Here is a 55,394-nt window from a genome sequence, read left to right as displayed (position 1 = left end):
CGATAGCTCTCGCAGGCTTCATCGTGACGTCGTAGCCCGTTCAGTGCGACGCCCAGAGTCATGTGAGCATCGGCAGATCGCGGATCCACGGCAACCGCCCGGCTCAGGAGAAGCTCGGCCTGCTGATAGTTCTTGGCGTCGGACTCCAGAACGCCGAGCATGTGCAGCGCGATGAATTGGTTGGGCGCGAGCTGCAGGAGTTGGCGATAGGCCGCCTGGGCCTCGCGGAGAAGCCCCTTCTTGTGCAATTGGAGGGCGTTCCCGAGCAATGGCAGCACGTCGGCTTCCTGCCGTTTCCGAAGCCGGGCATTTTGAAATGCACGCTGACCTACGCTGTTGCTCATGAATCAAGTCCCCCAGAATCTCCCTGCGAGATTAGATCGGCGAGGGAACGAATACGAGACCACGACCGTTCGCGACGACAGCTTCGGGCAAGCTACGAACGACGGGTCGTCGCGTGACCAGCCCGAACCCGCGATTGCTGCCTCGTCCAGGACTGGATAGTCTGCCTTCGGGTTGTACCCGTCCGGCGGGTGCGGCTCAGATCAGGGAGGCAGACAATGGCCAGGCAAAAGGCATCAAGACCCGCAACGAAGACCGCGGTGAAGAAGCGGAGTGGCACCAAGGCGGCGGCGCGATCCTCGGCGCGCAAGGCGGTCAAGGCGAAGGCGCGCACCGTCTCTCCGAAGAAGCCCGTACGTCCGAAGCAGCGCATCGCGATCAGCCATCACCGCGAGGAAGACTTCAAGGCCGATGGCCTGCGCGCCTACGCGAAGTACCGCGACCTCGGTATCGCCGAAGCAAGCCACGGCCTCGCGCAAGCACACGTGATCCGGCTGCAGGGCCCCTGCAATCCCGCAGAAGTCTCAAAACTTCACTTCCACGACGTCGAATTCCAGATGGTCTATGTCCTCAAGGGCTGGGTGAAGACCTACATGGAGGGCGAGGGCGAGACGCTGATGAAGCAAGGCAGCGCCTGGACCCAGCCGCCGAAGATCAAGCACATGATCCTCGACTACTCCGACGACGTCGAATTGCTGGAAGTGATTTTACCGGCGGAGTTCAAGACGGTGGAGTTGAAGGCGTAACTCTTTGTCATTCCGGGCTCGCCGCTTCGCGGCGCCCCGGAATGACGAGAGTCCGTTTGTAGCCCGGATGGAGCGAAGCGTAATCCGGGGCCACTACCTGCAACGGGCATGCTTTCCCGGATTGCGCGGAGCTCCATCCGGGCTACGAGTTCGGTGCTAACTCAACACCCCCACGATCGCCCCCATCAAGCACGTCGTCAGCGTGCCCGACACGATCGACTTCAGCCCGAGCGCGTTGATCTCCGCGCGTCGCTCCGGCGCCATTACACCTAAGCCGCCGATCATGATGCCGAGGCTGGCGAAATTGGCGAAGCCGCACATCGCATAGAGCATGATCAGGCGCGAGCGCGGATCGAGCGCCTCCGGCGACAGTTTTGACAGATCGACATAGGCGATCAATTCGTTGAGTACCGTCTTGGTCCCCATCAGGCTGCCCGCCGTGACCGCCTGATCCCAGGGCAGTCCCATCAGCCAGCACACCGGCGCCATCACCAGCCCAAGCAGGCGCTGCAATGAGATCGCAGCGCCACCAATGTTCGGCAGCAGGCCGAGGATGGCATTGACGAGATAGACCAGCGCCACCAGCACCAGCAGCATGGCGACGATGTTGATCAGCAGCTCGATCCCCGCGCTCGTCCCCTTCACGATCGCATCCATCGTGCCGGACACCTCCATCTCGGGATCCTCCAGCGCGCCGCCGGTGCGCTTGTCGCTGGTTTCGGGCACCATGATCAGGCTGACGAGGATCGCGGCCGGCGCACCCAGCACGGAGGCGATGACGAAATGCGCGGCCGCATCTGGAATGAGCGGCGCCAACAGCGTCGCGTAGAGCACCAGCACCGTGCCGGCGATGCCGGCCATGCCGCCGGTCATCACCAGAAACAATTCGCTGCGTGTCATCTGCGCAAGATACGGCCGCACGAACAGCGGCGCCTCGACCATGCCGAGAAAGATGTTGGCGGCGGTCGACAGCCCGACCGCGCCGCCGACGCCCAAGGTGCGTTCGAGCACCCAGGCCATGCCGCGCACGATCGGCGGCAGCACCCGCCAATAGAACAGCAGCGTCGTCAGCACGCTCATCACCAGCACGATCGGCAGCGCCTGGAACGCCAGGATGAAGTCGGCGCCCGGCGCCTTCAGGTCGAAGGGCAGGGGACCGCCGCCGATATAGCCGAACACGAAGGAGGAGCCGGCACGCGAGGCCGCCGAGATCGCACCGACCGCCTCGTTGATGGCGCCGAAGGCGTGCGCGACGACGGGCAGCTTGATCAGGACGATCGCGGTGACAAAGGTCACGACGAGGCCGATCGCCGCCTGGCGCGCCGAGACCGCGCGGCGATTCTCTGCCAGCGCGTAGGCGATCAGCAGCAATGCGAAAACGCCGAGTGCAGATTGCAGCCGCAGCATGATGTCCCCAAACCCTCAATGATTATGGCCGCGCGTGCGTTGCAAACGCAATGCCGGAAGAGCCGGGAAGCGCCCCGCTGTTGACAAGCAGGTCCGCGTCAGCCACGCGGGGCAGGTCGACATCAGGGGCCGGGTAGTCCGAGCGTGACCGAAGAGGCAATGCCAGCGCAGCCGATATCAGCGAATCAGCCGGTCAGCGCCCGCGCGCTCCTCGCCCACCGCGCCTTCCTGTTTTTCCTGCTCTCGCGCAGCCTGTCGCGCTTTTCCAGCCAGATCGCGGCGGTCGCGATCGGCTGGCAGATCTACGATCTCACCGGCTCGGCCTTCGACCTCGGCATGGTCGGCCTCGTGCAGTTCCTGCCCACCGCGCTTCTCGTGTTCGTCGCCGGCCATGCCGCCGACCGCTACGAGCGCAAGCGCGTGGTCCAGCTCTGCCAGCTCGTGAATGCCGCAACCGCGCTCTATCTCGCCGTCACCACTTATCTGGGCGCGGTCGGCGAGGTTCAGATCTTCGTCGCGACCTTCGTGCTCGGCATTGCCGGCGCCTTCGAGAGCCCGACCACGGCGGCGCTGCTGCCGCTGATCGCGCCGCAGGGATCGCTCCAGCGCGCGACGGCGGTCTCGAGCGGCGCGGCACAGGTCGCGACCATCACGGGGCCGGCGCTCGGCGGCTTCGCCTATGCGATCGCGCCGCATCTCGCTTATGCCGTGATGGTGCTGTTCTGGATTCTCGGGATGATCCTGACCGGCTTCATCCGGCCGCGCCCGCAGGCCGTCGCCAGGGACATGGCGGACGCCGACAATATCTATGCCGGCGTCCGCTTCATCCGCAGCAACCCGGCGATCCTCGGCACCATCTCGCTCGATCTGTTCGCGGTGCTGTTCGGCGGCGTCACCGCGCTGTTGCCGATCTACGCCCGCGACATCCTCCAGACCGGCCCAATGGGGCTCGGCGTGCTGCGTGCCGCGCCGGCGGTCGGCGCGCTGCTGATGACCATGGTGTTGGCGCGGCACGCCATCTCGCGGCATGTCGGCCTGCGCATGTTCCAGGCCGTGATCGTGTTCGGAATTGCCACGGTCGTGTTCGCGCTGTCGTCCTGGATGTGGCTGTCGGTGCTTGCGCTCGCCATCCTCGGCGCGGCCGACACGATCAGCGTCGTGATCCGCTTCTCGCTGGTGCAGCTCTCAACGCCCGACGAGATGCGCGGCCGCGTCGGTGCGGTGAATTTCCTCTTCATCAACGCCTCGAACCAGCTCGGCCAGTTCGAAAGCGGGGTCGCGGCTGCACTGCTCGGCGCAATGCCGGCCGCCGTGCTCGGCGGCGTCTGCACCGTCGCGGTGGCGCTGCTCTGGATGAAGCTGTTTCCGAGCCTGCGGCAGGTGGAGAGCTTGGAGTAGGGGCCTTCTTCGCCTCTCCCCGCGTGCGGGGAGAGGCCGACACGCGCCGAGCGATGCGGAGCGTCGTCCGCAGCGTGGCGGGTGAGAGGGACTCTCCGCGAGTCCAAATGCAACCGCTTATGCCGAGATGGCCCCTCACCCCAACCCTCTCTCCACCGTCATTGCGAGGAGCTCTTGCGACGAAGCAATCCAGAATCATGCCGCAGAGACAATCTGGATTGCTTCGCTGCGCTCGCAATGTCGATTGTTGAAGCAGCGCGGGACCTTAGCTCACGTCACCCCCCGCGGCTGACCGCCTGCTGGCGCTCCTTGACGCCTACTGTGCATGGGGTTGTTTGTCAGTTTTTTTAGTTTAGCCCCGTCCGACGAACGGCATCTTGCTCGCCATCACCGTCATGAACAGCACGTTGGCGTCGAGCGGCAGGCCGGCCATGTAGGCCACGGCATCACCGACCGCCTTCGCGTCCATGCGCGGCTCGTGCTTCATGGTGCCGTCGGGCTGCATCACGCCGGGCCCGGCGACCATGCGGTCGGTCATCGGGGTCGCGGCATTGCCGATGTCGACCTGGCCGACCGCGATGTCGTACATGCGGCCGTCGAGGTTGGAGGCCTTGGTCAGGCCCGTGATGGCGTGCTTGGTCGAGGTGTAGGCCGCGGAGAACGGCCGCGGCGCATGCGCCGAGATCGAGCCGTTGTTGATGATGCGGCCGCCGCGCGGGGTCTGGTCCTTCATGATGCGAAAGGCGTGCTGGGTGCACAGGAACGGGCCGGTGAGGTTGGTGTTCACCACCGCCTGCCACTGGTCGAGGCTCAAATCCTCGAAATTCACCGGCGGGGCGCCCATGCCGGCATTGTTGAAGAGCACGTCGAGCCGGCCGTAGGTCGCCTTCACCTTGTCGAACAGCGCGGCAATGGAGTCCGGTTTGGTCATGTCGGCGGTGACACAAAGGCTCTTGCCGGCGGGACCGAGCTTCGCGGTCTCCTCGAGCATGTCGAGCCGGCGCCCGACCAGCACCACGGTGAAGCCGGTGTTCATCAGCGCCAGCGAGGCCGCGCGCCCGACACCAGTGCCGGCGCCCGTCACCACTGCGATCTTCTTTGCTTCACTCATCGTTTCCTGCCTTTTCTCTTAAGTTGTCAGGTTTTGGGTTCTTTTTCGTTCTTGTAGGGCGGCCGCGGGATGTTCTGGTGTGCCGCGCGCAGCGCCGCCGACCAGCGCGAGCGCAGATCGTGGAAATAGGGCTCGCCCGCCTCGATGCGGTGGTTGAGGTCGGCATCGTACGCGTCCGCCCGCACCACCAGCACGTCGATCGGCAGGCCGACGCCGAGATTCGAGCGCATGGTCGAATCCATCGAGATCAGGCCGGTCTTCAGCGCCTCGTAGAGCTCGACGTCGTAATGCATGGCGCGGTCGAGCACCGGCTTGCCGTATTTGTGCTCGCCGATCTGCAAATAGGGCGTGTCGGTGGTGCATTCGATGAAATTGCCTGCCGTGTAGACCATGAACAGGCGCATCCGCGCGCCCTTGATCTGGCCGCCGAACAGGAAGGAGACGTCGAACGAGACGTCCTCGGATTTCAGCGCCGGGCCTTCGGTCGCGTGCACCGCCCGGATCGCCCGCCCGATGCGCTGCGCGGCCTGGAACATGGTCGGCGCGTTCATCAGCGTCTCGATGTCGCCCGTGGTGGGGTCTTCCAGGCCTTCGGTCAGCGTGGACAGCACCGACTGGCTGATGGCGAGGTTGCCGGCGCTGGCGATCGCCATGATGCGGTCGCCGGGCTTGGAGAAGATGTGGAGCTTGCGGAAGGTCGAGACGTTGTCGAGGCCGGCATTGGTGCGGGTGTCGGCGATCATCACCAGACCGTCCCGAACCAGGATTCCGCAACAATAGGTCATTTCCCATCCCCGAACGCGAGCGTTTGCGCGGAATTACTAGCCAATTTCAGGGGCCGCTCCAACCCCAATTCCCAGGGTGAGGCCGTCATTCCGGGGCGTCGACGAGAAACGCCTCGTCGACGGGGACGCCGAGCGCTGTGACCAGGCGGTTGGTCTCCGCGGCCATGCCGACGATGGCGAGCATCTCGCGATATTCGGCCTCGGTCATGCCCTTGGCCCGTGCGCTGGCGGTGTGCGAATGGATGCAGTAGCTGCAGCCATGCGCCACCGAAACCGCGACATAGAGCATTTCCTTGATCTTGGGATCGAGCGCCCCCGGAGCCATCACCTCCTTGATGCTCTCCCAGGTCCGCCGCAGCGTCTTCGGATCATGCGCCAGCGCGCGCCAGAAATTGTTGACGAAATCCGACTGCCGCACCTTGCGGATATCGTCGAAAACGGCGCGCGCCTCGCTGGAGAGTTCATCGTCCGAAAGCAGCTTTACGGTCGCCATGGGGTACCTCGCGGGGTCAGGTCTGATCCCGCGAGTGTAGCACGGCTCGAGCACTCAGCCGGCATGTCCGGCCGAACGACGCAAGGCCAGCTTGCCGACGTCGACATATTGCCGCTGCTGCGCATGGGCGTGCTGCGCCCCGACGTGAAGGTCGCGCAGACGCCGCTGCAGCGGCGAGCTGTCATAGACCGCGCTGCTGCCGGCCAGCGCAAAGCAGGCATCCGCGATGCCGACGCAGGTCGTGGCGAGCCAGACCGCGGATCTCGCGCCCTCGATCATGAGGTCTTCGTCTCTCAGCGTGCCGGCCAGCGCGTGACGCCAGTGGCTGGCGACCTGGGCCTCTTGAAATGCCTGCGCGGCCGCGAGGTTGGCTGAAATCCGGCCGACCTCGAACTGGAAGATCTCGGACTCCCGCATCGGGGTGGCCGCATATAATTGCTGCCTCCCGGTGTGAGCCAGTGCGAGCAGGTCATCGACGGTGCCCTCGGCCATGCCCACCGAGAATGTGCCGTGAAGCAATGGCAGCCATTGCCGTAACGCCTCATAGAGCGGGCCCGACATGCGAGGGGGAGCTTCGAGATCGAAGACATGGGTCTCGGGAACAAGCCGCTCCCGCAGCGTGATGTGATGGCTGCCCGTGCCCTTAAGCCCGGCCGCGTGCCAGGTATCCTCGATGTCCCAGTCACGCGCCGGCATCACAACGATGCGAACCAGCGGCTTGCCATGCGGACCAGGGATTGGTCTCCCGTTGTCGGTAACGATGCAGAAGCCGCCCATCCATTCGGCGTGGGTACAGCTGCTGGCGAAGGGYCAGCGGCCCTTGACGCGATAGCCGTCGCCTACACGCTCAGCCGTTCCACCCGGCTGGGACGAGCCGCAGATCGCCACATCAGGCCCGTCCTGATAAATTTGCTGGTACAATTCAGGGCGTGCAGCGGCGGCAAAAAGGCTGCCGACCCCGCCGACGATCGAGATCCAGCCGATCGAGCCGTCGAGACGGGTCAGCGCCTTGATCACCTCCAGCCCGGCCGGAAGATCGAGCTCCAGCCCGCCATGGCTCCGGGGGACGAACATCCGAAACAGTCCGATCGATCTCAATCGTTCCACCAGGTCGGGCGGGACGCGGCGCGCAGCTTCCATCTCGGCGGCGCGCGCCGTTATCTCGGGAGCCAGCTCCTGGATGCCCAGAAGCATGTCCTTGTGGGGATCGCGCAGGGGCACGGAACGTTTTTTGGTGTTTTCGTGAAGCTGCATCTGTCTCAACCTCTGTTGCGGAACGGACCGCAACAGAAGTTGAACAGACGGCGCTACGGCGCGGTTACAGCGCGGCGCTTGTCGATTACGGCTGTAATTTCGCTGGGCTAGCTCTGCCGCTGTGACTGCGATTGCCCGCCGCGGCCGGCCTGCTCGACCTTGACAGTCACCGTCAGCGTCTCCGCGCCGCCGCCATAGCGGGTGCCGCGCACGGGGGCTGCGCCGAGATAATCGAGCCCGATGGCGACGCGGACATGGGCGTCGGTGGTGCAGATGCAATTGGCGGGATCGAAGCCGACCCAGCCGAGACCATCGACAAAAGCCTCCGCCCAGGCGTGGCCGGCATCCTGATGCACCGTGCCGTCGGAGCGCAAAAAGTGACCGGAGACGAAGCGCGCCGGAACCCCGCCGCTGCGGGCGCAGGCGATGAAGATGTGCGCGTAGTCCTGGCAGACGCCGCGCTTGAGCGTGAACGCCTCTGCCGCCGAGGTGCCGCTGTTGGTCGGGTCCTCGTCGAACGTCATGTGCTCGCTGATCTGCGTCATCAGCGTGTGCAGGAAGCCGAGCGTGTCGCTCTCGGCCTCGCTGCGCAACTGGCGCGCCACCGCCGCCATCGCCGGATTGACCTCGGTCAGTTCGGTCGTGCGCAGGAACATGCCGGCCGGAAAGCGCTCGTCGGCACCGCGCAGCACGCCACCGGTGTCGTGGGTCTCGATCAGACCCTCGGCGGTGATCTTGATGTCGCCGACGGGTCCGCAGGACAACACATGGGTGACGTTGCCGAACGCGTCCTCATGGGTGTCGAGCTTGGTGTCGGTCGAGACGTCGATCTGCCATTCCGCCACATATTGCCCGTCATGGCTGCACGGCGTCATGCGCAGGATCTGGATCACGCTCGTGGCCTGCGGCTCGTAGCGATAGGTCGTGGTGTGCTGGATTCGCAGGCGCATGGTGGACCGTTGTTCTGGCGTCATTCCGGGGCGGCACGAAGAGCCAGACCCGGAATCTCGAGATTCCGGGTCTGGTCCTTCGGACCATCCCGGAATGACGGCGTGTATCAGATCAAATACTGCTTCGTGATGATTTCGCCCAGCCTGGAATTGTCGGAGATGAATTCCTGAATGAATTCATGCACGCCATGCTGGAAAATGTCGTTCATGTTGGAGTGTTCGAGCCGGTTGCGGATGCCGCGGGCGTGGCGCTGGGCCGGGCCCTGGCGGCCATAGGCGACGCCGATCTGGTCGAGATTGCGCACGAGATTGCCATAGCAGCTCGCCAGCGATCGCGGCAGCGTGTCGTTGAGGATGAGCAGATCCGCGATCAGCCAGGGTTTCAGCGTCTCGCGATAGACCCAGTGATAGGCCGTCAGCGCCGAGACCGAACGCAGGATCGAGCTCCATTGGTAGAAGTCGAGKGGCCCGCCGACATGTTCCTCTTCGGGCAGCAGCACGTGATACTTCACGTCGAGAATGCGTGCGGTGTTGTCGGCGCGCTCGAGATGCACACCCATCCGCGAGAACCAGTAGGCGTCGTTGCGCAGCATGGTGCGGTAGGCCGAACCGTCGAAGCGCAGCGAGGTTTCCTGGACGAAGCGCAGGAACTTTGCCAATTCCTCGCGTGTGGAGGTCCCCTTGCTCCAGACCTCCTGCAATTCGATCCAGGACGAGTTGATGGTGTCCCACATCTCGCTCGTGAGCGCGGTGCGCACCGAACGCGAGTTCAACCGCGCCGCCTCGATGCAGTTCTTGATCGAGGACGGATTGTTCGGCGAGAAGGAGAGGAATTCGACGACGTTGTGTTCGTTGGCTTCCTCATATTGGCGGTAGAAGCTTGCGGCGACGCCGGCGGTGAGCAACGCCGAGTCCCATTCATTGGTCTTGCCGATATAGGCGGCCGGCAGCGCGGTGACGCGCAGCGTCGCATCGATGGTGCGCGCAAGATATTCGGCCCGTTCGACGTAGCGGGCGAGCCAGTAGAGGTTTTCGGCGGTACGCGACAGCATCTCTCTACTCGTCCAGTATCCAGGTGTCTTTGGTGCCGCCGCCCTGGCTCGAATTCACCACCAGGGAGCCTTCCTTCAGCGCGACGCGTGTCAGCCCGCCGGGCACGATGGTGGTGCTCTTGCTGCCGGTGAGCACGAAGGGCCGCAGGTCGACGTGGCGCGGCGCGAGGCCGGACGCCGTGCAGGTCGGGCAGGTCGAGAGCGCCAGCGTCGGCTGGGCGATAAAGCCTTCCGGCTCGCGTTTGAGCTTTTCGCGGAAGGCCTCGATGGTTGCCTTGGTCGCGGCGGGGCCGATCAGCATGCCGTAGCCGCCGGAGCCGTGCACCTCCTTCACGACGAGGTCGCCGAGATTGTCGAGCACATAAGCGAGGTCCTTCGGCTCGCGGCAGCGCCATGTCGGCACGTTCTTCAGGATCGGCTCCTCGCCGAGATAGAATTTCACGATGTCCGGCATGTAGGAGTAGATCGCCTTGTCGTCGGCGATGCCGGTGCCGACGGCATTGGCCAGCGTGATGTTGCCGGCCGCGTAGGCCGACATCAGCCCGGGCACGCCGAGCACGGAATCGGGGCGGAAGGTGAGGGGGTCGATGAAATCGTCGTCGACGCGGCGATAGATCACGTCGACCCGTTTCAGCCCCTCGGTCGTCCGCATGAACACTTCGTTGTTCTTGATGATGAGGTCACGCCCCTCCACGAGCTCGATGCCGAGCTTATCGGCGAGGAAGGAGTGCTCGTAATAGGCCGAGTTGTAGACGCCGGGCGTGAGCAGGGCGACGGTCGGCTCGCCCGAGGCGCCCTGGGGCGCGACCGAGCGAAGAGCGGAGAGCAACTCGTCCGGATAGCGTTCCACCGGCGCCACCCTGTGGCGGGCGAACAGGTCCGGAAACAGCCGCATCATGATCTCGCGGTTTTCCAGCATGTAGGACACGCCGGACGGCGTACGCGCATTGTCCTCCAGCACGATGAAGTCTTCGGCGTCGACCCGGACGATGTCGATGCCGGCGATGTGCACGTAGACGTCGTGCGGCACCTGCTGGCCGTTCATCTCGGGCCGGAACACCGGGTTCTGGAAGATCAGGTCGTCGGGCACCACCTCGGCGCGCAGGATGTCGCGGCCGTGATAGATGTCGCGCAGGAACATGTTCAGCGCACGCACGCGCTGCTTGAGGCCCTTCTCCAGCAGCGCCCACTCCTTGCCGGACATGATCCGCGGGATCACGTCGAAGGGGATCAGGCGCTCGGTCGACTCGGAATCGCCATAGACCGCAAAGGTGATGCCAATCCGGCGGAACAGGAGCTCGGCCTCCTGGCGGCGATATTCGAGCGCCTCGGGAGGTGTCTCCTTGAGCCAGCGCGCCAGCTCCTGATAGGCGGGGCGAAGGTCCCCACCTGGAATATTCATTTCATCAAACGCGACTGCCATAGATCCCGACTGTTCCCCCAGGCGTTGCAGCCAATGGTCAGGTCGCCAGGCCTCGGTGAAGACCGCAACGTCCTGTGGCCATGCGGCAAGAGTGCATGACTTTCCTAGGTGGTAGCAAGGGCCGGGCCAGCGCGATAAGCATGGACTTGCGACATTTGCCGGGGATGGCCGGGGGCTTGCCTGAAAAAATGGCTGAGGACTGCTTATTTCGGCAGCAAAACCGCGTGACTTCAACGCGTTACCCCGGCAAATTCGGCGCGACAGGTTAAGGGACTTAAGGCATGAGCGAGATCGTCACGGCGGGCATTCTGGTCATCGGGGATGAAATCCTGTCCGGCCGGACCAAGGACAAGAATATCGGCTTCATCGCCGAGTACCTGACCAATATCGGCATCGATCTCAAGGAAGTCCGGGTCGTCTCCGACGACGAGGACGACATCATCGCCGCCTTGAATGCACTGCGGCATCGCTACACCTACGTCTTCACCACCGGCGGCATCGGGCCGACCCATGACGACATCACCGCCGACAGCGTCGCCAAGGCGTTCAGCGTCGGCATCGACCATCACCCGGAGGTGGTCGCCCGTTTCCGCGAGCGCTGGAGCGAGCAGGACCTCAACGAGGCCCGCCTGCGCATGGCCCGCATCCCCGACGGCGCCGAACTGATCCAGAGCGCGACGATTCTCGCCCCCGGCTTCAAGATCGGCAATGTCATCGTGATGGCGGGCGTGCCGTCGATCATGCAGGCGATGATGGACATCGTCTCGCCCAAGCTGAAATCCGGCGTGCGCATGCTGTCCGAATCGGTCCGCGCCAACGCGCGGGAGGGCGACATCGGCAGCCCGCTGCGGGCGATTGCCGCCGAGCACCCCGACACCATCATCGGCAGCTATCCCTTCATGGACGAAGACTCGAAGCCGAACACCAATCTGGTGGTGCGCTCGCGCGACGCGGACAAGCTGGCGGCGGCGATGGCGGCGGTGAAGGAAATGCTGGCGGGATTGAACATCACCCGGTAGCTGCCGGCAGACGAAGCAGGAGACGACGATGGCTGGTGAAGCACCGGAACTGAATGCGCAGGAGAAGGCCGGCAAGGCCTTTCCGGTCTCGTGGGACCAGTTCCACCGGGACTGCCGGGCGCTGACCTGGCGGCTCAACGAGGTCGGCCCGTTCCACGCGGTGATCGCGATCACGCGTGGCGGCCTGGTGCCGGCCGCGATCGTGGCGCGCGAGCTCGGGGTGCGCATCATCGATACCGTCTGCATCGCCAGCTACGACCATAACAAGCAGGGCGAGCTCCAGGTCCTCAAGGGCATTTCGGACGCGGCGATGAAGCTCGGCGGCGGCACCGGCAAGGGGCTCCTGATCGTCGATGATCTCGTCGACACCGGCAAGACCGGCAAGCTGGTGCGCGAAATGCTGCCGGACGCTCATTTCGCCACCGTCTACGCCAAGCCGAAGGGGCGTCCGCTGGTCGACACCTTCATCACCGAAGTCTCGCAGGACACCTGGATCTTCTTCCCCTGGGACACCGCGCTGTCCTACCACCCGCCGCTCCGCGACGGCGCGGCGTGATCTTCTTCGCCTCTCCCCGCGTGCGGGGAGAGGCCGGATTGCATCGCAGATGCAATCCCGGTGAGGGGGAGCTTCCGCGAGTCGCGCTCCCACCATATCTGTGGATGCAGCCCCTCACCCCGACCCTCTCCCCGTAAGAACGGGGAGAGGGAGAAGATTGGCGCCATGCCCCTGCAGAACCGCGTCACGCCCACCGGCGACATCATCGCCACGCCGCATCGTGGCCTGTTCACCGGCAATCGCGGCATCATCCATGATCCCGCGACCAAGACGCTGCTCAAAAAGCGATGGTCGTCGCCGGCATGGCTCACCTGCACGTGCGAATTCCGTGGCCGCCGCCGCGAGGTGATGGCGACGCATAGCTGGACCGAGCTGTTCTTCCTCGACGAGGCCACCGCGCTCGCCGCCGGCCATCGCCCCTGCTTCTACTGCCGCCGTGACGATGCCAATCGCTTCCGGGCTGCGTGGGAGAAAGGCAATCGGCTGCATACTGTCCGCATGCACGACATCGACACGGTGCTGCACCACGAGCGGCTCGATCAGGGCAGGAAGCGGCTCCACGCGCTGCTGGTGCCGCTCGACCAGCTTCCCGACGGCGCAATGGTGCAGCAGGGCGAGGAGAGTTTTCTGGTGACGCAGGGCAGGGCGCTGCTGTGGTCGCCGGCGGGCTATGTGGGAGCGCGTGAACTCAAAGATGCGCAATTGCTGACGCCCCCTTCGACGCTGCGCGCAATGAATGCCGGCTATGAGATCACACTGCATCCCAGCGCACATCGCGCTCCCTCCCCCCTTGCGGGGGAGGAAACATAGCGCGGCGTGTGGCTATTTCAGCGGACGTCCTTGTTCGTCCACGGTCGTCCGCGCATCGCGCAGGGCCCATTCGCGGATGACCTGGCGGCAGCGGGTCAGCTCGGCCTCGCTCGCGGCATTCGCATCCTTCTCCGCGCGCTCGACCATCGCCTTGCAATTCAGCAGCACGGAGCGATCCTCCGCACGCGCGGGGAGCGCGATCACCGCAAGCGCTGCGACAACAAAGACCGGCCGGATCACCGCCACTATCCCAGCTTCTCGCGCGCCAGCGCGGCGCCGACGCCGAGCGCCATCAGCTTGGCTTCGGCGATCTCCCGCCGCATCGGCGCCATCCCGCAATTGGTGGTGGCGATGATGTTGCTCTTGGGCACAAATTTGGACACGGCGTCGATCACCTGCACGACGTCCTCGGCGGTTTCCACCGTGTCGCTGGCGACATCGATCACGCCGGCCTGCACGATCTTGTTCTTGAGCAGCGCGAGCAGGTCGAGCGGCACCTTCGAATTGCGGCACTCGATCGCGACCTGCTGGATCGGGCTGGCGTCGATCGCCGGAAAAATCTGCTCGTACTGCCGCCATTGCGCGCCGAGCGTTTCCTTCCAGTCGGTGTTGGCCTTGATGCCGTAGCCGTAGCAGATGTGCACGGCGGTGGCGCAGGTGAGGCCTTGCGCGGCGCGCTCAAGCGCCTTGATGCCCCAGTCGTTGACTTCGTCCATGTAGACGTTGAAGGCCGGCTCGTCGAACTGCACGAGATCGACGCCGTCGGCCTGGAGCGCCTTGGCCTCTTCGTTCAGAAGCTCGGCAAAGGCGAAGGCCATCTTGACGCGGTCGCCATAGTAGCGATCGGCGATGGTGTCGATGATGGTCATCGGGCCGGGCAGGGTGAACTTCAGCTTCTTCCTGGTGTGCGTGCGCGCGACGCGCGCCTCGTCGGCATGGACGCGTCCCCTAAGCCGGAGCGGAGCGACCACCTGCGGCACCATCGCCTTATAGCGGTCCTTGCGGATGCCCATCTCGACCTTGTGGGCGAAATCGATGCCCTCGACCTTCTCCAGGAAGCCATGAACGAAATGCTGCCGGGCCTGCTCGCCCTCGGTGACGATGTCGATCCCGGCATCCTCCTGGACCTTCACCGCGAGCATGGTCGCGTCACGCTTGGCGCGAGCAAGCTCGTCGCCTTGCGACTTCCAGGGCGCCCAGAGCATGTTGGGTTCGGCGAGCCATTCCGGCTTCGGCAGGGAGCCGGCGATCGTGGTTGGAAACAGCATGGTGGCCCTCCCGGCGGGTTGTGATTGCGCCCCTTCCTGCCATGTCTTAACGTCGAGGTACAGAACAACAAAAGTCGCCATCGGGCAGGAACGAAATGATCGACCTCCACTACGCGCCGACGCCGAACGGCTGGAAAATCTCGATCATGCTGGAGGAACTGGGGCTCCCTTATCGGGTCATCCCCGTCGACATCCGCGCCGGCGAGCAGTTTCGTCCTGAATTCCTTCAGGTCAGTCCGAACAACCGCATTCCCGCGATCGTCGACCACGCGCCCGCCGACGGCGGCGAACCGTTCTCGGCGTTCGAGACCGGCGCGATCCTGGTCTATCTCGCGGAGAAGACCGGCCGCTTCCTGCCAGCGGACTTGCGCGGCCGCTCCACCACCATCCAGTGGGTGATGTGGCAGATGGCGGGGCTCGGGCCGATGCTCGGCCAGCACGGCCATTTCGCGCTCTATGCGGCCGAGAAGATCCCTTACGCGATTTCCCGCTATCGCGACGAGGCCGCGCGGCTCTATGGCGTGCTCGACCGGCAGTTGGCCAAGACCGGCGCCCATGTCGCCGGCGACTATTCCATCGCCGACATCGCCTGCTTCCCCTGGACCATGACCCACAAGGCGCAGGGCTTTACGTTAGAGGACTATCCGAACGTGAAGCGCTGGTACGCCGAGGTGCGTGCACGGCCGCAGGTGCAGGCGGGGCTCGCGATCGGCAAGTTTGTCAAGGAGCCGTTCGACGAGGAATCACGCAAGATCATGTTCGGCCAACGTGCCAAGGAAGTGTTGGGAAGGAAGTGACGGCCACGCCGTCATTCCGGGGCGCGACGAAGTCGCGAGCCCGGAATCCATCGAGCTGCAGCCGAATGCTGTGAAATGGATTCCGGGCTCGCGCCCAAGAGGGCGCGCCCCGGAATGACGAGAGACAAAAGGAAACGCCATGATCGAGTTCTTCTTCGACTGTTCCAGTCCCTGGACCTATCTCGCCTTCCACAACATCCAGCCGCTGGCAAAGGAGCTCGGCGCTGAGATCGCCTGGCGGCCGATCCTGGTCGGCGGCATCTTCAATACGGTCAATCCGAGCGTCTACGCGCAGCGTGAGACACCGGTGCCGTTGAAGGCGCGCTACATGAAGAAGGATCTTGGGGATTGGGCGCGCTCGGCAGGCCTTGCGATCAAGATGCCGCCGACGGTGTTTCCCGTGAACAGCGTCAAGGCGATGCGCGGCTGCACCTGGCTCGGCAGGGAGATGGTGCCGTTCGCGACCGCGGTGTTCGAAGCCTATTGGGGCGATGACAGGGACATCTCGCAGGATGCGGTGCTCGCCGAGATCTGCAGGAAGGTCGGCGTCGACGAGCAGAAATTCCTCGCCGGCATATCGGAGCAGGGGATCAAGGACCAGCTCAAGGCCAACACGGAAGAGGTCGTGGCGCGCGGCGGCTTCGGCTCGCCCACGATCTTCGTCGACAAGACCGACATGTACTTCGGCAACGACCGGCTGCCGCTGATCCGCGAGGCGCTCGAGCGCCGCAAGGCGAGCGCGGCCTGATGGTGCGCGCTGTCGTCTGCCGCGCGCTCGGCCCGCCCGAGACGTTGCGGCTGGAGGAGTTTCCGTCGCGGCCCCTGAGGCCGGACGAGGTGCGCATCGCGATCCGCGCCGCCGGACTGAATTTTCCGGATGTGCTGATGGCGGCCGGCGAGTATCAGCTCAAGCCTGAGCTGCCGTTCACGCCCGGTATGGAAGCGGCGGGGGACGTCACCGAGGTGGGCGCGGAGGCGAGGGGCGTTGCCGTCGGTGACAAGGTCATCGTCAAGATGCGCCACGGCGCTTTCACCGATGAAGCCGTGGTGACGCCGTCGCAGCTTACGCCGATGCCGTCGACCTTCGACTATGCGGAAGCCGCGACCTATCTCGCCGGCCACGGCACCGCGTATCACGCACTGATCGATCGCGGCAAAGTCGAGCCGGGCGAGGTGCTGCTGGTGCACGGCGCCGGTGGCGGCGTGGGCCTTGCCGCCGTCGAGATCGGCAAGATGCTGGGCGCGATCGTGATCGCGACCGCCTCCAGCGATGAGAAGCTCGCCATCGCGAAATCGCGCGGCGCCGATCATCTCGTGCGTTACGACCGCGAGCCGTTTCGCGACGCCGTCAAGCGTATCACCGACGGTCGCGGCGCCGACGTCGTGTTCGATCCCGTCGGCGGCGAGGTGTTCGAGAACTCGATGCGCTGCATCGCCTGGGGCGCGCGGCTGCTGGTGATCGGCTTCACCGGGGGGATCGGCTCGGCGAAGACCAATCTCCTGCTGATCAAGGGCGCCAGTGTGCTCGGCGTGCGCGCGGGCGAAGCCGTGCGAAAAAATCCGGCGCTCGGCGAGGTGCGCCTGAAGGCGCTGCTCGCATGGGCGGAGGAGGGTAAGCTGCGCCCCAACGTCTCGCACCGCCTGCCGCTGGAGGACTTTGCCAAGGCGATGCGGCTGCTGCTCGACCGCAAGGCGATCGGGCGCGTGGCGCTGGTGATGGAGTGACGGTCTTGTAGGGTGGGTTAGCCGAAGGCGTAACCCACCACTTCTGTGACCGCGGATGCGAAAGAGGTGGGTTACGCTTTGCTAACCCACCCTACGAAGCGCGACGATCCCTCACTTATACTCCCGCTCGCTCCACCACGGGAAATAGTCCGGCATGTCGCTCGACACCTTGTTCTTGAACTGCGCCGGGCGCTTTTCCAGGAACGACACCACGCCTTCCTTGACGTCGTCGGAGCGGCCGCGGGCGTAGATGCCGCGGCTGTCGACCTTGTGGGCTTCCATCGGATCGTCGGCGCCCATCATGCGCCACATCATCTGGCGGATCAGCGCGACCGACACCGGTGCGGTCTTGGTGGCGAACTCCTTGGCAAGCGCGCGGGCGGTTGGCAGCAGATCATCGGGCGGCACGACCTTGCTGACCAGACGCCCCGCAAGCGCCTCCTGCGCCGGGAAGACGCGGCCCGAATAGCACCATTCCAGCGCCTGCGAGATGCCGACGATGCGCGGCAGGAACCAGCTCGAGGCGGCTTCCGGCACGATGCCGCGCTGGGAGAACACGAAGCCGAAGCGTGCGGCGTCCGAGGCAATGCGGATGTCCATCGCGAGTTGCATGGTGACGCCGATGCCGACCGCGGGTCCGTTCACCGCGGCGATCACCGGCTTCAAGCACTTGAAGATGCGTAGCGTCACCTGGCCGCCGCCGTCGCGGACCTGCGGATCGCTGTAATCGACCTTGCCGTCGGCGAACCGCTTCACGGGCCCGCGCCGCGCGTCGCGATCGAAGGTGTCGGCGCCGGAGGAGAGGTCGGCGCCCGCGCAAAAGCCGCGGCCGGCGCCGGTGACGATGATGGCGCGGACGTTGTCGTCCTTGTCGGCGGCGTCGAACGCGTCGATCAGCTCTCCTTGCATCTGCGCGTTGAAGGCGTTGAGCCTGTCGGGCCGGTTCAGCGTGATGGTGAGGATCTGCTCGGCGACCTCATACGTGATCGTTTCATACGCCATGGTGGTTTCCTTCCCTGTCATTTCTTGAATCAATTCTGTCATTGCCGGGCTTGACCCGGCAATCCATCTTTTTTGAAGAGGATGGATGCGCGGGTCGAGCCCGCGCATGACGAGTTGCGCTGAGGCGCTAGCGCGCCGGCGGGCTGGGCCAGGGCCGCTGCGGGCCGCGCAGGCCTTCGAACGCCTTGGCCATGCCGAGCACGCCGATATCGTCGAAGCGGCGGCCGACGATCTGCACGCCGATGGGAAAACCCTTGGCGTCGAAGCCGCCGTTGATCGAGATCGCCGGGTTCTCCGACATATTCCACGGCACGGTATAGGCGATGTGCTCGAACGGCTTCATCGGATCGTTGGTCGGCGAGGCAAACTCCGCCGGATAGTTCACGTTCGGCGCGGTCGGCGAGATGACGTAGTCGAGCTCGCAGAACAGCTTTGCCGCGGCAGTGCGGATCGCCATGGTCTGGTTGAAGCCGCGGATGACGTCGACGCCGGACAGCTTTGCGCCGGACTCGCCCCATTTGAAGATATAGGGCAGCACCTTTGCCTGTTCGGTCGGCGTCAGCTTCGACAGATCGTCCCACATCCGCGCGCGCCAGAAATTGTCGAGGCCGTCGAGCATCTCGCGCGTCAGGATGCCGTCGACTTCGGTGATGACGGCGCCGGCGGACTCGAACGTTTTCGCGGCCTTCACCGCGACCTCGCGCACCGGCTTCTCCAGCTTCTCGCCGACGCCGGGATCGAGCATCAACCCGATGCGCAATTTGCGCGGCGATTTTTCCAGTCCCTTCCAATTGAGCGGCTCGGCGGGCAGGCTCATGCCGTCGCGGCGGTCGGGCTTGGCGATCACGCTCATCATCAGCGCGCAATCGTCGACCGTGCGGGTCATGGGGCCGGCGACGCGGCCGACATAGACCGGATCGATCGGCACGCGGCCAAAACTCGGCTTCAGCCCGACGAGCCCGCACCAGCCCGCGGGCAGGCGCACGGAGCCGCCGATATCGGTGCCGAGATGCAACGGGCCATAGCCGGCGGCCGCTGCGGCACCTGCGCCGGCGCTGGAGCCGCCGGGATTCTTGGAGAGGTCCCAGGGATTTCGCGCGAGCGCGTGGAAGCTGGACAGCCCCGAGGACAGCATGCCGTAATCGGGCATGGTGGTTTTTGCGAAGACGATCGCGCCGGCCTCGCGCAGCCGCGCGGCGGGCGGCGCATCCTTCTCGGCCGGCACGAGCTTGACGCTGGCCGCCCCCAGCGGCACCGGCACGCCCTTGGTCGCGATGTTGTCCTTCACCGTCACCGGCACGCCGTCGAGCGGGCCGGACGGCTCGCCGCCGGACCAGCGCGCGGTCGAGGCCTTCGCGGCCTCGCGCGCGCCGTCGGGATCGAACGCATAGAGCGCCTTGAGGTGCGGCTCCCACGCGGCGACGTGCTCGAGCACGTCGTCCAGCACCTCGCTCGGCGAGAACTGTTTTGCGCGATAACCCGCGATCAGATCGACCGCGGAGAGATCGTGCAGCGAGGTGACCGCCTCTGGGACGCTCTTTTTATGCATGGGCACCTACCGGCATGCGTGTCTCGATGATCCGGGCGAACATGCTGGCGCCGATCGGCAGGATCTTGTCGTCGAGCACAAAACCGGGATTGTGCACCGGCACCGAGCCGTCATGGCCGACCCAGAAATAGGCGCCGGGAATGGTTTGCAGCATGTCGGCAAAGTCCTCGCTGCCCATCTTCGGCTGGGCGCGGGTGATCACGTTGGCGGGGTTGACGATCGTGCGCGCGACCTCCTCGACCACCTTGGACTGCTCGACCTGGTTGACCAGCACGCCGAACGTGTCGCGGATGTCGGCTTCGATCTCGCACTGATAGGCGCTCGCGATGCCGGCGCAGATGGTGCGGATGCGTTCGCTGATCAGGGCTCGGACTTCATTCGAGAAGGTGCGGATGGTGCCGCACAGATGCGCTTCACCGGGGATGACGTTGTAGGCGGAACCGGCATGGATCTGCGTGATCGAGATGACGGCGGCCTGCAGCGGCTCGACGTTGCGGCTGACGATGGTCTGGATCGCCTGCGCCAGCGTGGTCGCGATGATCACCGCATCCTTGGAGCGCTCGGGCATCGCGCCATGCGCGCCGTAGCCGGTGATGCGGAGGTCGAAGAAGTCGGCGCTGGCCATCGCGGGGCCGGGCAGGATCGCGATCTCGCCGTGGTTGAGATCGGGCGCGTTGTGCAGGCCGTAGAGCTCGTCGCAGGGAAACTTCTCGAACAGGCCGTCCTTGATCATCGCGCGGGCGCCGCCAAGGCCTTCCTCGGCCGGCTGGAAGATCAGATGCACGGTGCCGTCGAAGTTCTTGGTTTCGGCGAGGTAGCGCGCGGTGCCGAGCAGCATGGTGGTGTGGCCGTCATGGCCGCAGCCATGGAAGCGGCCGGGGATCTTCGAGCTCCATTTCAGATTGGTGTTCTCTTCCATCGGCAGCGCGTCCATGTCGGCGCGCAGGCCAATGCGCTTGCCGCTCGAACCCTTGCCCTTGATGACGCCGATCACGCCGGTGCCGCCGAGACCGCGATGCACCTCGATGCCCCAGCTCTTCAGCTTGTCGGCGACGATGCCGGAGGTGCGCACTTCCTCGAAGCCGATCTCGGGATGGGCGTGAAGGTCGCGGCGAATGGCGGTGAGTTCGTCGGCATAGCCGTCGATGCGCTCGATCGTGGGCATGTGTTCCTGTCCGGTTAGCGTGAAGGGGGATTGAAAACGGGGCCGTTCGGCTTGATGCGGATGCCCGGGCGCAGGCGCGTCCAGGGCAGGGTGGCTGTGTCGGCCGGCATTGCGCCGGGGGCGGCGCAGATCATCAGCTTTTCGGCGATCGGCTCGAAATCGGCGCGGAAGTGCACCGAGCTCTTGTTGACCAGGATCTTCTGCTCGGTCGGCTCGATGCCGACATAGCGATACATCGCCTGGTCGGCGAGTTGCGCCTTGTGCGAAGAGACGACGATTCGGACGTCGCCGATGCGCAAGGCCGCGGAGGGGCCCATCTCCATCTCGCGGCCGCCATAATAGGGGCCGGGCGCGATGAAGCGGCCGTCGGAGAGCTGTTCGACGACGAAGGTCTCGCGATAGGGCTCGTCGCCGGGAATGCCGGACTTGCCGCCGAGCGACAGGGTCACGGTGGCGCCGACGCCGGCGGCATGCGCGGCCTTCGCCGATTCCGGATCGTAGATCGCACCGGTGGCGGCGCTGGCCTTGTTGCGCACCAGCGCGCGCAGCATGCCCGTGGTGTCGGAATCGCCGCCGGCGCCGGGATTGTCCTGGGTATCGGCGATGATGATCGGCTTGCTCGCGCCCTTCGCGAGTTCCATCGCATGACGCACCCCGTCGTCGGGCGACCAGATCTTGCCGTCGAAATCGTCCTCGTGGCTTTCGATCAGTTTGACGATCGCATCGGCCGCGCGGTCGGCGTCTTCCTGTGTCTTGCCATAGGCGAACACGCTCGGCCCGCAGTCGCGGAAATCGGCGGCAGGGAAGCCCGGCGCGAAGGACAGCGTCGGCACGGCGTCGTTTTCGAGGGCCGCGAGCTTCTCGTAGATGCCCTTGGTCGGCTGGTCGTTGGTGCATTGCCAGCTGATCGGGATCAGGAACGGCAATTGCCGGAACGCCTTTGCGAAGCGCTGCCTGCTGTTCAGCAGCAGCGCCAGATGCCTTGCGGAGGCACGGCCCGTCTCGGCCATGTCGACATGGGGATAGGTGCGGTAGGCGATCAGCGCGTCCGCGTGTTCCATCATTTCGGGCGTGACGTTGGCGTGCAGGTCGAGGCTCGTGACCAGCGGAACATCCTTGCCGATGACGCGGCGCACGCGCGCCAGAATTTCGCCTTCGCCGTCGTCGAGATGTTCGGTCACCATCGCGCCGTGCAGGTCGAGATAGACCGCATCGAGCGGGCCGGCAGAAGCGATGCCGTCGACCATCACCTTCACGATGCGCTCGAAGGCGTCCCGGGTGACATGCGCCGACGGGCTGGCACCGCAAGCAATCGTCGGAATGAGTTCCCAACCATTGGCTTCGGCGCTGTCGACGAAACCGGCGAGCCCGACATTGATGCGCCGCATCACCTTCAGCACGTCGACGCCTTGCGTCATCGCCGGCCAGCCGCCGCCATGCTGGAAATCGCTAAACGTGGCCTTCGTCGGAGCGAAAGTGTTGGTCTCGTGCAGGAAGCCGCCGACGGCGATACGTGTCATCAATTCAGTCCAGGCGATTGAAAGTGCGCGACGTTAGCCTTGCCCTTGCGGCGAGGGCAAGCCGGGAAGCAATTCGAAAGCGCATGGGGTCAAGCCGTTTTGGGAATGCTGCGGATGCGGTGGTGTTGTGAGCGTAGCGACGCGCCACAACCTCGGTGTCGTCCTGGCGAAAGCCAGGACCCATACCGCGAGGTCCATCGATTGCGCACGGTGTGAGCACCGGACCACAAGTCTTCGCCAAACGCCTCCCTGGGGTAATGGGTCCCGGCCTTCGCCGGGACGACGTCAGGCGCTCGCCGCCATACCCTCCGCCACCGGCCGGAAATTCGCAAAATCCCAGCCGCGGCCGGGTGCTGCCTCCAGCAAGGCCCTGGTGTAGTCCTCTTTCGGATGCGTCAGCACTTCGGCGGCCGGGCCCTGTTCGACGACGCGGCCGTGCTGCATCACCACGACTTCGTCGCAGATTTGCGCCGCAACGCGCAGATCGTGGGTGATGAACAGGATGGCGATGCCGAGCCGCTTCTGGATCTCGTCGAACAGTTCCAGCACCTGCGCCTGCACGGAGACGTCGAGCGCGGAGACCGCTTCGTCCGCGACCAGCACGTCGGGATCGAGCGCGAGCGCACGCGCAATGGCGATGCGCTGGCGCTGGCCGCCGGAGAACTGGTGCGGATAGCGCGACACCGCGTCCGCCGGCAGGCCGACGAGCTCAAGCAGCTCGCGCGCCCGCTTCATCGCGTCGGCGTGCGAGACGCCGTAATTGATCGGGCCTTCCGCGATGCTCTCGCCGACGGTGACGCGCGGGTTGAGCGAGCGGTAGGGATCCTGGAACACGATCTGGATCTTTTTCCGGTGCGGCTGGAGCAGGCGACGCGAGATGTTGGAGATCTCGCGGCCGGCCAGGCGCACGCCGCCGGAGGTCGGATCGATCAGGCGCACGATGCAGCGCGCCACGGTCGATTTGCCTGAGCCGCTCTCGCCGACGATGCCGAGCGTGCGGCCCTTGCGCAGCGTCAGCGTCACCTTGTCGGCGGCGACGACCTCGCGGCCTTTGCCGAAGAACGCACGTTCGCGATAGACCTTGCCGAGCTCGTTGGCCTCCAGCACCACCGGTTCCTTGCTCTCCTCACGCGGAGCCCGCGGCACCAGGCTCGGCACCGCAGAAAGCAGGTTGCGCGTGTACTCCATGGTCGGATTGCGCAGGATGGAATCGAGCGTGCCGGTCTCGACCAGGCGGCCCTGCCGCATCACCGCGACGCGGTCGGCGATCTCCGCCACCACGCCCATGTCGTGGGTGATGAACAGCACGGCCGTACCGTGATCGCGCTGGAGGTCGCGGATCAACGTCAAAATCTGCTTCTGCGTGGTGACGTCGAGCGCGGTGGTCGGCTCGTCGGCGATGAGGAGCTTTGGCTCGAGCACCAGCGCCATCGCGATCATGATGCGCTGGCGCTGACCGCCGGAGAGGCGGTGCGGGTAGGAGGCGAAGATGCGCTCGACCTGCGGCAGGCGCACCTGCTCCATCATGTCGAGGATGCGCTTGCGGCGCGCTTTCGCATCGAGATCGGTGTGAGCGCGCAGGACCTCGTCGATCTGGCGGCCGACCGGCACCACCGGATTGAGCGCCGTCATCGGCTCCTGGAAGATCATCGCCATCCGCGTCGCGCGCAGCTGCCGCAGGCGGCGGTCGGTCGCGGTGAGCAGTTCCTCGCCGACCAGCTTGACGCTGCCGCCGGTCGGAACCAGCGTGCCCTTCGGCAGCAGGCCCATCGTGGTCAGCGACGTCACCGACTTGCCCGAGCCGCTTTCGCCGACGAGGCACAGCGTCTCGCGCTCATGCACCTGGATCGAGATGCCGTCGAGGATGTTCGTCCCCTTCGGCTTCCTGCCGACGGAAACGACGAGGTTGTTGATGTCGAGGATGGGGTTGGTCATGCCGCAAAACTCTCGTTGGTCATTCCGGGGCGCGCGTTAGCGCGAGCCCGGAATCCATCGGGCCGCAATACAAGAGGTGAAATGGATTCCGGGTTCGCGCCAAGAGGCGCGCCCCGGAATGACGTCGTTGGATGTTTCACTTCCCCTCCCGCTGCTTCATGCGGGGATCGAGCGCATCGCGGGCGGCGTCGCCGATCAGGTTGATGCTGAGGATGGCGATCGAGAGCAAGAGGCCCGGCCAGAAGATCAGCGTCGGCTTGAGCTGGAAGTACTGGCGGCCCTCAGCCATGATGTTGCCCCAGGTCGGCGTCTCCGGCGAGATGCCGGCGCCGAGGAAGGACAGGATGGCCTCGGTCAGGATCGCGGAGGCGCAGACATAGGTGCCCTGGACGATCAGCGGCGCGATGGTGTTCGGCACCAGGTGCCGCCACATGATCTTCGGCAGCGACGAGCCCACCGAGATCGCGGCCTCGACGTAAGGTTCCTCGCGCGCGGACAGCACCACCGAGCGCACCAGGCGGGCCACGCGCGGGATCTCCGGGATCGTGATCGCAATCAGCACGGTCCAGAGGCTGGCGCCGGACAGCGACACCACGGCGATTGCGAGCAGGATGCTCGGCATCGCCATCAGGCCGTCCATGACGCGCATCATGACGGAATCGACCAGCTTGAAGAAGCCGGAGACGAGGCCGATCGCCAGCCCAATGACGATCGACATGATCGCGGAGCCGACGCCGATCAGAAGCGAGACGCGGCCGCCATACATGACGCGCGACAGCAGGTCGCGACCATAGGCGTCGGTGCCGAGCAAAAACTGCGCCGAGGAGGGTTTCAGCCGCTGCGACGGCGCAAGCTGGATCGGATCATGCGGCGCGATCAGCGGCGCCAGGATCGAGATCAGCACGATCAGCGCGAGGCAGACCGTGGCCGCCGCGATGATCGGCGTCGAGGTGAGGAATCCGAGGCGCGGCCGCAGCGGCGACGTGATCGGAATGGACGACTGGGGAAGGGTATCGACCGACATTTTTGTCCTTATCCTTGCCTCAGTACCGGATCCGCGGATCGAGCAGCGTATAGGCGACGTCGATCAGGAGATTGACGACGACGTAGATCAGCGACGTCAGCAGGATCATTGCCTGGATGACCGGGTAGTCGCGCGCCAGCACCGCATCCACGGTCAGGCGCCCGATGCCGGGGATGTTGAACACGCTCTCGGTGACGACGACGCCGGAAATCAGCAGCGCGAAGCCGGTGCCGATCACGGTGATCACGGGGACCGCGGCGTTCCGCAGCGCATGCCGCATCATCACGGCGACCTCGTTGATGCCTTTTGCGCGCGCGGTGCGGACRTAATCCTCGCCCAGCACGTCGAGCATCGCCGCCCGCGTCATGCGCGCGATCAGCGCGATATAGATGAAGGACAGCGCGCAGGTCGGCAGGATGATGCGCTCGAAGAACGGCCCAAAGCCGTTCGATATGCTGCGGAAGCCCTGCACCGGAACCCAGCGCAGGTCGATGGCGAAGACTTCGATCAGGACGTAGCCGACCACGAACACCGGCACCGAGAAGCCGAGCACCGACAGCCCCATCACGCAGCGGTCGATCCAGGTGCCGTGCTTCCAGGCCGCGATCACCCCCAGGGGAACGGCGACGACGACGGCGAGGACGATGGTCGACAGCGCGATCGAGATCGACGGCTCGACGCGCTGGCCGATCATCTTCATGACGGGCAGGTTGGAGATCAGCGAGGTCCCGAGATCGCCGTGCAGGAGCTTGTTCACCCAGGTGACGAACTGCACGATCAGGGGATCGTTGAGGCCGAGCGAGGTGCGGATGCGCTCCAGCCGTTCCGGCGTGGCGTTGTCGCCGGCGAGAATCGCGGCGGGATCGCCGGGGGTGAGGCGGAGCAGGAGGAAGACGAACAGGGCCACCACGCCCATCACGGGCACGGCGGCGAAAATTCGACGAAGGAGATATCCGAGCAAGTTGGATCCGTCAGATTAGAGTCAAATCGGGGCAGCGCTCATGGCCTGTTCTGCCATCAGCCTAACATTTCAGCAATTCCCATGCCATCCGGGCCACAGGTTTTGCAGTGCGGCCAGTCATTCTCTTGCGGCGTCATTCCGGGGCGATGCGCCAGCATCGCACCCGGAATCTCGAGATTCCGGGTTCGCGTCTTTCGACGCGCCCCGGAATGACGATCTAATCACTCCAGCGTCGCCAGCAGCCCGGCCATCAGGCGGCCGCGTTCGGCCAGGCTCTCGACCTCGATATACTCTTCGAGCGTGTGGCCGTTGCCTCCGCGGACGCCCAGGCCGTCAAGAGTCGGGATGCCCATCGCCCCCGTGAAATTGCCGTCCGAGCCGCCGCCGGAACTCGCATGCGGCAACTCGGCGCCGAGCGACCTGGCGATGCCGCGCGCCTTCTCATAGAGCGCCATGGTGCCGACATCCGGTTCCCACACCGGCCGCGTCACGCCGCGGGTGACCTTGAAGGTGACATCATTGGTTGTGCCTGACAGCGCCAGCATCCTCTCGACGCCGCGGTCGAGATCGGCTTGGCGTTTGGCCATGGACAGGGCTTCGCCGGTGGCGGTCGTGGCAACGCAATTGACCCATTGCCCGCCATGCACGACGCCGACCGAGAAGGTGCAGTCGTCGCTCGTCATCGCGTCGATCGCGAGGATCTGCCGCGCCATCTCGCGGATCGCCGAGCGTCCCGCCGACAGCGTCGCGCCGGCGTGGCTCGGCCGGCCTGTTGCCTCGAGATTGAAGCGCGCGATCGCATATCGCCCGGTGGTGACGCCATTGTCGGCGCGGCCGGGTTCGGGCACCAGCACATATTTGTTGCGCGCGGCTTCCGCCTCGATGATGTCGCGCGTCGACGGCGTGCCGACTTCCTCGTCCGGCGTGAACAGCACGGTGATCGGCAGCGGCGTGGTGAACGAAGCCCGCATCAGCTGCCGGATCGCTTCCAGCGAGAGATAGTTGCCGCCCTTCATGTCGTAGATGCCGGGGCCGTAGCACTTGTTGCCCTCGCGCCGCCATTTCAACTTCTCGATGGTGCCGACCGGGTGAACGGTATCCATGTGCCCGGCGATCAGGATGCCCGGCTCGCCTTGCCTCGGATGCGGAAAGCGCGCGCGGACCACGCCGCCAAAACCCTGGCGGCCGGCGATGCGCTCGATCGTCGCACCCATGATCGCCATGTCCCGCGCCACGAGTTCGAGCATGCGGTTCACGGCGTTCTCGTCCCAGGTCGGGCTTTCGCATTCCACCCAGCTGCGCAGGCCCTGGAGCATCGCCTCGGAATCAAAGGGAAGATTGGCTGGATTCATCGGGGGTCTCTATCTGCTTCGAACGATGGATTTGCGCGTTGCAGCGCGCGGTGGGGGAGGAGCGGCGGACAGCGTTGTAGAGTGAAAGCGACCCTGGTGGAGCCCGTGCGCGCGCCGCCATGGGATGCACTGAAAGCGGATTGACGGGCTCGATGCTCTCTGCAAGTCTCGAAAAGATAAAGGCATTGCATGAGGTTAGTTCGCCTAAAGAACAATCCGATTGCTCAACCAATAATCTGCCTTTGACCAGTTTCACGTCAGGAGAAACTTTCAATGTTCCAACTCATGCGCCGGGGGCGCCGCGCGTTCGCCTCCAAACTTGCGCTGTCGGTCGTCGCGCTTTCGACGGCGCTGGCTTCGCCGGTGCTTGCCGCCGGCAAGACCATCACCGCGGTGATGCATTCGGATCTGCGCATCATCGATCCGATCTTCACCACCGCCTACATCACGCGTGACCATGGCTACATGGTCTACGACACGCTGATCGCGACCGATTCGAGCTTCAAGATCCAGCCGCAGATGGCGGACTGGAAGATCTCCGACGACAAGCTCACTTACACCTTCACGCTGCGCGACGGGTTGAAGTGGCATGACGGTGCGCCGGTAACGGCGGAAGACTGCGTCGCCTCGCTGAAGCGCTGGGCCGCCGTCGACGGCATGGGTCAGCAGATGATGCAGTTCACTGCCAGCATCGAAGCCACCGACGCCAAGACCATCACGCTGAAGCTGAAGGAGCCTTACGGCCTCGTGCTTGAGTCGATCGGCAAGCCATCCTCGCGTGTCGCCTTCATGATGCCGAAGCGCCTCGCCGAGACGCCGGCTGACAAGCAGATCCCGGAGCAGATCGGCTCGGGCCCCTTCAAGTTCGTGCAGTCGGAATTCCAGCCCGGCGTGAAGGCGGTCTATGTCAAGAATACCGACTACGTGCCGCGCAAGGAGCCGGCGAGTTGGACCTCGGGCGGCAAGGTGGCGAAGGTCGACCGCGTCGAGTGGATCACCATGCCGGACTCGCAGACCGCGGTGAATGCGCTGCAGTCGGGCGACATCGATTTCATGGAAAATCTGCCCTACGACATGCTGCCGTTGCTGGAGGCGAACAAGGAGCTCACGATCGAGGTCTCGAACAAGTTCGGTTTTCAGACGCTCGGCCGGATGAACTTCCTTTACCCGCCGTTCGACAACGTGAAAGTGCGCCGTGCTGCCTTCCTGGCGATGAACCAGAAGGACGTTCTCGACGCGCTGGTCGGCAACGCCAAATATCAGAAGGTCTGTGGCGCCTTCTTCGTATGCGATACGCCGCTTGCGAGCGACGTCGGAGCCGAGACCCTGGTGAAGGGCAACGGCATGGCGGAAGCCAAGAAGGCCCTCGCCGAGTCCGGCTATGACGGCACCCCGGTCGTGATCATGGCGCCTGGCGATGTCACGACGCTGAAGGCGCAGCCGATCGTTGCGGCCCAGCTGTTGCGCGAAGCCGGCTTCAAGGTCGACCTGCAGGCGACCGATTGGCAGACGGTGGTGAGCCGTCGCGCCAGCCAGAAGCCGCCGAAGGAGGGCGGCTGGAACATGTTCTTCACCAACTGGGTGGCGGCAGACGTCTCCAACCCGATCGCCAATCTCTCGATCGGCGGCCAGGGCAAGAAGGGTGGCTGGTTCGGCTGGGCGGAAGACGCCAAGATCGAGCAGCTCAAGGATGCGTTCGTCCGCGCCTCCTCGATCGACGAGCAGAAGAAGATCGCGGCGGACATCCAGAAGGAAGCCTATGAGCAGGTGATCTACATCCCGCTGGGTCAGTATCTCCTGCCGAGCGGCTGGCGCAAATCGCTTTCCGGCGTGCTCGACGGCCCCGCAACGCCGCTGTTCTGGAACGTCGACAAGTCGGAGTAGCGTCTCCGCCTGTGTCTGAACGCGAACGGCGCCGCTGTCAGCAGCGGCGCCGTTTTCCTTTTCGCTCCCCGCTTTTAACTGTTCCAGTTTCCAATCATTGCTATTTGTTTCCATTCTGAAATAGATGTGTTGTCTTCGCGCATCACTTTCCCTCCCTCGATTTGAATCACGTGCCGATCGATTTTGCATTCCAGGCGATGGCCGAACGGTCGGATCGCGCACCGGCGCGTTGGCGTCTGCCTTTCCTGCGCTGGCTCGATGGCGTCGAGGCGGGCTGGGCTGTGCCGCTGCTGCTGGTCTGCTTCGTCGCGATCTGGACGCTCTATCTCTTTGTTGCCTATGCCGGCAGCGGCCTGCATCCCGACACGCTCGAGGCCTGGACACTGGGGCGGCGTTTCGCCTGGGGCTATCACAAGCATCCGCCGCTGATGGGGTGGGTTACGGCGGCGTGGACGTCGGTCTTTCCGCTCAGCGATTGGTCGCTGCAACTGATGGCGATGGCGAATGCGGGGCTTGCGCTGTTTTTCGTCGACTTGGTCGCGCGGCAGTTCGTGACCGGGCACAAGCGCATCCTGGTGCTGCTGCTGCTGATCCTGACGCCGGCCTATCAATTCCACGCCCAGCGCTTCAACGCCAATGCGGTGCTGCTTGCAATCTGGCCGCTGGCGACCTGGTGTTTTCTGCGCGCGTTCGAGACCCGTCGCGCGTTCTGGGCGGTCGCGGTGGGATGCGCCACGGCGCTGGCGATGGTCGGCAAGTATTATTCGGTGTTCCTCGTCGCCAGTTTTGCCTTTGCCGCGCTGGCGCATCCGGCGCGACGGGCTTATTTCACCTCCGCCTCGCCCTGGATTTCGGTCGTCACCGGGCTCGCAGTGCTGTCGCCGCATATCTACTGGCTCGCGACCACGGGCGCCTCGACCTTCACCTATGCGCTGACGCACGCCAACGGCAATGCCGTGAGTTCGCTCGGCGAGGTGAAGAACTTTGTGCTTGGTCTTGCGGCGGCGATGAGCGTGTCGGCCATGGTCTGGGTGTTCATCGCGGGCACGCGGCTGAAGCGGTTTCCGGGCGACTTCGCCGCAATGGGACCGGGCCTGCGACTGCTCTTCTATGTCGCGATTGGCACGATCGTGTTGCCGGTCCTGACATCGCTGGCGATGGGCACAGATCTGCCGTCGCTATGGGCATTGCAGGGGCTGTTCCTGTTCGTCGTGCTGATCGTCTGCGGCACGCGCTACCCGATCGAGCGGTTCTACACCGTCAATGTCACGGTCGTCGCCGCAGTCGTTGCGCTGGCCGCTGTCTTCGTCGCCGCGCCGATCCACGCCGTCTACCGCAACACCCACGGTTATGAAGAGGGGCGGAATTTCTACGCCCAGGCGGCGAACGAGCTCACCCGCGAGTGGCGTGAGCTGACCGGCGAGCCGCTCGCCGCCGTCAGCGGCGACGATTCGCTGGCCTTTGCGACTGCGTTCTACAGCCCGGACCATCCATATTACGCGCGCCCCTTCGAGTACCAATATGACTGGGGGTTGCCGCGCAAGGCCACGCTGGCCCGCGGCTGGGCTGCGCTCTGCTTCAGCGGCCAAGACTATTGCGGTCGCTGGATGGAGGGGGTCTCCTCGCGCGCCGAACACTTTGTCAGGCGTGAGTTCACCGTGCAGGCAACGCTATGGGGCAAGCCCGGCCTGACGCGGAAGGTGGTCGTGCTGATGGTGCCGCCGCGCACGGGCAGCGGCACGGCGCCTGAAAGTGCAGCGGACGATTTCAGCGCCAGCAAGCGTATTCCGGAGTAGCGCGCCTCTCAGCAATGGCTGTCGCGCAACCGTTCAAGTCCTTCGCTTGCGAAGGGCGGTGTGGATGCGGGCTGCTTTGCGCCAGACGCCTTGCGCTGCGCCTCAGTCGGTTCCGACGCGTGATCGGTTTCGTTGCGTTTCGGTTCCATTGAGGCGACCTCTCGAAAAATGCTGCATGACAACATCGAGAGGACCGGGATGTTCCTCACGCCACGGGGCGGTGATGCGGCTTGAACAGCCGTCCCTTCTCCACCACCAGCACGATCGCGAGCGCCGCCAGCGTCGACAGGAAGAAGCCGACCGAGAACGGCAGCAGCGTGCCGTCAAAGCTCTGGCCGATGGCCATGCCGACCACGATGCCGATCAGCGTCGTGATCGAGCCGTAGAGCGATGAGGCGGTGCCGGCGATGTGGCCCTGCGGCTCCATGGCCAGCGCGGTGAAGTTGGCGACCATCATGCCGAACGAGAACATCATCAGGGCGGAGAGCACCATGAACAGAGGCAGCGGCAGCATGCCGAGGCTCTCGGTCAACAGCATCACGGCGGCCACCGCGGTGTAGAGCGTCAGCGCGCCGTGCGAGATCACGCGCATGCCGAGGGTCCCGACAAATCTGGCGTTGAGGAAGCCGGCGATGGCGGTGCCGGCCGCGATCGCGGCGAAGGCGAGGGGGAAATATTGGCCGAGATGGTAGATGCCGGTGAAGACCTGCTGGGCCGAGAACACATAGGCGAACAGCGCGCCCATGACGCTGCCGGCGGCCGTTGCGTAGCCGATGGTCTGGCGGTTGGTGACGGTCTGGCGGAAGGCCGCGAGCACGTCGGCGGGCGCGAGCGACCTGCGCTCCGACTCCGGCAGCGTCTCCGGCAACCGCCACACGCTCCACGCCAGCGCGAGCAGGCCGTAGAGCATCAGCACGACGAAGATGCCGCGCCATTGCGTGACCAGCAGCACCGCCTGCCCGAACGAGGGCGCGATCACCGGCACCGCGATGAACACCATCATGGCGAGCGACATCACGCTGGCCATGCGGCGGCCGACATAGCAGTCGCGCACGATCGAGGTCGCGATCACGCGCGTCGCCGAGGTGCCGAGCCCTTGCAGCGCGCGGGCGAGCAGCAGCGTCTCGAACGAGGGTGCGGCGACCGCCAGCACGCTCGCCACCGCATAGACCGCCATGCCGCCCAGCAGCACCGGGCGCCGGCCGAAGCGGTCGGACAGCGGGCCCATGACGAACTGGCCCGCACCGAAGCCGATCAGGAAGGTCGACAGCACGAGCTGGAGATGGTTGGCGTTGGGAATCTTGAAGGCCGCCCCGATATTGGGCAGCGCCGGCAGCATCATGTCCATGGCGAGCGGATTCAGCGCCATGATCGACGCGATCACGATGACGAATTCGGGAAAACCCATCGGACGGTGCCCCGAGGACACCCAATCGTCGGCATTGACGTCGGACAAGAAAGCTCACCCCTGATTGAGCAGCCTGTCTATCCTCAATGCTGCGTCGCACAACCCATGTTTTGGGATGGCTGTCAGGCGGGGCAGGGAGCGGACACGAATTGGTGAGGTAGCCATGCCGGACGGCTTTTCACCTCCGGTTCGAACGGCGGGGGAAACCAGGGATTCACCATGAAATCGCCGCCCGGCGAGAACGGCGCGATGGGGAGATGAATCAGAAACGCATCCTGTCCATTGTAACCTGACGTTGCGGGCGCTGGGCAGGGCGCCAAGGGAATTCGGGGCAGGCAAGGAATCCGCGGTGTCCGACGTCACTGGTACAGCACGATGGTTGGGGCCGTCGGCCGACACGGCTGCGACACGGCGCACCCGGCTTGCGTGCCTGATCGCACTGGTGGCGCTCCTGGTGCTCGGCAATCTCGCCAACGACACCGCGCTCGATGTGAAATATGGCTGGGATGTTCGCGTCAATTGCGCGGCGGTCGACGCGCATGTCGAAGGGCTCGATCCCTATTTCGTCAAGAACCTGAAGGGCACCAAGCTCTCCTATCCCTATCTGCCGGTGACACTCGACGTCTTTCGTCCGCTGTGTGCGGGTGGCGTGCTCGTCGGCCACCACAGAGGCGTCTACCTCGCTCTCGCCGTGCTCTGCGCCCTGCTGCTGCCCGGCCTTGGCCGGACACGCAGCTTACGGGACATCGCGCTCAGGGGTCTCTTCGTGCTCGGCGCATTCGTCGGCTTCGAATGGGTCCTGGCCTCGGGGAATTTTGCGATCCTGGGTGGCGCGCTGACCGCCGCGGCACTTGCACTTCTGCTCCGCCCTGCCGCGCCAAGAGCGCATGGCGATCGAAATGATGGTCTGCGTGTCGTGGGGGCCGCCTTGCTCGGCCTTGTCATGGCGTTCAAGCTGGTGTTCTGCCCTGTACTGGCCGCGCTCTATTTCCTGCCGCTGCCGCGTCGGCGGAAACTGGTCCTGATCGTGGTGGCGGGCGTCAGCTTCGTGCTCCCGATACTGGTCTCGGTCGTCTTCTATCAAGACCTGTTCTCGAGCTGGTTGCTCGCGCTCGCGGGAGGGATCCCCGGTCAGCATTCGGTCCAGCTGGAGGAAGCCAATCCGTCGCTGCTGCTGCTGGCGCAAACGATCGTGAACCGCATTGGATTGGCCGACAGCAAGCCGATCGCATTCGCCATCTATGCGCTGGCTGCGACCGCGCTCGTGCTCGTGCCGCTCGGCTGGTCGATGCAGCGCACCGTCGGGAGCGGTGAGGGATCGTTGTTGAGGCGCCTCGACCGCTGGCTGGTCGATCATCCGCATGCGGCCATGCGCTTCAGCGTGCTCGCGATGTACGGGCTTTATCTCTGCTCGCCGCGCCTCAAGGAATATGCCTTTTTCGAACTGGCGGTCTACGCCGCCGTCCTCATCGTCGATCTTCCGGCCGCTGCACTGGCGGCCGTGCTGACCATCGGCGTTGCCATTCCAACGCTGGTCTCGATCACGGGCAGCACGGTCGAGGGCGGTTTTGTCCAGATCGCGGTCGCGCTCGCCTGCTTCTGGATCATGCTGCTCGATTTTCGAGCCGAGCCGAAACGCCTCGATCCGGAAGCCGTGCGTCCATGACGAGTGTCGCCTCGTCCGCAGATGCCGAAGGAGAACGGCCTTTTGGCGCGGATGGATCGCGGAGGAGCTGGCTGAGCCGCTTCATCCTGGTCATGGCCGTACTGCTCCCCACCGCCGTCGCCATCGATCTCAGCGTGAACAAGACATTTGGCTCGGACGCGCGGGTGAACTGCGCGGCGGTCGATGCCCATCGTGAGGGATTGGACCCTTATTTCGTCAGGAATTTGAAGGGCACCGATCTTTCCTACCCCTATCTTCCCGTCACCCTCGACGCCTTTCGGCCGCTCTGCGCCGGCGGCTTTCTCGTCGCCCACTACAAGGCCATCTATCTGGTTCTCGGGGTGATCTGCGTACTGCTGCTGCCCGGTCTCGGCAGGATCCGCGCCGGCCCGCGGGATGTCGCGCTGCGGGGCGTGTTCGCGCTTGGTGGTTTCCTCGGGTTCGAATGGGTCATGGCGAGCGGCAATTTCGCGATGCTGAGTGGCCTGCTGACGGCCGCGTCGCTCGCACTGTTGCTGCGTCCCGTGCCGTCCGAGGGGCGGGGCGGCGTGAGCCTCGTGCCGCAGCTCGCCGGTGCGGCCATGCTCGGCCTCGCCACCTCGCTCAAGCTGGTGTTCTGCCCGGTACTCGCCGCGCTCTATTTTCTGCCCCAGCCAAGACGTCGCAAACTCGTCCTGATCGCGGTGGCAGCGGGCATGTTCGCCCTGCCGATCCTGGTCTCGATGGTGTTCTACACGGAGCTGTTTCCAAGCTGGCTGAGTGCGATCCTCGGCCAGATTCCCGGACAGCATTCGCCGGCGAGCGAGGATAATCCGTCGCTGCTCTTGCTCGCGCAGACACTTGCGGACCGCGTCGCGCTCGCCGGCAGCAAGCCGGTGGTCGCCGTGCTCTATGGGCTCATCGCGGTCGCACTCGTGCTCGCGCCGCTCGCCATCTCCGTGTGGCGCATGGTCAGGGCGCAGGGCCCGGCCGGCAAGACTTCGCCGCTCCAGGCGCTCGACGACTGGCTGATGGATCATCCCGACGCCGCGATGCGGATCACCGTGCTCGCGATGTACGCGCTCTATCTCTGTGCGCCCAGACTGAAGGTGTATGCCTTCTTCGAGGCCGCGCTCTACGCCGCCGTTCTGATCGTCGACCTGCCTGCGGCGATGGTGGCGGCCGTGCTGACGGTTGCGATCGCCATCCCGTTCGTGACCTCGGTCTCGGGCATTGCGTTCGTGGACGGATTCGACCTGCTCGCGGTCGCGCTCATCTGCTACTGGATCCTGCTGTTGGCACAGTTGGCGCCGTCAGCTCTCGTGGTGCGGGCAGCCGGGGTCGAACCGGCACAGCGCTTGCGCACCGAGGGATTTTAAGTCCCTTGCGTCTACCAATTCCGCCATGCCCGCTTGATCCAACGAGATCAACGACTTAAGTCCCGTTCGGCCGTTTTCGGTGGCGGGGAGCCGGACGGGCTGTCTCCTCCATAAGCGAGCCGCCTGCACAAGGCAAAGCCTCAATCCGGACATCTCGGCTTGCTTTAGGCAATCTCAATCTACGGGGACTACCAATCCGCCATGCCTGTCTCGTTTCTCCTTCAAGGTCGTCCTGCGCGCGTGCTGCTTCCGCTGCTGGGGCTTTGCGCGGCGCTTGGCGGCTGCGCCAGCGTCAGCGATACCATCAGCCCGGCCTTCGCCGATCCGGCCCGCTATGACCTCTGGGACTGCAAGCAACTCGCGCCCGAGCGCATAGGTCTCGCCAAGCGCGTCGACGACCTGCAGCGGCTGATGGCGAAGGCGGAAACCGGGACGGGCGGCGTCGTGGTGTCGGAGCTCGCCTATCGCAACGACTATATCTCCGCGCGCGGATCGCAGAAGCTGATGGAAGAGGCTTGGCAGAAGAACAGATGCCGCGAGAGCGATATGGAAGCGGCCCGGGCCGCTCAGGCGACACCCGGGTCTGCACCGGCAGGGGCGGCCAAGCCGTCCAAGCCTGCGTCGGGCTCGAAATCCGGCGGCGCCGTCTACTGACGAGCGCACGCTAAAAGCATGATCCGGAAAAGCGTGCTGCGGCTTTCCGAAGAGATGCTCAAGCAATGACCGAAGCCGCGATGACGATCGCTTCCGATCGCATCTCGCGCTAGGCCCGCCAGCCGTAGATCCAGTCCTGCCGCGCCAGCATCCGCTCCGGACCGAGCGCGCGGATCGCAAGGTCGCGCGCGAGCGCGAGCGGGCCGGTGAGATGATAGATGCGGCCTTGCTGCCGCGCAGTTCGCTGCACCCGCCGCACGCGCGCCTGACGCGCCCGCCCATACTGCTTCAGCGCCGCGGCGATGCCGGCCGCGCTCTCGGCGGCCTCGAGGCTCAGATGCCTGGCGAGCACGGCGGCATCCTCGATCGCCATGCCGGCGCCCTGGGCGGCGAACGGCAGCATCGCATGCACGGAATCGCCGAGCAGCGCCATTTGCCCTTTGCTCCAGGGGCAGCCCTCGGGCACGCCGAACAGCGCCCATTTGCGCCAGGTGTCGACCGCGGTGAGCATCATCCGCGCCGACGGCGGCCAGCGCGGAGCGGCGAAGGCGTCCATCACCTCGAAGGGATCGCCCGGCGTGCTCCAGCCCGGCCTGTTCCAGGTGCCCGGCAGCACCGCCACCACGTTGATCTGGCGTCCGCCGGCGATCGGATAGGCGACCAGATGGGCGTTCGGGCCCATCCAGAGCTGGACCCGGCGTGCGGTGTAGTCCTTCGGCAATTGGGTGGCATCGAGCGTGCCGCGCCAGGCGATCAGTCCGGAGAAGCGCGRCTGCACCTCGGGAAACAGCTGCTGGCGTACCGTCGACCAGATGCCGTCGGCGCCGATCAGTGCGCTCGCCAGATCGCTGCGGCGTATCGTGCCGCTGCGATGGACGATCGTCAGCCCCTTGGCGTGGGGCGCGACATCCTCGAAGGTCGCACCCAACTTCAACTCGATGTCGGGATGATCGGAGACCGCGCCGGCCAGCGCCGCCTGCAGGTCGGCACGGTGCACCACCCAATAGGGGGCGCCGGCGCGCGCCGCGGCTGCTTCGCCAAGCGGCATGCGCAGCAATTCGCCGCCGGCCCGTGCGCTCATGACGCAGACCGCCTCGGGGGTCACGGCGCGCAGCTTGAGGCGCTCCGTCAGGCCGAGTTCGACCAGCACGCGGCTGGCATTGGGGGAGAGTTGCAGGCCCGCGCCGATTTCCTCGAGCCGCTCGGTCTTTTCCAGCACGACGACGCGAAAGCCGCGGGCGGCGATCGCGAGCGCGGCCGTCAGTCCTCCGATTCCGGCACCGGCGATGACGATTGTTCGGGAGAGCGCCACCCCTGACCGGGGGGGCCGGGTCAGGCCACCTTGTCCTTCAGGACGCATTCCGGCGGACGGGCTTCGCCGGCCTTCAGGTCGGCGGCGAAGCGGTACAGCGTCGAGCAATAGGGGCAGATGATCTCGTTGTCGTTGCCGAGGTCGAGGAAGACGTGCGGATGATCGAACGGAGGATTGGCGCCCACGCACATGAACTCTTGCGAGCCGATCTCGATGACGGGAACACCGGCATCGTTATGGAAGTGCGGGACGACATGGTCGGACATCGTAACTCATCCTGGAGTGGCAATGGCGGCGGACACAATCAAGAACTGACGCGGCATCTTTAAGGCGCCGCGGACCATACTGGCGAGGGCAGATGATTGCTAGTCCAGCGGAACCGAAAGGTTCGCAATTGCCCCATRCTCATTTGCTCATGCAAATTCGACACAATCTTGCGGCCTGAGAGAAGCCCTTCTTTCGTCGGGGACGTTGTGTCGCAATTTTGGCATACTATGTCTGTGGACGAGGGCAATTGCGGCAAAACACGAACCATCGGGCAGGCGTCCAGGCTTTCAGCATGAAGTGGCTGCGAATCAGCACAGCGTTGACGGGTATCGCGGCATGCGGCTTCCTGCTCGTGCAGGTAGCACCGCACGCCCGCGAGGCCGGCGCGATCTTCGCGGCCCAGGACGATCCGGCCGCGCTGTCCGAGCTGAGGCTCGACGCGCTTCTGCGGCACAACGAGCGCCTGGTTCAGGACAACGTCGAGGCCGCGCTCGCATCGGGCGATGCCGATCTCGCAGACAGCTTCGTCGCGCTCGCGCGCGAGCGCAACATCGCGCTCCCCGACGACCTCCTGATCCGCGTGAGCGACGCCATCAAAGAGGAAAATTCCACCTCGCATTTCGCCAAGCAGTTCGCCACCGGCCTCGTCACCGGCAGCGCCGACGATGTCGCAAGCCTGTCCGGAACGGTCGCCGGCGATCTCTTCGTGATCGGCGACGTCAGGGACGTCGTGCGCGAAGGCAAGCACCTCGCGATGGGCGAGGACACCGATCACCTGGTGCTGGGCCTCGCGGCCGCGGGCCTCGCGGTGACGGCCGTGACTTACGTGTCCGTCGGCGGCGCGGCGCCGGTGCGCGCCGGGCTCACGCTGGTCAAGGATGCCCGGAAAGTCGGCCGGCTCGGCGAGGGGCTCGCCGCATGGGCCGGCCGCTCCGCGCGCGAGGTGGTCGATACGCCGATGCTCCAGAACGCGGTCGCCTCCGGTTCGGTGCTGCGGCCGGGCGAGACCGCGCGCGCGATCAAGGCTGCATTCCGCGCCGAAAAGGCCGGCGCGCTGGTCCGGCTCGGCAAGGACGTCACGCGCGTCGCCGAAAAGACCGGCACGCGCGGCGCCATGGACACGCTGCGCATCGCCGAAGGCCCGAAGGACGTCGCGCGCGCGGCGCGGCTTGCGGAAGCGCAGGGCGGCAAGACCCGCGCGATCATGAAGCTGCTCGGCCGCGGCGCGCTGCTGCTCGTGGCCGGTGCGTTCGATCTGGCGCTCTGGCTGTTCGGCGCCGCATTGACGCTGTTCGGCGTGTTGTCCTCGATCAAGGCGACCACCGAGCACCTGACCCAGGCCTGGTGCGATCGCAGACGGGTACGCCGGCTGCGCCGGGCCCGGATCGCAGCCGAAGCCGGTCTGGCCAGCGCGGCCCTCAGGGCCTAAGATCAACCCTTCCCCTCTCAAGACTGCGGAACAAGTGATGCCGAGCTTTCACAACGGCGCCGTTGAAATTGCCTATCTCGACGAAGGCGAGGGCGATCCCATCATTCTGGTGCACGGCTTTGCCTCGAGCAAGAACGTGAACTGGGTCTATCCGACCTGGGTCTCGGAACTGCGCAAGAACGGCCGCCGCGCCATCGCGCTGGACAATCGCGGCCATGGCGACAGCGCAAAGCTCTACGAGTCCGGGCAGTATTCGATCCCGACCATGGCGGGCGACGTGCTCGCGCTGATGGACCATCTCGGCATTCCGCAGGCCGACATCATGGGTTATTCGATGGGCGGGCGGATGACCGCGTGGCTTGGGCTCAACGAGCCGCAGCGGCTGCGCTCGGCGATCCTCGGCGGCATCGGCATCGGCGGCCTGATCGAGGGCACCGGGCCCGGCGAGAATGTGGCGAAGGCGCTGGAAGCACCCTCGCTCGACGACGTCACCGATCCCGTCGGCCGCACCTTCCGCGCCTTCGCCGATCAGACCCGTTCCGACCGGCGTGCGCTGGCCGCCTGCCTGCGCGGCACGCGCGACCTGATGACGAGAGACGAAGCCGCGCGCATCGACGTGCCCGTGCTGATCGCGGTCGGCAGCACCGACGACGTCGCGGGCTCCGCCAGCGCGCTCGGCGCCATCATCCCCGGCTCGGAAGTGCTCGACATTCCCGGCCGCGACCACATGCGCGCGGTCGGCGACAAGGTCTACAAGACCGGCGTGCTCGATTTCCTCTCACGCCGCCGCTGAGATGTCGTCCGCGGAGCATGATCCGGAAAAGTGCGTAGCGGTTTTCCGGAAAGATCATGCTCAAACAACAACCCAAAGCGCGATGACGATTCATCCCAATTTCATCGCGCTTTGGACTCGTCGTCGCCGGACGAGCGCGCCAGCGCCATCAGCACCACGAAGGTCGCAACCCACACCATCCGCGCACCGTAGCGGTCGTGCGGGCCGGAGATCACGGCGCAGATGAGGGCGTTGCCGAGCAGCGCCAGCGTGACGGTCGCCGCCAGCAGGGTCAGATCGTCCAGCCGGCGAATTGCGAGCGCGTGTCCGAGAAGCCCGAGCAGCGCCAGCATCGACACCAGTGCCACGGGCACGTGCAGCCAGTTGATGTAGTCGAAATTGACATCCCAGTGCTGCTGGCGCGCCGCGCGCATCGGCGCGACCTGCGCCGGGATATAGCGCTCGATGATGCCGTAGGTGTGCGGAATCCAGCCATTGGCGCCTTCGCCGGTCGCGACATGCAGCAATTGCTGCCAGATCGCCCGCAGCGCTGCGCCGGCCTGCCAGGCCGGATAGTCGGCGAGCGAATGCACGACGATGTAGCTCATCTCGTCGTTCATGCCCTCGAAGCGGCCGAGCGTGTTGAACATGCTGTTGCCCCACAGGAACTCGTCGGCGGTGGCCGGCAGTTCCTTGCGATAGGGACAGAGCTTGAAGCGTTCGCGCGGACAGTGGTCGTCGAGATAGCGCGCGACGATGCCGTCCTGCATCATGCGGCCGAAGGCGACGCCGTAGCCGCCGGGCGTCCAGGCCCATTTGCCCGACAGCGCATAATTCGCCGACACCAGCATCAGGCCGCCGGCAACGATCGACAGGCTCGCCTGCGCCAATCCCGACAGCGGCAGCCTGAGTCCCACGAGCGGCCGCGTCATCCAGCCGACGGCGCAGAGCCCGAGCAGCACACCGAGCGTGGCGCTGTGGGTCGCGGCGGCAAAGGCGGTGAAGACGAACAGCGAGATTTTTTCGAGCGCCGAAATCCGATGTCCCCCGACGATCAGCAGGAACAGCGACAGCACCGACAGCCCTGCGAAGATATCGGTGAGCAGCATGCTGGCGAGCCAGGGCAGGGCGGTGGTCAGGATCAGGAGCAGGCTGATCGCGACGAAGCGGAAGGTCTGCATCAGGCCGAGCACGCGCAAGGTGAGCTGCAGCAGCCACAGCGTCGCCAGCGACTGGACCGCGAGGTTGATCCAGAAGCCGAAACTCTCGCCATAGTGCAGATAGAGGCCGAACACGGTGGAGCGGCTGGGGACGAGATAGCCTTCGTACCAGCGCGCCAGATAGCCGCCGGTATCCCATTGGAGCAGCGGATAGCCGTTCCAGAACGCGGGGGCGATCATCAGGAGGGGCAGGGCCACCGCCGCGAGCCGCAGCCAAAACGAGCCCGCGGCGCGCGCGCGCAAACTATCGGTGGTGATGCTCAAAACCGCTCCGTCGTCGTCCGCACCATGACCGCAATAAGGGTTGAGGCGGAATTCACCAATAGTTTGACGCCGCCCGGCTTGAATTTGGCAAAACTCTGACCACTTTGAGCCGACCTTGCCGCCTTGGGGGTGTCAGAGGAAAGCGTTGCGATTCAATGCGTTGGCAGGCCTTCGCGGGGCAAGGCGCTGTTCACTCTCAGGCAAGCCCGTCAGGACTTTGTCGCCTAGACTGTGCTATAGAACCAACAAGACGAGCCAATTCGAAAGAGCAGATCCCATGGCAGTGCATCAGGTCAATCCGGGAGGAAAGCTCGCATCGCTCGATCCGATCTGGGACCGGGTCCGGGGCGAAGCGGAGGACATTGTCCATCGCGAGCCGGAGCTTGCGACCTTCATCTATTCGACGGTGCTGCATCACAGCCGGCTCGAGGATTCGGTGATCCACCGCCTCGCCGACCGGCTCGATCACTCCGCATTGTCGGGCGATCTCGTGCGCCAGACCTATGACGAGGCGCTGCGGGATGATCCGGATCTCGGCAACGCGTTCCGGGCCGATCTCGTCGCCGTCTACGACCGCGATCCCGCGACCTCGCGCTTCATCGATCCCTTGCTCTACTTCAAGGGCTTCCACGCGATCCAGACCCATCGCCTCGCGCACTGGCTCTGGCTGAAGGGCCGCAAGGATTTTGCGTATTATCTCCAGAGCCGCGCCTCGGCGGTGTTTCAGACCGACATCAATCCCGCCGCGCGCATCGGCCGCGGCATCTTCCTCGACCACGCCACCGGCTTCGTCTGCGGTGAGACCGCCGTGATCGAGGACGACGTCTCGATCCTGCACGGTGTCACGCTCGGCGGCACCGGCAAGGAGAACGAGGACCGCCATCCAAAAATCCGTCACGGCGTCCTGATCGGTGCCGGTGCGAAGATCCTCGGCAATATCGAGATCGGCCATTGCGCGCGTATCGCGGCCGGCTCGGTCGTGGTGAAGCCGGTGCCGCACAACGTCACCGTCGCCGGCGTGCCCGCCAAGATCGTCGGCGAAGCCGGTTGCGCCGAGCCGTCGCGCACCATGGATCAGATGATCAACGCCATGGGACTTTGAGACGGGGCTTTGAGCATGAATAGGGCTTGATTTCCGGCCCTCTTCGTCCCCAAATTCTTTGGCAATTCATGCTGGCGGTTCGTCGCGTCTCGGCCTAAAACCCCGCCAACCCAGATTTCGATTGGAGACTTGCCGTGGACGTCAAGGAAGTAAGGAAGCTCGACGCGTATCTGAAGCGCGTATTCGGCAATCCCAAGATCCGCGTCGTGCCGCGGCCGAAGAAGGACGATTCCGCCGAGGTCTATATCGGCGAGGAGTTCATCGGCGTGCTGTTCGTCGACGACGAGGACGACGATCGCTCGTTCCAGTTCCAGATGGCGATCCTCGAGGACGATCTCGTCGATCAGGAATAGTGCGGCGACCGTGTCGCTCATGGGGCCGCGCCGCGGCCCCATTGACGTTATTTCTTTGCAAGAATGCGCAGCCGTGCCGTGGCGTCGGCAAGCGTGACGCCCTCGGCATCGACGAGGTCGGCTTGCACGACCATGTCGCGATCCGCCCGCTCGATAACCCGCGCCCGTGCCGTGATTGGCCCGACCGTTGCGGGCTTCAGGAAGCGTCTATCCAGGCTCCGGGTGACCACGGTCAGGTCAGCAGAGAGGGGGAGCCGTCATAGACGTCGCCACGACGCGAAGCTCTTTGACGAATTCGGCGATCGCCGGATTGCGTCGTTCACCGGTGCGAAACGCTGCGAATATCCGCCGTGTGATGATCGGTCGGATTTCCTTGAGGCGCAACGTGCCGATATGATCGCGCCCGCGTAGCCCCGGATTGATCGAGACCGAGCAGCCCGCCTCGACCATGGCCCTGACCACTTCAAAACTGTGGCAGCGGGCATTGACGATGGGATCGAAGCCGGCATTGCGGCAAGCGCCGACGATCACGTCCGAATAGGTGGCGGATGTCGTGTCGAGAACCCATCGCTCCGTCGCAAGCTCAGGCAAGGTGAGGTGAGGCCGCTCGGCCAAAGGATGGTCGCGCGGCAGCAGGACGTGGAGATGGTCGTCGAGAAGATGCAGCATCTCGACCTGTGTCTCCGAGAGGCTCGCCGAGGTGGTGAGATCGTCGACGATCGCGACATCGGTCTGCCAGGCGCGCAGTGCGGCCAGGCTGTCGTCGGGCTCGAGCTCCTCGAAGATTGTCGCGAGATCCGGGAAGCGAGCCGACATCGCGCGGATCGTCGGCGGAATGAGAGATGCAGCGACGGAGGGAAATGCCGAGACGCGCAACTCGCCGGCGACGGTCTTCCTCAGCTCTGCAAGGTCGGTCTTCGCCTGCTCCAGAATGCCGATGACCCGCCCGGCATGGTCGACTAGTCGCTGTCCCGCCGGCGTCAGCCGTACGCCGCGGCCCCGGCGTTCCACCAATTCAACCCCGGTCTCGTCCTCGAGCTGCGCGATTTGCTGCGAAACGGCCGACGGAGAGATCAGTAGGGCTTCGGCCACCGCTGCCATTGTTTTTCGCAGCGAAAGCTCACGAAGCGTGCGGAGTCGGGCGAAATCCATCCGTTAGCTCCAACAAGTGCCCAGAAGACAATCATGCATATTATCTAATGTATATCGCAAAATTAATTAAGTAGACCAGAATTGTTTTGCGCCTGTAGCCTTTATTCCCAGAGCAGTCCGGGTCCTTCACAAGAGGAGCAGATCCCAAGCCCGGCTGAGATGCGTCGGACGACGACGACAACAGGCACAGAGGGATTCTCGGATGGCTCGTTCCAAATTTCTGGTCGCTGCGCTCGCCGCAGCATCGCTGTGGACATCAGGCGCATCCGCCACCGTCCTCGACAACGTCAAGCAGCGCGGGGTGCTGAACTGCGGCACCGACAACACGGCCCCTGGCTTCGGCTACCTCAATACCAAGACAGGCAAGATCGAAGGACTCGATGCCGACTTCTGCCGCGCCATGGCAGCGGCGGTTCTCGGCGACGCCAGCAAGGTCAACTTCGTCATCGTCACCGACAAGAGCCGCTTCAACGCCCTGCAGACCGGACAGGCTGACGTCGTCTTTGCGCATACGACCGTCAAGCCGGTGCGCGAATCCGCGATCGGCATCGACTTCCTGCCGATCAATTTCTACGACGGCACCGGCATGATGGTGAAGTCGGCGTCCGGTGTGAAATCCGTCGCGGAGCTGGACGGTGCGACGGTCTGCACGACGCAGGGCTCCGGCACCGAAGCCACGCTCGCCGCCTTCGTCCGCCAGCGCGGCTTCAAGACCACCAAGGTTCTCACCTTCGAGAATCTCGAGAAGCTCTTTGGTGCGCTCCAGAGCGATCGCTGCAACGCGATGTCGACGGACAAATCCGCCCTTGCGGCCTGGCGCGGCAACTCCGGCAAGCCGGACGACTACACGATCCTGCCCGAGACGCTAAACAAGTCGCCCTTCGCGGGCTTCGTCATCGCCAACGATTCCAGATGGCGCAATCTCCTGCGCTGGGCGACCTTCGCGTTGTTCCAGGCGGAAGAGTGGGACATCACGACGGCCAATCTCACCGACAGAATGAAGGACGAGAGCGCGTTCGTGCAGAAATTCCTCGGCGTGAAGGACGGCTTCGGCAAGGATTTCGGTGTCGCCGACGATTTCGTCGCCAGCATGATCAAGTCCGTCGGCAATTACGGCGAGATCTATGACCGCAATCTCGGGCCCAGGACACCCTACTTCATCGATCGTGTCGGCACGCCCAACGCGACGTGGACCAAGGGCGGCGCCGAGTACTCGCCTCCGTGGAACTGAGCCACATGGTCAGGGGCGAGCCGACAGGCTCGCCTCGATCTCGGGAGGACGTCGTGAGCACAGAGATCGCCGAATATCACAGCATCCCCCCGGCGCGTCGCGGCCTGCTGATCGCGTCCAAATGGCTCTTGCAGGCTGCGATCGTGATCGTGGCGGCGGGGCTCGTCATCTGGCTCGGCCTCGCGGTTCGTGACGCACTCGCGCGCAAGGGTATCCAGTTCTCGTTCGGCTATCTCGGCAATGTCGCGAATTTCAGTCTCAGTGAAGGCTTCGTCCTGTCACGTGAGGGTAACTGGCTGTTTCTCGAGCTCTTCTCGCCTTCCCACAGCAATCTCCAGGCGCTGCTGGCGGGTCTGTGGAATTCGCTGAAGGTCGCGCTCTCGGCGATCGTCCTCTGCACCATGTTCGGGACGCTGGTCGGCATCGGCCGGCTCTCGACGAACTGGCTGGTGCGCAACCTCTGCTTTGGACTGGTCGAAGCCATACGCAATACGCCGCTGCTGATCCAGATCGTGTTCTGGTACTTCGCGGTGGTCCTGCGGTTTCCTCCCGCCAACGCCGCTTCGAATTGGTTCGGCGGCCTCCTTGCTAGCCGAGCGGGCGTGTTCTTGCCCGGCCTCGTGATCTCCGAGCGCGCCGGCGTTGTCTCCTGGGGATTGCTCGCCGCAGCCTTCGCTTTAGTCGTCGCCTGCGTGATTCTGGGTGGACTGCGACCGCGGTTGATCCTCTTGGCGGCGGCGCTCTCGGCCCTGATCGCAACCGCCTTTGTCGGCTTCCCCCTCGGCCTCGACCTGCCGGTCGCGACGCGGTTCGGCGCGCGCGGAGGCTTTGCCGTTTCACCGGAAATGACGGCGCTTCTCATCGCGATCGTCGTCAACAGCTCCGCCTATGTCGCCGAGATCGTCCGCGGCGCGATCGAGGCGCTGCCGAAGGGGCAATGGGAGGCCTCTGCCTCGCTCGGATTGTCGCGTTCCCACACGCTGCGCGACATCATCCTTCCCCAGGTCTTCCGGATCGTCCTGCCGTCCCTCACCAACCGATATATCAGCCTGACGAAGGACACCTCCCTCGGGATCGCCATCGGCTTTCCCGACCTATTCAACGTCTACGGCACCGTCTCGAACCAGACCGGGCGAAACCTCGAAGGTGTCGTGATCGTGATGCTGACTTACCTCGCGCTGAGCTGGATCATCAGCGCCGGCGTGAACGGCGTCAACGCGCGCCTGAATGGACGGAGGGGGCGATGACCACGGTCGCGCTGCAGTGGGTCCATCGCAATCTTTTCGCCAAGCCGTTCGATGCCGCGCTTTCGCTTGTCATCATCCCGATGTTGGCCTGGGCGGTCTATGCCTTTGCGCACTGGGCGTTGGTCGAGGCGCATTGGCAAGTCGTCGGCGGAAGCTTCAAGGTGCTGATGACCGGCATATATCCCGCCGACCAGTTGTGGCGGGCATGGTTTTCCGTCGCGACGCTCTGCGCGACGTTCGGCGCTGGGCTCGGACTTTCGGTCCGCCCGGGGCGAGCGGCGTTGATGGTCGTTGCATTGGTCGTGATCTTGATCGCGGCGGCGTTGGCAGCCGCGATCGACGTGCATTCGGGCATGCTTGCTGCCGGCAGCGCTGCGCTCGGCGTTGCTGCGTGGGTTGGCGTCCATCATTCGGCTGTGGACCAACGCATCGTCCTGTCCGGATTTCTTGCAGGCATAGTGACAATCTTCGTCGTGCTCTCGCCGCCCGGCTTCGAGGTCTGGGGTGGCCTGCTGCTCAGCGTCGTCTTGACGATCGCGGTCTCGATCCTGACCCTGCCTTTCGGGATCCTGCTCGCGCTCGGCCGGCAAAGCCGCATCACCAGCCTGCGCCTGATTTCGACCGCCTATATCGAGACGATGCGGTCGGTGCCGTTGATCCTCGTCGTCTACTGGATCTGGATCATCGTGCCGCTGCTGGCGCCGGACACGTCCGTTCCGGGGCTGCTGCGCGGCATGGCCGGCTTTGCCCTGTTCTTCGCGGCCTATGTCGCCGAATATGTCCGTAGCGGACTTCAGGCCGTGCCGAGGGGCCAGATCGAGGCGGCGCGTTCGCTCGCAATGAGCAGTTGGACGCTCAATGTCGATATCGTCCTGCCGCAGGCGCTGCGGGTTGTCGTTCCCTCGCTGGTCGGACAGATCCTCGACATCTTCAACGGCGCAACGCTGATCTTCATCATCGGCCTGACCGATTTCCTGCGCGCTGGACAAATGATTCTCGCCGATCCGCAGAACAGCGGCCGGACCTACGAGATCTACGTCTTCCTGTTCGCCGTCTATCTCGCCATCGGCGGGGCGATCACCTACGCCTCGCGCCGCCTCGAAGCCCATCTCGCAAGGGGATCACGATGAACGCCATCCAGATTCCAGAAGCGACGACGTCACGCGACGTCATCGTCAGCATCGGCCGCCTCAACAAATCCTTTGGGGCGTTCCATGTCCTGAAGGATGTCGATCTCGACGTCGGACGCGGCGAAGTCGTCGTCATCATCGGCGCCAGCGGCTCGGGGAAGTCGACCTTGATCCGCTGTGTCAACGGTCTGGAGATGTACCAAAGCGGACGCCTGAGCGTGGACGGCTTCAACATGCCGACAGAGGCCGATCGTGCAATCGGCGGCGAGAAGGAGTTGGCCAGGATTCGCAAGGGCGTCGGCATGGTGTTCCAGCAGTTCAATCTGTTTCCGCATATGAGCGCGATCGACAATGTCGCAATTGCACCGATCCGCGTTCGCGGCCGCAAGGTAGACGAGGCGAAGGCGAACGCGTTGCGCCTACTCGACAGGGTCGGGCTGCGCGACCACGCCCATAAGCTTCCGGCCCAGCTCTCCGGCGGTCAGCAGCAGCGCGTCGCAATCGCCCGGTCGCTGGCGATGGAGCCGCACATCATGCTGTTCGACGAGCCGACCTCGGCGCTCGATCCCGAGATGGTCGGCGAAGTGCTTGACGTCATGCGCGAACTCGCGCGCGAAGGCATGACGATGATGATCGTGACTCACGAGATGGGCTTCGCCCGGGAGGTCGCCGACCGCGTCGTGTACATCGATCACGGACGCATCCTGGAGATCGGCACGCCGGTGGAGATATTCGACCGGCCGACGCACGAACGAACCCGAACCTTTCTCTCGCGCGTTCTCCGTCACTGATGGGCGCAGCCGCCTCACAGAACGAACCCACAATTCCATCAGCTAGAAAAAAGAGGATGACACATGTCACTTTCGACGGGCACTGCTCAAGCCCATCCGACCGACGTCAACTGGCATAGCGTCTTTGGCGCCGATGCCAATCAGGTCGGCGCTGATGTCGTCGCGCTGATCGACCAGGACCGCAAGCGGGAGGCGCTGTCCCTCAACATGATCGCGTCCGCTTCCTATGCGCCGCTCGGCCTGCGGCAGATCGAGGGCACCCATCTGGTCAACCGTGCGCCGATGGGGCTGCCCGGCCGGCGCAGCGTCGCCAATTGCGAGGAACTCGATGCAATCGAGAACCTTGCGATCAACAGGGCGAAGGCGATCTTCGGCGCCGAATACGTCAACGTGCAGGCGCTGTCGTCGACCATTGCCAACGTCGCCGTCCTGCGCGCGATTCTGCCGGCCGAAGGTGCGCGGCTGCTGACCTTCGACGAGCTCGCCGGCGGCCATGTCAGCCACGGCGCCATGCGCCATATCACGGGCGCGAACCGCGAGGTGGTTTCATTCGGCGTGACTCGCACCGGCATGGTTGACCTGGACCAGGCCCGCGACCTCGCACGCAAGACGAGGCCGCATGTCTTGCTCGCCGGCCCGTCCTCGTACCCGCGTGAGATCGACTTTGCGGGCTTGAAGATCATCGCCGACGAAGTCGACGCGCTCCTCTTCACCGACATTGCCCATGTCGCCGGGCTGATCGCGGCCGGCCTCCATGCCAATCCTGTTCCCTTCTCCGACGTGTCCACGAGCTCGACACAGAAAACCTTGTGCGGACCACGCAACGGCGCTTTCGTTTTCGCCAAGGAGCGCTTCGGAGTTGCCATCGACGCCGCCGTCTATCCCGGCCTGCAAGGTCCGGCAGCCTCGAACATGATCGCGGCGCGGGCGGTGCAGATGGACATGATCACCCGCCCGGCCTTCGCGCAGCTCATGCGTGATGTCGTCGCGAATGCAAAGGCTTTCGCTGCCGGTCTGGAGGAGGGCGGCATCGAGCTCTACACCGGTGGCACGGACTCGCACATGATCATGGCCTATACCGGCGAGAGCTGGACGCAGCCGGAATTGGTCGTTGGGCTCGGTGCTTACGGGGTCATCGGCAACGCCATGCGTGCGCCAGGGCAAGCCGGAGAACCGCGTACCGCTTTTCGGTTCGGCAGCGTCGCATTGACGATCCGCGGCTTCGATCCAGCCGAGGCGAGGAAACTCGGCCACGAGGTCGCGGAGATCTTGCGCGCCGGCCCGGCCGCTCCCGTCGATCCCGCGCGGCTTCGCAGGCTGAAGGATCTGGCTAATGCCCACCCCATTCCGTCCTTCGTCGACTGATCCAGCATGCGGCCGGCGTGGGCGCCAGAGGCAGTTCTGCCTGGCGTCTCCGCGCGCCGGCCGCCGTTCGACCAAGCGCCAGGTGCCACTCCCCATGAGCCGCCACTACGACGTTGCCGCGGTCCGCAGCCAGTTTCCCGACCGCGCTGATCGCTCGCCGCACATCTACGTGCTGCATTTGCCGACGGACGCCTGGGCCGATTGTCTCGCCAGCCGGAACGACGGCATCCGCGTTTCCTTCGGCCTGTTCAACACGACCGAGGACGTCGATCAGTTCGCGCGGATACTTGCAGAGCGCGGCGCTTTGCCGGCCCGCGCAGGCGCGGCCGCCTGAACGTCGCGACGAGGTGCTCTGATCGGTTCGCTCGGCAATTCGTGCTCTTGCAGTGATCGCTCCGACGCTGGCGGGCTGCAGGATCGTCCCATGCCTACGATCACCGCATGATGACATCATGCCCCTGTTTTGCCCGACGGGTCAAGTCGGATTTCGAAAAATACGAAGTCGCGACGGGGCTTGGCTACTGTGCATGGGGTTGTTTTCGATATTTTTCGTCGGCAGGCTCCAACTCGTCCCGGCACGCCGATGTCGCGACGGGGCGTAGAGGCCGCTCAGCTCCGCGGCCCGCGCAACTGCGCGCTTAGCCTGTCTACTGCCTCCGCCACGTCACGCCATTGCGACAGCCAGCTCCGCGGAAAGCGGAAGGTGAGGTCGGCGCCGCCGACACGGCGCTCGAAGAGGCACATGCCCGGGGTCGCTGCGTCGCGCGTGCAGCGCGCGCTCAGCGCGGGGCTTGCAGCAGAATAAAGATCTTCGCTGGCATAGGGCGTATCGGCTCGGAACATCCGCATCGTCAGCCCGTCCGCCGGCACCGTCGCGGCCGGGTCGAGATAGCGCGGATAGATCGTGCTGACGCGCTGTTCGGGCGAGAGCGCATCGTGGTGTGCCGCGATCGACAGGAAGATGCGGTCGACCGGCTGCATCGCCGCGTCCACGGTATCGGCGGTCACGTGCTTCGGTGCGCCCGGCGGCTCCAGCGAGGGATAGAGGAAATCGAGATCGATGCGCTCCTGCGGTCCGGAGTGCCGCTGGATCTTCATCCGGATTGCGGCCGTTGGCACATTGAACAGCGTGCCGCCGATGCTGACCGGCAGCTTGTCGGGGGCGTTCGCACCGCCCGCGCCCCAGGTCGGCCACAACAGATAGGCGACCAGCGCGATCGCGCTCGCCGCGAACACGCCGCCGAGCACGAACGGGACCAGATGCGCTCGGGTGCGCGTCCTGCGGGGCTGGGGGGAGGCTGCCGAAAACACCGTCATGGGTCGCGCGAGTGAGCTGGAAGTCGGCCGGTGGCCGACGAATCAGCGGCGAATATGCCATGCGGCGGCGATTTCGCGGAGGGTTCCCGGCTGCCGGGAATGGGAGAGGGCCCTGCGTGGACCGGGCGGCGGCGTTAACCTTCGCTTAAGGATAATGTAGCGTTAACCGGCACTTTTTGTCACAGGAAGGCTCCGGCGTTGCGTAAGGCGGACCGTTCCGATGACACCTGAAGCTTTCAACACTCTCTTCTCGATCTGCATCGGCTTCGCGCTCGCGGGCGCGCTCGTGAACGGATACCAGGCCTTGGCGCAGCGGCCCGCCGGTTTCGGGCTGTTGCAGGAGGGCGTGGCCCCGAAGACTTTCGCGGCCGTGCCGTTCCTGGTGTTCGCCGCGCCCTTCATCATCATGCGCAACACGCTGCGCGGGGTGCGGGTGGAAAGCCGCCGCGTCGAATTCGTGATGATGGCGACCGTCATCGCCGGATTCTGGAGCATGATGAGCGGCACCTTCTTCCTGATGACGTTGCGCGCGGCCGGCGTTCTGGCCTGACCCGCGCGCTCGCGGGCTGCCCGGCAGCGCCGCCCTTTGCCTGAAGGCGCGTGTTTCGCTATGCCAGTCATAGCGTGACAGGAGACCTCCATGGCGATCTATGAGCTCGACGGGCAGGCGCCCGATCTTCCCGCGGACGGCAACTATTTCATCGCGGAAACCGCGACCGTGATCGGCCGCGTGCGCCTGAAGCCGGGCGCCAGCGTCTGGTTCGGCGCGGTGTTGCGCGGCGACAATGAGTGGATCGAGATCGGCGAGGGCGCCAACGTGCAGGACGGCTCGACCTGCCACACCGATCTCGGCTTTCCGCTTCACATCGGCAAGAACTGCACCGTCGGCCACAACGTCATCCTGCACGGCTGCACCATCGAGGAGGGCGCACTCGTCGGCATGGGCTCGATCGTGATGAACGGCGCCAGGATCGGCCGCAACAGCATCGTCGGCGCCGGCTCGGTCATCACCGAGGGCAAGGAATTCCCCGAACGCTCGCTGATCATCGGCTCGCCCGCGCGCGTGATCCGCACGCTCGATGATGCCCAGGTGCAGAAGATGGGAAGCGCGGCAAGGTTCTATGTCGCCAACGGCCCGCGCTTCACGAAGGGCCTGAAGCGGATCGGCTGAAATCAGCCGCCTTCAGACGCGCGCGCTTCTGTCGCGCTCGCAATCCTCTCGTGGCCGGCGGCCCACAGCGCATGTTCGTCGCTGCCGTCCTGGTACGGATTGGCTTCGGCGGGAATGTTCTCGCGCGCGGCGCATTCGCCCTCGGTAAAGGGATCGCGATCGGTCATCGGGATTTCGCCTTTCTGGATTTGGAGCGCCCCGCTGGCCTGTCAGATTCAGCGTCGAGCCTGGTGCTCTTGCGCAGCGCGTCCCTGAGATCGATGGGAATGCCGTGCTTCTTCAGGAGATCGGCAAAGGCCTCGTCCGCGAGCTCTTGAAACGTCGCCATCCTGTCGCGCCCCAGTTGTTTCAGCTTGTCGAACGTGTCCTCGTCGAACGCGATCAGTTTGCGCATGACCGTGACTGCCTCCTCGCTCTCAAGCGGATGTGACGGGATTTGTTCCGGAACCGGTCTTCGCCGCGGCCGCGCCGATGCCACCGTCAACGCCGAGAACCGGCTGCTCGACAAGAAGATGAAGAGCACTGACGCTCGCGCGGAAGTGAGACAGTGTGGCTGTCAGGAATGGCCGGCTGACGTTAGCTTGGTCCTGATAGCGTGGAGCGTGTCCACGCGGAGGATCGAGTAATGTTACGCAAGATGATCATGATGGCGCTGGCCGTTGCGGCGGTCGGGCTGTCGGCGCCGCAGGCGGCACAGGCGCGGGGTTTCGGACATGGTGGCGGCTGGGGCGGTGGCGGCTGGGGCCATGGCGGACATGGTCATTGGCATGGCGGCGGTTTCTGGCCTGGGCTCGCGATCGGGGCGGGTATCGCCGGCGCCGGCTACTACGGCGGTTATTACGGCTACGGATACCCCTATTACGGCGATCCCTATTACTATGGTACCGGCTACGACAATGGCGGTTATGGTGGCTGCTATGTCGCGCGGAAGCGCGTGATGACGCCTTCGGGATGGCGATTCCGTCGCGTCGACGTCTGTGAATGAGGCCGGAAGGCCTACTATACCCACTAAAAAACAAGGTCGTTGACGCAGTATACCGTCAACGACCTTGCCAGCCCCGGACATTGAAATCGGCTCACGCCATCCGGTGAACCCGAGCATCGCTCGGAATCATACGGGCGAATGTGATCCAGTTCACAAGTGGAAAAAATTAAAGTCGGGGCGGGGTGCAGGCCGGGTCAGCTGCGCGACTTGCCGGACCTGCGTGCACTGACGCGGTGGCGTGCCGGTTTCCTCCGGGTAACCGAGGGAGCCTCGGCCTCGGTGGCCCGAGAGCTCGCGAAGGATTGCCGCAAGCCGTCGATGGACTCGTTCAGGGTTGCGACCTGCTCCGACAGCCGCTTGGTGTCGGCCTGCTGGAATGCGAGCAGCCGCTTCACCGCCTGGAGCTGGTCCTGCACCACCTGCAACTGGTCGATCGATTCCTGCTGGGTCGCCTCCAGCCCCTTGGTTTTCTCGACGAGCTGCTCGGAGGCCTGCGCGGTGCGGGCCTGGAGCTGCCGCGACGCCACCACCCGGTCGGTCTCCGGCGCGTTGCCGGTATAGGCCCGCCAGATCGCGATCGAAGTCACGCCGGCGATCAGGAGCAGGAGGGCTGCGGCGGTCAGCGCGATGGGCTGGGCGCCGAGACGGGCGAACGGGTTGGAGGGTGCATCCTCTGCGAGATCGATCATCGCTGACAAAACCCAAATGGAAACTTGGTGAGTGGCGAAGACCGGCCCCCCTTGGGGCAGCCGGGACGTCCCGAAAACGTTACAGTTCGGCAACAAATGGGACCAAAAAGAGGCTGAAGGCCAAAAAAGGCGCCCCAAGCCTGGCTTTGCGCCCTGGCATTAGGGCGGGGCCGCGAAAGTCAGGGCTGAAACGGCTGAAACGGACCCGAATAGGTCTTCGATCGCGGCGCCGCGTAGGGCCCGAGCCGGGATGTCTTCAGGCCGAGTCGCACCAGCGATTCCGCCAGCGTCACCGCCGCGGCGACGCCGTCGACCACGGGCAGGCCGTGCGTGGCGGCGAGCTCAGTCGCCAGATCGGCCATGCCGGCGCAGCCGAGCACGATGGCCTCGGCACGGTCGTCGCTGATCGCCGCGGTGATCTCCGCCGAGATCTTGCCGAGCGCCTCGGTATTGCGCTCTTCGAGCGCGAGGACCGGGACTTCGGCGGCGCGGACGCGGGCACAGCGTTCGGCGAGGCCGTATTTCCGCAAGTTATGCTCGATCGGCACGATCGAGACACCCAGCGTCGTCACCACGGCAAAGCGCGCCGCGATCAGGCTCGCCATGTGGAAGGCGGCCTCGCCGATGCCGATCACGGGGGACTTGGCCGCGGCGCGGGCGGCATCGAGACCGGTGTCGTCGAAGCAGGCGATGATGTGGGCGTCGGCGCCGTCGCGGTCGGCGTCGCGGATGCAGCCGAGCATGCCGGGGACGGCAAACGCCTCGTCGTAAAAGCCCTCGATCGAGACCGGGCCCATCGCAGGCTGGCGCGCGTCGATCACGGTGTCGGGCAAGGCGACGCTGCGCGCCGCAGCGGCGATCTTCGCCGTCATCGACGCCGTGGTGTTGGGATTGACCACGTGAAGTCGCATCAGATCAGACAAGCCCCTTGTTCAGACAAGCCCTTTGCCGGCGTCCGAGCCCTTGGCCGCCTGCCGCTTGTTCAGCACGTGGATGGTGCCGAGCGCAAGGCTGATCACCGTGAACGAGACGGCGGAGATCACGGTGCCGAGCGCGTAGATGTCGGGGTTGGTCACGGTGGTGGTGAGGCCCTGGAGATCGAGCGGCAATGTGTTCACCGCCCCGATCGCCTGGCTGGAGCGCGCGAGCTCGTCCCAGGACAGCGTGAAGCCGAACAGGCCAATGCC

56 protein-coding genes and 1 tRNA gene (2 of these 57 only partly in view) are annotated in these 55,394 nt (G+C 65.0%); 25 read left to right on the top strand and 32 right to left on the bottom strand.

All coding sequences use genetic code 11. The annotated features are described in order from the left end of the window. On the bottom strand, positions 1-344 hold the 5' end (the start) of the coding sequence (locus tag ACXJMY_RS05475) for an O-linked N-acetylglucosamine transferase, SPINDLY family protein (RefSeq protein WP_456618287.1). 1,783 nt of this gene lie to the left of the window's left edge; only the first 344 of its 2,127 coding nucleotides appear in the window; the start codon lies at positions 342-344; its stop codon lies off the left edge, out of view. A gap of 216 nt (positions 345-560) precedes the next feature. Here ACXJMY_RS05475 and ACXJMY_RS05470 point away from each other — a divergent pair, with 216 nt between their 5' ends. Next, positions 561-1,088 (top strand): cupin domain-containing protein, encoded by a 528-nt coding sequence (locus ACXJMY_RS05470; RefSeq protein WP_456618286.1) that lies wholly within the window; start codon positions 561-563, stop codon positions 1,086-1,088. A 156-nt stretch (positions 1,089-1,244) separates the two neighbouring features. On the opposite strand, the gene ACXJMY_RS05465 is transcribed toward ACXJMY_RS05470, so the two are convergent. Continuing rightward, positions 1,245-2,495: a NupC/NupG family nucleoside CNT transporter gene (locus ACXJMY_RS05465; protein WP_456618285.1), complete on the bottom strand. Its 1,251-nt coding sequence runs from the start codon at positions 2,493-2,495 to the stop codon at positions 1,245-1,247. A 159-nt stretch (positions 2,496-2,654) separates the two neighbouring features. On the opposite strand from ACXJMY_RS05465, the gene ACXJMY_RS05460 reads away from it, so the two are divergent. Further along, positions 2,655-3,893, top strand: a complete 1,239-nt coding sequence (locus ACXJMY_RS05460) for an MFS transporter (RefSeq protein WP_456618284.1) — start codon at positions 2,655-2,657, stop codon at positions 3,891-3,893. Between the two features lie 352 nt (positions 3,894-4,245). Here ACXJMY_RS05460 and ACXJMY_RS05455 read toward each other — a convergent pair whose 3' ends face one another. The 7 genes from ACXJMY_RS05455 to ACXJMY_RS05425 form a co-directional block, all read right to left on the bottom strand. Then, entirely contained in the window at positions 4,246-5,004 is a 759-nt protein-coding gene (locus tag ACXJMY_RS05455) for an SDR family oxidoreductase (protein ID WP_456618283.1), read from the bottom strand. Between the two features lie 26 nt (positions 5,005-5,030). Then, positions 5,031-5,789: a peptidase gene (locus ACXJMY_RS05450; RefSeq protein WP_456618282.1), complete on the bottom strand. Its 759-nt coding sequence runs from the start codon at positions 5,787-5,789 to the stop codon at positions 5,031-5,033. Between the two features lie 85 nt (positions 5,790-5,874). Continuing rightward, complete coding sequence (locus ACXJMY_RS05445; RefSeq protein ID WP_456618281.1) at positions 5,875-6,282, bottom strand: carboxymuconolactone decarboxylase family protein; 408 nt, start codon at positions 6,280-6,282, stop codon at positions 5,875-5,877. 54 nt (positions 6,283-6,336) lie between these two features. Continuing rightward, a complete protein-coding gene (locus tag ACXJMY_RS05440; protein WP_456618280.1) occupies positions 6,337-7,536 on the bottom strand; it encodes an acyl-CoA dehydrogenase family protein in 1,200 nt (399 codons plus the stop codon). A 107-nt stretch (positions 7,537-7,643) separates the two neighbouring features. Then, positions 7,644-8,486, bottom strand: a complete 843-nt coding sequence (locus ACXJMY_RS05435) for a transglutaminase family protein (protein WP_456618279.1) — start codon at positions 8,484-8,486, stop codon at positions 7,644-7,646. A 107-nt stretch (positions 8,487-8,593) separates the two neighbouring features. Next, a complete protein-coding gene (locus tag ACXJMY_RS05430; RefSeq protein ID WP_456618278.1) occupies positions 8,594-9,538 on the bottom strand; it encodes an alpha-E domain-containing protein in 945 nt (314 codons plus the stop codon). A 4-nt stretch (positions 9,539-9,542) separates the two neighbouring features. Further along, positions 9,543-10,961, bottom strand: a complete 1,419-nt coding sequence (locus tag ACXJMY_RS05425; RefSeq protein WP_456618277.1) for a circularly permuted type 2 ATP-grasp protein — start codon at positions 10,959-10,961, stop codon at positions 9,543-9,545. A gap of 281 nt (positions 10,962-11,242) precedes the next feature. On the opposite strand from ACXJMY_RS05425, the gene ACXJMY_RS05420 reads away from it, so the two are divergent. The 3 genes from ACXJMY_RS05420 to ACXJMY_RS05410 all read left to right on the top strand — a co-directional run bounded on the left by ACXJMY_RS05420 (position 11,243) and on the right by ACXJMY_RS05410 (position 13,346). Then, positions 11,243-11,980, top strand: a complete 738-nt coding sequence (locus ACXJMY_RS05420; protein ID WP_456618276.1) for a competence/damage-inducible protein A — start codon at positions 11,243-11,245, stop codon at positions 11,978-11,980. A gap of 28 nt (positions 11,981-12,008) precedes the next feature. After that, positions 12,009-12,536 carry a xanthine phosphoribosyltransferase gene (gene gpt, locus ACXJMY_RS05415; RefSeq protein ID WP_456618275.1) on the top strand — a complete coding sequence of 176 codons (528 nt, stop codon included), beginning with the start codon at positions 12,009-12,011 and terminating at the stop codon, positions 12,534-12,536. A 165-nt stretch (positions 12,537-12,701) separates the two neighbouring features. After that, positions 12,702-13,346, top strand: coding sequence for a hypothetical protein (locus ACXJMY_RS05410; protein ID WP_456618274.1), 645 nt, complete (start codon positions 12,702-12,704; stop codon positions 13,344-13,346). Positions 13,347-13,358: 12 nt separating this feature from the next. Here ACXJMY_RS05410 and ACXJMY_RS05405 read toward each other — a convergent pair whose 3' ends face one another. Together ACXJMY_RS05405 and ACXJMY_RS05400 are read right to left on the bottom strand one after the other, a co-directional pair. After that, positions 13,359-13,586 (bottom strand): hypothetical protein, encoded by a 228-nt coding sequence (locus tag ACXJMY_RS05405; protein ID WP_456618273.1) that lies wholly within the window; start codon positions 13,584-13,586, stop codon positions 13,359-13,361. Between the two features lie 5 nt (positions 13,587-13,591). Then, positions 13,592-14,614, bottom strand: coding sequence for a methionine synthase (locus tag ACXJMY_RS05400; protein ID WP_456618272.1), 1,023 nt, complete (start codon positions 14,612-14,614; stop codon positions 13,592-13,594). Between the two features lie 95 nt (positions 14,615-14,709). Between ACXJMY_RS05400 and ACXJMY_RS05395 the strand changes: the two genes are divergently transcribed. From ACXJMY_RS05395 to ACXJMY_RS05385, 3 genes are all read left to right on the top strand, one after another. Further along, the gene (locus ACXJMY_RS05395) at positions 14,710-15,411 is read left to right on the top strand and encodes a glutathione S-transferase N-terminal domain-containing protein (protein WP_456618271.1); all 702 of its coding nucleotides are present in this window, start codon (positions 14,710-14,712) and stop codon (positions 15,409-15,411) included. Between the two features lie 139 nt (positions 15,412-15,550). After that, complete coding sequence (locus ACXJMY_RS05390; protein ID WP_456618270.1) at positions 15,551-16,159, top strand: DsbA family protein; 609 nt, start codon at positions 15,551-15,553, stop codon at positions 16,157-16,159. After that, on the top strand, positions 16,159-17,136 hold the full coding sequence (locus ACXJMY_RS05385) for an NADPH:quinone oxidoreductase family protein (protein ID WP_456618269.1): 978 nt from the start codon (positions 16,159-16,161) through the stop codon (positions 17,134-17,136). The genes ACXJMY_RS05390 and ACXJMY_RS05385 overlap by 1 nt, the downstream gene beginning before the upstream one ends. 111 nt (positions 17,137-17,247) lie before the next feature. Here ACXJMY_RS05385 and ACXJMY_RS05380 read toward each other — a convergent pair whose 3' ends face one another. The 8 genes from ACXJMY_RS05380 to ACXJMY_RS05345 form a co-directional block, all read right to left on the bottom strand. After that, complete coding sequence (locus ACXJMY_RS05380; RefSeq protein WP_456618268.1) at positions 17,248-18,138, bottom strand: crotonase/enoyl-CoA hydratase family protein; 891 nt, start codon at positions 18,136-18,138, stop codon at positions 17,248-17,250. Positions 18,139-18,265: 127 nt separating this feature from the next. Beyond that, a complete protein-coding gene (locus ACXJMY_RS05375) occupies positions 18,266-19,687 on the bottom strand; it encodes an amidase (protein ID WP_456618267.1) in 1,422 nt (473 codons plus the stop codon). Beyond that, entirely contained in the window at positions 19,680-20,852 is a 1,173-nt protein-coding gene (locus ACXJMY_RS05370; RefSeq protein WP_456618266.1) for a M20 aminoacylase family protein, read from the bottom strand. The genes ACXJMY_RS05375 and ACXJMY_RS05370 overlap by 8 nt, the downstream gene beginning before the upstream one ends. A gap of 14 nt (positions 20,853-20,866) precedes the next feature. After that, the gene (locus ACXJMY_RS05365; RefSeq protein WP_456618265.1) at positions 20,867-22,372 is read right to left on the bottom strand and encodes a M81 family metallopeptidase; all 1,506 of its coding nucleotides are present in this window, start codon (positions 22,370-22,372) and stop codon (positions 20,867-20,869) included. A 285-nt stretch (positions 22,373-22,657) separates the two neighbouring features. Beyond that, positions 22,658-24,307, bottom strand: a complete 1,650-nt coding sequence (locus ACXJMY_RS05360; protein WP_456618264.1) for an ABC transporter ATP-binding protein — start codon at positions 24,305-24,307, stop codon at positions 22,658-22,660. A gap of 136 nt (positions 24,308-24,443) precedes the next feature. Continuing rightward, positions 24,444-25,331, bottom strand: coding sequence for an ABC transporter permease (locus ACXJMY_RS05355; RefSeq protein ID WP_456618263.1), 888 nt, complete (start codon positions 25,329-25,331; stop codon positions 24,444-24,446). A 19-nt stretch (positions 25,332-25,350) separates the two neighbouring features. Further along, positions 25,351-26,292 carry an ABC transporter permease gene (locus tag ACXJMY_RS05350; protein WP_456618262.1) on the bottom strand — a complete coding sequence of 314 codons (942 nt, stop codon included), beginning with the start codon at positions 26,290-26,292 and terminating at the stop codon, positions 25,351-25,353. 221 nt (positions 26,293-26,513) lie between these two features. Beyond that, on the bottom strand, positions 26,514-27,644 hold the full coding sequence (locus tag ACXJMY_RS05345; RefSeq protein ID WP_456618261.1) for a M20/M25/M40 family metallo-hydrolase: 1,131 nt from the start codon (positions 27,642-27,644) through the stop codon (positions 26,514-26,516). 273 nt (positions 27,645-27,917) lie between these two features. On the opposite strand from ACXJMY_RS05345, the gene ACXJMY_RS05340 reads away from it, so the two are divergent. Both ACXJMY_RS05340 and ACXJMY_RS05335 read left to right on the top strand, forming a co-directional pair. Next, a complete protein-coding gene (locus ACXJMY_RS05340; protein WP_456618260.1) occupies positions 27,918-29,528 on the top strand; it encodes an ABC transporter substrate-binding protein in 1,611 nt (536 codons plus the stop codon). A 197-nt stretch (positions 29,529-29,725) separates the two neighbouring features. Further along, positions 29,726-31,324, top strand: a complete 1,599-nt coding sequence (locus ACXJMY_RS05335) for a glycosyltransferase family 39 protein (protein WP_456618348.1) — start codon at positions 29,726-29,728, stop codon at positions 31,322-31,324. A 205-nt stretch (positions 31,325-31,529) separates the two neighbouring features. On the opposite strand, the gene ACXJMY_RS05330 is transcribed toward ACXJMY_RS05335, so the two are convergent. Continuing rightward, entirely contained in the window at positions 31,530-32,780 is a 1,251-nt protein-coding gene (locus ACXJMY_RS05330) for a multidrug effflux MFS transporter (RefSeq protein WP_456618259.1), read from the bottom strand. A gap of 301 nt (positions 32,781-33,081) precedes the next feature. On the opposite strand from ACXJMY_RS05330, the gene ACXJMY_RS05325 reads away from it, so the two are divergent. After that, entirely contained in the window at positions 33,082-34,398 is a 1,317-nt protein-coding gene (locus tag ACXJMY_RS05325) for a hypothetical protein (RefSeq protein ID WP_456618258.1), read from the top strand. A 1,302-nt stretch (positions 34,399-35,700) separates the two neighbouring features. Here the strand turns inward: ACXJMY_RS05325 and ACXJMY_RS05320 are convergent. Next, positions 35,701-35,789, bottom strand: a tRNA-Leu gene (locus ACXJMY_RS05320). Between the two features lie 168 nt (positions 35,790-35,957). On the opposite strand from ACXJMY_RS05320, the gene ACXJMY_RS05315 reads away from it, so the two are divergent. Then, the gene (locus ACXJMY_RS05315; RefSeq protein ID WP_456618257.1) at positions 35,958-36,410 is read left to right on the top strand and encodes a twin-arginine translocation pathway signal; all 453 of its coding nucleotides are present in this window, start codon (positions 35,958-35,960) and stop codon (positions 36,408-36,410) included. A 109-nt stretch (positions 36,411-36,519) separates the two neighbouring features. Here ACXJMY_RS05315 and ACXJMY_RS05310 read toward each other — a convergent pair whose 3' ends face one another. Continuing rightward, positions 36,520-37,722, bottom strand: coding sequence for an FAD-dependent monooxygenase (locus tag ACXJMY_RS05310; RefSeq protein ID WP_456618256.1), 1,203 nt, complete (start codon positions 37,720-37,722; stop codon positions 36,520-36,522). 20 nt (positions 37,723-37,742) lie between these two features. Further along, the gene (locus ACXJMY_RS05305; RefSeq protein WP_007602543.1) at positions 37,743-37,988 is read right to left on the bottom strand and encodes a zinc-finger domain-containing protein; all 246 of its coding nucleotides are present in this window, start codon (positions 37,986-37,988) and stop codon (positions 37,743-37,745) included. A 293-nt stretch (positions 37,989-38,281) separates the two neighbouring features. Here ACXJMY_RS05305 and ACXJMY_RS05300 point away from each other — a divergent pair, with 293 nt between their 5' ends. Further along, the gene (locus tag ACXJMY_RS05300; RefSeq protein ID WP_456618255.1) at positions 38,282-39,418 is read left to right on the top strand and encodes a hypothetical protein; all 1,137 of its coding nucleotides are present in this window, start codon (positions 38,282-38,284) and stop codon (positions 39,416-39,418) included. A 37-nt stretch (positions 39,419-39,455) separates the two neighbouring features. Beyond that, on the top strand, positions 39,456-40,211 hold the full coding sequence (locus tag ACXJMY_RS05295) for an alpha/beta fold hydrolase (protein WP_456618254.1): 756 nt from the start codon (positions 39,456-39,458) through the stop codon (positions 40,209-40,211). 101 nt (positions 40,212-40,312) lie between these two features. Here ACXJMY_RS05295 and ACXJMY_RS05290 read toward each other — a convergent pair whose 3' ends face one another. After that, the gene (locus ACXJMY_RS05290) at positions 40,313-41,674 is read right to left on the bottom strand and encodes a hypothetical protein (RefSeq protein WP_456618253.1); all 1,362 of its coding nucleotides are present in this window, start codon (positions 41,672-41,674) and stop codon (positions 40,313-40,315) included. 277 nt (positions 41,675-41,951) lie between these two features. Between ACXJMY_RS05290 and cysE the strand changes: the two genes are divergently transcribed. Further along, the gene (cysE, locus tag ACXJMY_RS05285) at positions 41,952-42,776 is read left to right on the top strand and encodes a serine O-acetyltransferase (protein ID WP_456618252.1); all 825 of its coding nucleotides are present in this window, start codon (positions 41,952-41,954) and stop codon (positions 42,774-42,776) included. A gap of 134 nt (positions 42,777-42,910) precedes the next feature. After that, complete coding sequence (locus ACXJMY_RS05280; protein ID WP_007602550.1) at positions 42,911-43,129, top strand: DUF3126 family protein; 219 nt, start codon at positions 42,911-42,913, stop codon at positions 43,127-43,129. A 47-nt stretch (positions 43,130-43,176) separates the two neighbouring features. Here the strand turns inward: ACXJMY_RS05280 and ACXJMY_RS05275 are convergent, their stop codons facing one another. Both ACXJMY_RS05275 and ACXJMY_RS05270 read right to left on the bottom strand, forming a co-directional pair. After that, positions 43,177-43,359 (bottom strand): hotdog domain-containing protein, encoded by a 183-nt coding sequence (locus tag ACXJMY_RS05275; RefSeq protein WP_456618251.1) that lies wholly within the window; start codon positions 43,357-43,359, stop codon positions 43,177-43,179. Positions 43,360-43,366: 7 nt separating this feature from the next. Next, on the bottom strand, positions 43,367-44,281 hold the full coding sequence (locus ACXJMY_RS05270) for a LysR substrate-binding domain-containing protein (RefSeq protein WP_456618250.1): 915 nt from the start codon (positions 44,279-44,281) through the stop codon (positions 43,367-43,369). A gap of 202 nt (positions 44,282-44,483) precedes the next feature. Between ACXJMY_RS05270 and ACXJMY_RS05265 the strand changes: the two genes are divergently transcribed. The 6 genes from ACXJMY_RS05265 (at position 44,484) to ACXJMY_RS05240 (ending at position 50,379) form a co-directional block, all read left to right on the top strand. Then, a complete protein-coding gene (locus ACXJMY_RS05265) occupies positions 44,484-45,512 on the top strand; it encodes a transporter substrate-binding domain-containing protein (protein ID WP_456618249.1) in 1,029 nt (342 codons plus the stop codon). A gap of 53 nt (positions 45,513-45,565) precedes the next feature. After that, on the top strand, positions 45,566-46,759 hold the full coding sequence (locus ACXJMY_RS05260; protein ID WP_456618248.1) for an ABC transporter permease subunit: 1,194 nt from the start codon (positions 45,566-45,568) through the stop codon (positions 46,757-46,759). Next, positions 46,756-47,889: an amino acid ABC transporter permease gene (locus ACXJMY_RS05255; RefSeq protein ID WP_456618247.1), complete on the top strand. Its 1,134-nt coding sequence runs from the start codon at positions 46,756-46,758 to the stop codon at positions 47,887-47,889. The genes ACXJMY_RS05260 and ACXJMY_RS05255 overlap by 4 nt, the downstream gene beginning before the upstream one ends. Continuing rightward, entirely contained in the window at positions 47,886-48,680 is a 795-nt protein-coding gene (locus tag ACXJMY_RS05250; RefSeq protein ID WP_456618246.1) for an amino acid ABC transporter ATP-binding protein, read from the top strand. Before ACXJMY_RS05255 ends, ACXJMY_RS05250 begins: the two co-directional genes overlap by 4 nt. Before the next feature lie 63 nt (positions 48,681-48,743). Further along, a complete protein-coding gene (locus ACXJMY_RS05245; protein ID WP_456618245.1) occupies positions 48,744-50,045 on the top strand; it encodes a hypothetical protein in 1,302 nt (433 codons plus the stop codon). A gap of 94 nt (positions 50,046-50,139) precedes the next feature. Next, positions 50,140-50,379, top strand: a complete 240-nt coding sequence (locus tag ACXJMY_RS05240) for a hypothetical protein (protein WP_456618244.1) — start codon at positions 50,140-50,142, stop codon at positions 50,377-50,379. A gap of 275 nt (positions 50,380-50,654) precedes the next feature. On the opposite strand, the gene ACXJMY_RS05235 is transcribed toward ACXJMY_RS05240, so the two are convergent. After that, positions 50,655-51,362, bottom strand: coding sequence for a hypothetical protein (locus tag ACXJMY_RS05235; RefSeq protein ID WP_456618243.1), 708 nt, complete (start codon positions 51,360-51,362; stop codon positions 50,655-50,657). Positions 51,363-51,582: 220 nt separating this feature from the next. On the opposite strand from ACXJMY_RS05235, the gene ACXJMY_RS05230 reads away from it, so the two are divergent. Continuing rightward, the gene (locus ACXJMY_RS05230) at positions 51,583-51,912 is read left to right on the top strand and encodes a DUF6949 family protein (protein ID WP_456618242.1); all 330 of its coding nucleotides are present in this window, start codon (positions 51,583-51,585) and stop codon (positions 51,910-51,912) included. A 90-nt stretch (positions 51,913-52,002) separates the two neighbouring features. After that, a complete protein-coding gene (locus ACXJMY_RS05225) occupies positions 52,003-52,533 on the top strand; it encodes a gamma carbonic anhydrase family protein (protein ID WP_456618241.1) in 531 nt (176 codons plus the stop codon). 2 nt (positions 52,534-52,535) lie between these two features. Here ACXJMY_RS05225 and ACXJMY_RS05220 read toward each other — a convergent pair whose 3' ends face one another. Beyond that, positions 52,536-52,700 carry a hypothetical protein gene (locus ACXJMY_RS05220; protein WP_456618240.1) on the bottom strand — a complete coding sequence of 55 codons (165 nt, stop codon included), beginning with the start codon at positions 52,698-52,700 and terminating at the stop codon, positions 52,536-52,538. Beyond that, entirely contained in the window at positions 52,697-52,927 is a 231-nt protein-coding gene (locus ACXJMY_RS05215) for a hypothetical protein (RefSeq protein ID WP_456618239.1), read from the bottom strand. The genes ACXJMY_RS05220 and ACXJMY_RS05215 overlap by 4 nt, the downstream gene beginning before the upstream one ends. A 231-nt stretch (positions 52,928-53,158) precedes the next feature. Here ACXJMY_RS05215 and ACXJMY_RS05210 point away from each other — a divergent pair, with 231 nt between their 5' ends. After that, entirely contained in the window at positions 53,159-53,518 is a 360-nt protein-coding gene (locus ACXJMY_RS05210; protein WP_456618238.1) for a hypothetical protein, read from the top strand. Between the two features lie 194 nt (positions 53,519-53,712). Here the strand turns inward: ACXJMY_RS05210 and ACXJMY_RS05205 are convergent, their stop codons facing one another. The 3 genes from ACXJMY_RS05205 to ACXJMY_RS05195 form a co-directional block, all read right to left on the bottom strand. Then, positions 53,713-54,207 (bottom strand): hypothetical protein, encoded by a 495-nt coding sequence (locus tag ACXJMY_RS05205; RefSeq protein WP_456618237.1) that lies wholly within the window; start codon positions 54,205-54,207, stop codon positions 53,713-53,715. A 179-nt stretch (positions 54,208-54,386) separates the two neighbouring features. Then, positions 54,387-55,118 carry an aspartate/glutamate racemase family protein gene (locus tag ACXJMY_RS05200; RefSeq protein ID WP_456618236.1) on the bottom strand — a complete coding sequence of 244 codons (732 nt, stop codon included), beginning with the start codon at positions 55,116-55,118 and terminating at the stop codon, positions 54,387-54,389. A 21-nt stretch (positions 55,119-55,139) separates the two neighbouring features. Next, a protein-coding gene (locus ACXJMY_RS05195; protein ID WP_456618235.1) for an ABC transporter permease crosses the window boundary here: on the bottom strand, positions 55,140-55,394 show its 3' end. It continues 624 nt past the right edge of the window; the window shows 255 of its 879 coding nt (coding positions 625-879); its start codon lies off the right edge, out of view; it ends in the stop codon at positions 55,140-55,142.

The sequence above is a fragment of the Bradyrhizobium sp. P5_C12 genome (assembly GCF_054049735.1).
Note: the sequence above shows the minus strand (reverse complement) of the source record. Positions and strands in the feature narration are given on the sequence as shown.

What these genes read in the sequence shown, in the direction of transcription:
- ACXJMY_RS05470 (WP_456618286.1), top strand. Translation starts at nt 561, where the DNA reads ATGGCCAGGCAAAAGGCATCAAGACCCGCAACGAAGACCGCGGTGAAG.
- ACXJMY_RS05390 (WP_456618270.1), top strand. Translation starts at nt 15,551, where the DNA reads ATGATCGAGTTCTTCTTCGACTGTTCCAGTCCCTGGACCTATCTCGCC.
- ACXJMY_RS05210 (WP_456618238.1), top strand. Translation starts at nt 53,159, where the DNA reads ATGTTACGCAAGATGATCATGATGGCGCTGGCCGTTGCGGCGGTCGGG.
- ACXJMY_RS05200 (WP_456618236.1), bottom strand. Translation starts at nt 55,118, where the DNA reads ATGCGACTTCACGTGGTCAATCCCAACACCACGGCGTCGATGACGGCG.
- ACXJMY_RS05370 (WP_456618266.1), bottom strand. Translation starts at nt 20,852, where the DNA reads ATGCCCACGATCGAGCGCATCGACGGCTATGCCGACGAACTCACCGCC.
- ACXJMY_RS05250 (WP_456618246.1), top strand. Translation starts at nt 47,886, where the DNA reads ATGAACGCCATCCAGATTCCAGAAGCGACGACGTCACGCGACGTCATC.
- gpt (WP_456618275.1), top strand. Translation starts at nt 12,009, where the DNA reads ATGGCTGGTGAAGCACCGGAACTGAATGCGCAGGAGAAGGCCGGCAAG.
- ACXJMY_RS05365 (WP_456618265.1), bottom strand. Translation starts at nt 22,372, where the DNA reads ATGACACGTATCGCCGTCGGCGGCTTCCTGCACGAGACCAACACTTTC.
- ACXJMY_RS05435 (WP_456618279.1), bottom strand. Translation starts at nt 8,486, where the DNA reads ATGCGCCTGCGAATCCAGCACACCACGACCTATCGCTACGAGCCGCAG.
- ACXJMY_RS05335 (WP_456618348.1), top strand. Translation starts at nt 29,726, where the DNA reads ATGGCCGAACGGTCGGATCGCGCACCGGCGCGTTGGCGTCTGCCTTTC.
- ACXJMY_RS05235 (WP_456618243.1), bottom strand. Translation starts at nt 51,362, where the DNA reads ATGACGGTGTTTTCGGCAGCCTCCCCCCAGCCCCGCAGGACGCGCACC.
- ACXJMY_RS05305 (WP_007602543.1), bottom strand. Translation starts at nt 37,988, where the DNA reads ATGTCCGACCATGTCGTCCCGCACTTCCATAACGATGCCGGTGTTCCC.
- ACXJMY_RS05300 (WP_456618255.1), top strand. Translation starts at nt 38,282, where the DNA reads ATGAAGTGGCTGCGAATCAGCACAGCGTTGACGGGTATCGCGGCATGC.
- ACXJMY_RS05420 (WP_456618276.1), top strand. Translation starts at nt 11,243, where the DNA reads ATGAGCGAGATCGTCACGGCGGGCATTCTGGTCATCGGGGATGAAATC.
- ACXJMY_RS05465 (WP_456618285.1), bottom strand. Translation starts at nt 2,495, where the DNA reads ATGCTGCGGCTGCAATCTGCACTCGGCGTTTTCGCATTGCTGCTGATC.
- ACXJMY_RS05225 (WP_456618241.1), top strand. Translation starts at nt 52,003, where the DNA reads ATGGCGATCTATGAGCTCGACGGGCAGGCGCCCGATCTTCCCGCGGAC.
- ACXJMY_RS05245 (WP_456618245.1), top strand. Translation starts at nt 48,744, where the DNA reads ATGTCACTTTCGACGGGCACTGCTCAAGCCCATCCGACCGACGTCAAC.
- ACXJMY_RS05265 (WP_456618249.1), top strand. Translation starts at nt 44,484, where the DNA reads ATGGCTCGTTCCAAATTTCTGGTCGCTGCGCTCGCCGCAGCATCGCTG.
- ACXJMY_RS05380 (WP_456618268.1), bottom strand. Translation starts at nt 18,138, where the DNA reads ATGGCGTATGAAACGATCACGTATGAGGTCGCCGAGCAGATCCTCACC.
- ACXJMY_RS05455 (WP_456618283.1), bottom strand. Translation starts at nt 5,004, where the DNA reads ATGAGTGAAGCAAAGAAGATCGCAGTGGTGACGGGCGCCGGCACTGGT.
- ACXJMY_RS05345 (WP_456618261.1), bottom strand. Translation starts at nt 27,644, where the DNA reads ATGAATCCAGCCAATCTTCCCTTTGATTCCGAGGCGATGCTCCAGGGC.
- cysE (WP_456618252.1), top strand. Translation starts at nt 41,952, where the DNA reads ATGGCAGTGCATCAGGTCAATCCGGGAGGAAAGCTCGCATCGCTCGAT.
- ACXJMY_RS05340 (WP_456618260.1), top strand. Translation starts at nt 27,918, where the DNA reads ATGTTCCAACTCATGCGCCGGGGGCGCCGCGCGTTCGCCTCCAAACTT.
- ACXJMY_RS05240 (WP_456618244.1), top strand. Translation starts at nt 50,140, where the DNA reads ATGAGCCGCCACTACGACGTTGCCGCGGTCCGCAGCCAGTTTCCCGAC.
- ACXJMY_RS05395 (WP_456618271.1), top strand. Translation starts at nt 14,710, where the DNA reads ATGATCGACCTCCACTACGCGCCGACGCCGAACGGCTGGAAAATCTCG.
- ACXJMY_RS05205 (WP_456618237.1), bottom strand. Translation starts at nt 54,207, where the DNA reads ATGATCGATCTCGCAGAGGATGCACCCTCCAACCCGTTCGCCCGTCTC.
- ACXJMY_RS05220 (WP_456618240.1), bottom strand. Translation starts at nt 52,700, where the DNA reads ATGACCGATCGCGATCCCTTTACCGAGGGCGAATGCGCCGCGCGCGAG.
- ACXJMY_RS05445 (WP_456618281.1), bottom strand. Translation starts at nt 6,282, where the DNA reads ATGGCGACCGTAAAGCTGCTTTCGGACGATGAACTCTCCAGCGAGGCG.
- ACXJMY_RS05255 (WP_456618247.1), top strand. Translation starts at nt 46,756, where the DNA reads ATGACCACGGTCGCGCTGCAGTGGGTCCATCGCAATCTTTTCGCCAAG.
- ACXJMY_RS05295 (WP_456618254.1), top strand. Translation starts at nt 39,456, where the DNA reads ATGCCGAGCTTTCACAACGGCGCCGTTGAAATTGCCTATCTCGACGAA.
- ACXJMY_RS05425 (WP_456618277.1), bottom strand. Translation starts at nt 10,961, where the DNA reads ATGGCAGTCGCGTTTGATGAAATGAATATTCCAGGTGGGGACCTTCGC.
- ACXJMY_RS05400 (WP_456618272.1), bottom strand. Translation starts at nt 14,614, where the DNA reads ATGCTGTTTCCAACCACGATCGCCGGCTCCCTGCCGAAGCCGGAATGG.
- ACXJMY_RS05355 (WP_456618263.1), bottom strand. Translation starts at nt 25,331, where the DNA reads ATGTCGGTCGATACCCTTCCCCAGTCGTCCATTCCGATCACGTCGCCG.
- ACXJMY_RS05215 (WP_456618239.1), bottom strand. Translation starts at nt 52,927, where the DNA reads ATGCGCAAACTGATCGCGTTCGACGAGGACACGTTCGACAAGCTGAAA.
- ACXJMY_RS05375 (WP_456618267.1), bottom strand. Translation starts at nt 19,687, where the DNA reads ATGCATAAAAAGAGCGTCCCAGAGGCGGTCACCTCGCTGCACGATCTC.
- ACXJMY_RS05360 (WP_456618264.1), bottom strand. Translation starts at nt 24,307, where the DNA reads ATGACCAACCCCATCCTCGACATCAACAACCTCGTCGTTTCCGTCGGC.
- ACXJMY_RS05460 (WP_456618284.1), top strand. Translation starts at nt 2,655, where the DNA reads ATGCCAGCGCAGCCGATATCAGCGAATCAGCCGGTCAGCGCCCGCGCG.
- ACXJMY_RS05315 (WP_456618257.1), top strand. Translation starts at nt 35,958, where the DNA reads ATGCCTGTCTCGTTTCTCCTTCAAGGTCGTCCTGCGCGCGTGCTGCTT.
- ACXJMY_RS05270 (WP_456618250.1), bottom strand. Translation starts at nt 44,281, where the DNA reads ATGGATTTCGCCCGACTCCGCACGCTTCGTGAGCTTTCGCTGCGAAAA.
- ACXJMY_RS05450 (WP_456618282.1), bottom strand. Translation starts at nt 5,789, where the DNA reads ATGACCTATTGTTGCGGAATCCTGGTTCGGGACGGTCTGGTGATGATC.
- ACXJMY_RS05385 (WP_456618269.1), top strand. Translation starts at nt 16,159, where the DNA reads ATGGTGCGCGCTGTCGTCTGCCGCGCGCTCGGCCCGCCCGAGACGTTG.
- ACXJMY_RS05410 (WP_456618274.1), top strand. Translation starts at nt 12,702, where the DNA reads ATGCCCCTGCAGAACCGCGTCACGCCCACCGGCGACATCATCGCCACG.
- ACXJMY_RS05230 (WP_456618242.1), top strand. Translation starts at nt 51,583, where the DNA reads ATGACACCTGAAGCTTTCAACACTCTCTTCTCGATCTGCATCGGCTTC.